A 57,671-nucleotide genomic window follows, 5' to 3' on the forward strand; every position below is an offset into this window, starting at 1 on the left:
TAAGCAAATAACACTTCAATCACCACAACACCGCCAATCAGACTGCCCAGACTAACGCCAAATACGGTGATCACCGGGGGCAGACTGTGTCTGAACGCATGTAGGAAGAAGATACGCCCCTCCGAAAGCCCTCTGGCCCGAGCAGAGCGCACAAACTCCTGGCTCAGAGAGTCCAGCAAGCTGGAACGTAAAAGACGCACATAAACGCTGGAGATAGCAAGTCCCAGCGTCAGTGATGGCAGAATAAGTGAGGTGAATCCGTTCCGTCCCATCGTGGGCAGACTGCCGAATCGTACGCCGAACAGGTCAATTAGGATCAGTCCCAGCCAGAAGCTGGGCACAGCGGCACCCAGGATCGACAAGATGCGGCTACCTTGATCAATCCAGCTGCCCCGATATAATGCGGACAGGGAGCCCAGCGGGATAGCCACGAATAGCATGACCAGCAGTGAACCGATTGTCAGCTCGGCTGTTGCCGGAAGTGCGCGCATCAGTGTCTGCATTACCGGCTGGCCTGTTGAATAGGACACACCAAAGTCCATCCGTACAAAATCAAGCAGCCAGCGGCCAAATTGCACGGGAAGCGAGTCATTAAAGCCCATCTCCTCGCGCAATGCTTCGACTTGCTCCTTGCTCACCGATAATTCCTCAACATTCAGGATAGTCAGCACCGGATCGCCGGGAGCAAGTCGAATGAACAGGAAACTCACGAACATAATGAAGAGTAGAAATACAAATACCTCCAGAAACTTGCGAAGCAAAATGCGAAACATTACATCACATCCAGCTTGTTTGTGATCATGTAATATTCACTGCGCGTGGTGACCCAGTTTTTCACCTTCTTGCCATTGTAGGCCACAATCGTTGCCGGATGCAGTACAAAGGAGTTCAGCACGTTATCATGTACATAATTGGCTGCTTTCTCTGCCAGCTCCGCGCGTTTCTGCGGTTCTACGGTAAGGTTCAGTTCGTCGATGATCTTGGTCAGTGCCGGGTCCTCTGATCCGCTGAAGTTCAGCGCACCCTTCGGATGATATGTCGCATTCAGATAATAACCCGCATCCCCGCGTGGAGCGGTCAGATTACTGTATGTAGCGATATCCCAGTCCCGGTTGGAAGCCATGTATTCTTCCGGTGCATCAATCTGACGAATCTGCACATCAATTCCGATCTTTTTCGCATCCGACTGGAACACTTGTGCAATGAGCGGCAGATCAGCGCGTGACGAATAGGTGAGTAATGTCAGCTTCAATGGTTTGCCGTCTTTGGTCATTACGCCGTTTTGCTGGGTGTATCCAGCTTCGCCAAGATATTTTACGGCCACATCTGAACCGGTATCCGTTGTTGCATGTGTATATTTAGGTGCAAAAGGCAGTGATGGCAGGAACGGGCCAATGGCAGGTTCGCCGTATCCAAGCAGGATTGTATCGACAATGCCTTTACGGTCAATTAGCGCATCCAGCGCTCGGCGGACATTCACATCCTTGATGCTCTCTCGCTGCATATTCATCGTTAACTGGTGCACGCGAAATGTGGATGTGGATTCAACTTTCAACCCGTCGATGGCTTTGAGAGATTCCAGACTTTCTACTTCCGGACGGTAGACGACGTCTACTTGACCGGACTTCAGTGCAAGTGAACGTGCGTTAGCATCTTCATTAAACGAAAATGTTACGGAATCCAGCGGCGAGGCCCCGTCCCAATATCCGTCATATCGGCTCAGCTCCAGCTTGCTGCCTGCCGTGAAAGAAGTCAGCTTGAACGGGCCTGTACCGACAGGTTTGTTCACAATATCCGGCTCACTAACGTCAATAATCGCCGTGTTCGGATTTACCAACTCGGATGCAAATTCCGGGAACGGCTGGGTTGTTGTAATCTCCAGTTTGTTCCCCTCGGCTGTGATCGTATCCACCATCAATGTATTTTGGATGGCTACGTTCTCCTTCAACGCCCGCTCCAGAGATGCTTTAACCGCTTCCCCTGTCATCGGTTTGCCGTTCTGGAAAGTCACATTGTCGCGCAGATGAATCGTCCAGTGCTGACCATCTTTACTCTCCCAGCTCTCGGCAAGCCACGGCGCAACGGTCAGATTGTCCTCATCCAGACGCAAGAGCGTTTCCGTAATGCCCGCACGCAGCGGCACATAACTTGAATCCACATGTGGATCAAGTGAACTGGTGGAGAAGTTATATAGGAAGTGAACGTTCTTATTCCCTTGGGTATTGGTATCGCCTTGCGCCGCCGGGCTAGATGTGGATGCTCCGCAAGCAGTAAGTAAGACTGCCGCACTTAGGGCCAAGGAGATTAGCGCCAGCAAAGGCTTCTTTTTCGTAAACAAGGTCATGCCCCTCTCTCATTCTTATTCATGTGGTCGTTAATCGTAATCATTATCATCTGAACAATGAGTATTATCTTATCGTAATGATTACGTTTTGACAAGATATTTTTGGTTCGTTGCACGTAAAAAAATCCGTCTCTCCAATGAGAGCGGATTTGGGATGTTTTTTTGTACATGAGATGCGTATTGGCTTTCCTTAATGACTTTCCTATTGCTTAAAGCCATTTTTTTATTTTCCCTCTTAAATTTAGCTAATTTTCGACAATTTTATACAAATTCTCTTGTAATAAATTGATTCTTTTGGGTCTTGTTCCTTTTTAAAGTATTTAATAACATATAGTTACTATTTCGGATTTCTTATTACAGATATATCACCTTCATTTTTATCTGATTTATGAGTATAAGTAACAACATAATTTTTACCTTCTTCTATGACATTCCACAGATTTTCATCATCTAAATATAACTTGAAATTCTCAGAGTCTTCACTCTCGATATTTTTAACTTCAATCCAGTAAGTTGAATTAGAAGAAGACTTAGAAATGACAGAAACCAAAGCATCAGTTGTTGTTTTTGAAACACTACATGAACTTAATATTACAATTAAAATTATAAAAATAATTAAATTTAACTTTTTATACATTTATATCCCTCCTTAAATAATATCTTACTACTTAGAGGAGGTGAAGAAAAGGGATTTAAATCGTTTATAAAAAATACTATTTTAGGAGGTACCTTCACTATGAGAAAGCTAGCTTTTTCTTTTCTAACTTTACTATTAACTTTTTCCATATTATCAATTGATGTATACGCCTCAGATGTAAAATATTCAGAACAAGAACTTAATGAAATCCTTATCGATTCAGGTATGCCAGAATACGAGGTCAATACTTATGATTTCGATTTAAAGGAGACTATTGTTAAAAATTCTGGTGAGAATTTAGAGTATGTCACTTCTTCAACTCAATCATTCATCCGTAATGAAGAGACCGGGGAACTAATAAACACCTCAAATATAATAACTCCACTAGCTGCGATTCCGAGAAGTGATCTTATTTTTAGAATTACCGTTTTTAACGGTGCTACATCTTCACAGAAGCAGATATATGGGAACTTCGAATGGTTAACTACTGGTAAAGGACCATCTCAGGGTCCATCAGGTATAAAAGATGATCGATTTTCAATTGCAATTCCTGCTGGATGGGAAATTCAGTCTGGGAGCTATGGTGCCGATATGTACAAAAGCTTTTTCAATATTAGTAATGCCACTTGGTTGGGATGGGTGAACGATGGTACAAACGGTTTTGCTAATGGTGGAAAACCAGCCTCAGATGGGTATAGCCTATATGGTGCATCTTGGGAATTGACTCCTGCCAATATCAATTACAGGTATAAAGGGACCACTTGGTTTACTATGAGAAAAGTCAACTCCTCGGCCGTGAACAGAGCAATTGTCTCATATATGGAAGCAAAGTCTAATCCTCTTGGTCAATTTGGTGTGTCTCTAGCATGGAAAGCTCTTGAGGTTACCTACACACCTACAAGTGGTAGTGTAAACACAGCAAATCAAGATATAACTTGGAAATAGAAACTACTAATCATAATAACAGGTTAACTTTCCTGCCCTAATAGAGTAATAGCTCTATCAAGTAGACAATAAAAAAGAGGGATTTTAATTACACGGCGACTTTCTCCCGGAACTCAATCGGAGAAGGCCGCCGTTTTTTTGAGAAACGTTCTTCATTGTTTTACGGTTCTTCCTGCGCTTTAAGATTTACACTTTCCTCTGGACTATGAAATGCTTCTTCGTCAAACGGCACTGGTAATTCTCAAGATCGACTTAAGTCTTTGAAACACCTAGAAAAACATACAGTTTTGGCAGGCAATCATATACTTCATTGTTTATTTTTCTCCTGGAAGAAACATAATTTGCCTTGAGAGGTTATTCTGGATATGCTCCAACTGTTGTCTCGCCTGATCCACTTGATTCGATACGTGATGTAATTGCTCAAGGGTCACTTTGATTATACTCATACGCTTTCTCCGCTCATTCGAAATAGGATTATCCTATGTTAGCAGAAGTATGAGATACAAAACCATCCAGCTAACATCCTGAATTTACCTATAACCCAACATCCTACATACCACTCATCGGTGCTATAGTCCTAAATTCATATACCCATATTTCCAAGCACATCCTACCATTTTCAGTAAACCTCAAACAATACTTCCTCATTTACTGTCTAATTAATCAACTAACACCGTACAATAGTTTATTAATCTCCAATAAAAAGAATAGCCCTTGCACAGGCAGAGGCTACATTCGATTTCCATTCAACAGACTTCAGAACATATCATATTGACGTTTATTGTTGTGACCATGCTCTCAGTCCCGCGTCACTTAAATCTATCGGAGCCTGCTTAGACATATATTCGGCATTTGCCAAAGGGAAGACATATCTACCTGTTCTAATCTCACCATGCCGCATGCTAACCCTTCCGCCTCGTTCAATCAGAAGTATGAGGGGATCGTACAGATCATGAAACTTTATTGCTTCTTCAATTCCAGACTCAACTAAGCTCAGCCATTCTAGATACGCTACACAAGTTCCTTTCATAAAACTGTTCGTTAACTCGCCTAACCGAGGGCATTGATCCATTACATCTAAAGTGGAATGATGTCCAAGTGCGCGAGCAGCATTGAAGAATGGATAGGATGTTTCTAAATGGTATGTCGTAATCAGTAATGCTGCTCTTCGGATATACTCCTGCACCAATGCCATATTTGAGGGATCATCTACTCGTGCAGAAACATTCCAGTTTATACGCTCTATTCTCTCTATCCCTATCACGAGCAAATTCATGAATACCCCCACCTCTTCTTCCTTAACTGACTATCCGTTCCTGTTATTATCCCACCAAATCTCCATGCTCTTAGAATATGTACAAAATAACTTCTTCACTGTCAAAAGCATTCGGTAAAATCCGCTGTAAATGCTCTACTCTACCTTTCATATACTCCAGATTGGCTCCGTCCAACCGCTGGATAGCCCATTCTCTCAAACGTTCCAATTCATCCAGTGCATCCTCAAGCTGATGGAAGGCAATCTGGGAGCTATCCTGTATAATCGAGATGCCCAGTTCATGAATAGCTCTCTCCCAGTGCTCATCATAAAAGTCCTGAGTGGAGATATTCTCACTAAGCGTTAGTTCCGATTCCCGGTCATCTAGTTCTCCGCTGTATCTATACAGCCCCACCGACATCATTATCCCTCCAGCCCATTACGATCTATGAGATCCAAGGAATTATCGCTAATATCTTGTACAGGGATCGCCAGATTTCTCCAATACATTAGTGGATATGCTGCATCACCTACTTCCAGTTCACCCTTTCGTATATTAAAAGTCCCGTCTCGTTCGAAGAATTTCAACATTGGCTCGTGCAGATCAGCATTTTGAATCGCATCATCTACTCCTAGATCGATTAATTCGCACACTTCCAGATAGCTATAACAAACGGCCTTCATATAGACATTATGAAGTGTATCCAACTGGGGACAAGCACGGTACACATGAGCATCTATCTCTCTTCCAATCATCTTGGCAAAGCTAAATAGGGGATAACCATCTGGGAATAGGCTCAGCTTGTCTATACATTCACACGTCTTAGATACTCACTGATTAATATGTGATGTGAGTTTTGGGGAGAGGAGTTATTCATTTGAAATGAAATCGCCGACAAACGCTCGATCCCTTTAGCTAATGTAGCCCCCATATTGTTACACCTCGCCTCAAGATCCTTCTCAAAGCAATCCCGCCATGTCCTTCTCAATAAAGTTGCCTTCCAGCACATCAAAAGGCCAGTCATAAATGTCAGGATTCTCTCGGCAATGTGAGTTAATAATGAGCTGACCGTTAGACCTCAAAAAAATCACTCCAGATGAACTATCTGTCAGTGCTACATCTTTATCCAGTTGTGCAATTAGTTTATTCACCGCTTGAAAGATAGCCCGTAGTGCTTCTTCTGGCGAATATGAGAAAATCGTAACAGAGACGCAATAGTTAATATTCAGACTTAACTCTTCCCTTGTAAAACTCACTAATTCATCATCATCTTGCACAATACAAGAAAAGTTGGAATTCATTAATGTGTAGTAATCATCCTTGCATGACATGCGAGTCTCTGGCGAAAATGACTGTATAGCACTCATTAATAATGTCGCTAGGTGTTTCGTATCTTGTTTATTGAAAACATACAATGCTAATTCCATAATTATTCCCTCCAAAAAAGATGCTCTATTTTCCCTTCTCGAATAATGAACAATTCCTTCAAGCGTCTTAAATCACCGTTTGGATTAGTTTTACCGATAATTTTCTGACTAACTTCTGCCACTCTAGCCTCAGTAAAACCATCTAAATTTAAAATAATTCTATCTGCCTGGTCCTTTGTCTTACGCTTAATCTCTTCTGCTATTCCATTGGCACTTTTAGTACTTATAGGTGCGTAATGGTCAAACACTTTTCCTTCAATCAGGAAATCAGGATTGCTTCCCTCTTTAATACCGTGTCCATTTCCACCCTCAATTTCATCCAACATTTTGACATGATAGCCCTCTTTTGCGAAGGTGTCTGCTGATTCATTTTGTTTGATCCATCCTCTATCTTTACCTGTAGCATAATTACCTTCTGGTAAGCCTCCTTTTTTTCCAGAGGGTTGAGTCGAAGAAGGCACCTCAATGTGTTCAGGATTAACTCCTTTTCTTGAATTATCTTTTTGTCCCCCCTCTTTCCTCGCCTTATGATCCTCTAAGTTCTTCTTCATCTTAACCACCGCCGGATGAGAGGAAGGCAAGCGAAACGGGCCTTTGCGCCCCGGCATACTTCCGCGAACCATCTGAAAAGCCATAAAAATCTGGCTGAACTTCAGAGAAGTCACCATCATCTGTGCATATCGATCATTCACTGGCTCGCCTGTGAAGGGATGAACTCCATTTTCAAAGGCTTCAATCTGCAAGGCATTAAGATCTTCCCCCGGATCTTCTGCATGACCTGCTTGCATCCGATTGATATCCACATGCCCTTGATCCTTCTGATACGCCTGCAAAGAAGCTTGATCTGGAACACCATTCTCGTTCACTGGCATCCACATCAGCCTGCCGTACACATTCACTTGTGCCATCCGGTAGCCTTTATCCTCCGAACCCGCATCATTCCCCGAACTCTTCATCATCGCTGCCGCACCCACAGCGCCAATAACGCCACCCAGACTGCCCTTCTCGGCATCTGCCTGCTCAAACCGCGTAGCAATATCCGTTAACTCTTTTGAAGTATACAACATGCTCTCCAGTGCTTTCTGTAACACGGTACGTGATCTTGCAAAATCACCATAAAAACGCTCCTGCGTCACACCCAGCCATACGGCCTGAAGAAACATGATCTGCCTTGAGAGGTTATCCTGGATATGCTCCAACTGTTGTCTTGCCTGATTTACCTGATTGGATACATGATGTAATTGTTCAGGGGTCACTTTGATTGTACTCATACGCTTTCTCCGCTCATTTGAAATAGGATTCTCCTATGTTAGCAGAAGTATAATATGTAAAACCATCCGGCTAACATCCTGAATTTGCCTATAACCCGACATCTGACACACCACTCATCGGTGCTATAGTCCTATATGCATATACCCACATCCAAGCATATCCTACCCTTTTCAGTAAACCTAATAGCAACCCCCTACTTTATCCCCGCCAAAAACACCCGATACCGCTCAATCTGCTCCTCCGTCGCCATTTTTCGCAACGACTCCAATACCGCTGTGCACTTGATAATTTGCCGTTCTATCCCCAATCTGTCCGCTATACACATCGCCTTCAAAATAAATTCCACCGCCTCCTGCGGCCTTCCCATCCACTGTTCATATAAAGCCCTTTGGTAACAATAGTGGTACATATCATCGTTGTTTAACGAATCTATCCCCACTCCCGACCCAACAATCTTCTCCTCAATCATCTGTATGACAAAATCAATCCGCCACCCATGCCGCACCGCGGCCTCTGTGATCACCTTCAACCCTGACAAACGTTCCTCCGGATACTCCAGCAAAAGGTTCACGTACCCTTCCAGCAACTTAACCTGTCCTGCTTCAATCTCAAGTGCATAGCGATGGATTTCAGCCTTCCGTTTGAACTCCTGCACAACTTGTAGCTCTGCCTCATCCGTTCCTTCCATACACCCCAATGCTGCATACTGCTGGATACAAGCTCGTGCTTTATCGATCTGCCCCAGCTTCTGATAAGCCATACCTCGCATCATATGACTCCATCCCATGTAATAAACCAATGGACGTTCCGTATGAATATGAAGTTTATACCCACCTTTCTCCTTACACTCCACCCGTTCTTCATATATAGACTGTGCGCACTGGTACAACACACCCGCTGTCTCCAGCACTTTGTTCCAATTTTCAAAAGCCACAGCCATATCCAGCATATCAACGATAATATCCGGTTTGAGGGATTTTAGGATAGATTTTCGCAAAAAAGGAATCCTCCTTTATTGAGCTCTTTTGAAATTATTGTATAGATAAATAAAAAGAAGATCAATATAAATTGTACTAATAAGTACTACTTTTACAATTTTTATTTTATATTCATTAGTCTGTCATGGATTTATATCCTCTTCTAACCTTAAGTGGAGGTGATCAAATGAGTTTACCAGAAGCTGTTGGTAATCGAATTCGTGAATTAAGAAAGGCCAAAGGCTGGACTCAGGAACAACTGGCTGAATCTGCTGGCCTTCATTACAGTTATATCGGTGGAGTTGAACGAGGAGACCGCAATATTTCTTTGGAAACGCTTGAGAAAATCATGAACGGCTTACAGGTTCCAGCCGAGCAACTTTTTAAATTCAAAGAAGACTCTTCGTACAGAAGAGCCTTGGACGAGCATATGACTTTAGTTAGCGGTCAAGATGCAGATCAAATCGATTCTTTAACCAGAATTAACAAGGAAATTTTGATCTCCATTGAAAATGCAAAAAAGCTTTCAGATAAACGTTAATTCGGACAGGTATATCATACATATTCTTTCCAAAAGTGGAGCCTTTTGCTCCACTCTTTTTCCACATTACCCTTCTCACACCACGCTCCGCGCCAACACCCCATACTCCACCCGGTTCCGGCCCTTTTGCTTCGCCTGATACAGCGCCTTGTCTACTGCATCAAATAGCTGAATTAAATAGCGTTCGCCATCCTCCGGCACGTCTTCGTCCTCATATGCAAAATCATCAATTGATAGAATCCCGACGCTAATGGTAATTGCTATTTCCCCCAACCCATAATTCAATGAAATACGGTTGGACTCCACGGCCTGTCTTACACGCTCTGCAATATCAATCGCTAGATCATGCTCCGTATGCGGCAGGTAGATCATGAATTCCTCTCCGCCATAGCGAGTCAGAATATCCGTACTGCGCACAGATTGCCGAAGCGCCTCTGCCGTGCGCACTAGCACTTCGTCTCCAACCACATGACCATAGTGGTCATTAATGGCTTTGAAGTGGTCGATATCGAGCAGCATGAGGGAAAACGGCATTTTATATTGAAGGTTCGTGAGTACTTCATGATTCAGATGTTGCGTCAGGTAACGGCGGTTAAAACACTGCGTCAGACTGTCCGTCAGCACCAGCTCTTCCAGCTTGCGGTTGGCATCGGATAACTCCTGACCAATCAGATCGAGCGCCTCATTGCGCTCTTGTAGCGTCTTGTACTGCTGGTTCATCGTTTTAGCATAGAAGCGCTCTTGAGAGACATCCTGGAACGTCAGCAGGTGCCCTAGCGGTGCAAGAGCCGAGTCCACAATCGGAGAAGACTGCAGAATATAGTGGCAGAGCTGGCCGTCTTTCTCCACGATCACTTCGATCTGGCAAAGCTCCATTTTTTTCAAGCGATACTTGTTCAGGAACTTCCGACTATTCCCCTCCACAGACACCCCAGCGAGAAATGCCTCCATGTCCCAGGCATCCCCTACATGTTGTTCTATGAAAAAACGAGAGGCTTTGTTCACCTCCACAATCACTTCGTTCTCATCCAGCACCAGGATGCCATACGGAATCGTATTAATGACGTCCTCATGGGCGATGGAGACCAGATTGAACACGTTGTACCTTTTGATTACATACACGAAGAACAGGTCGGACAGGAAAATACCCAGTGAGGTCAGACCCGGAATAATCGGCAACCAGCGGCTCAGCAATACATTAAGGATGGCATCCAACGTGGCAAACGCACCCAGTACAAAAATTCCCCAAAGGGTGATTTTGACCTGCTTTTGAATCATGGCTGGTGTCTTGGAGGAAAATACCGCATGAAACATAATAACAAGGGAAGTCACGAAATAGCTCACCAAAATGAACATGACCACCCAGAACCATGGGCCGTAAGCACGCTCGATATAACCACCCTCCAGAGGCATGACAAAATCATGCCAAGGGTTCGCAACAACCCCAATCGCTCCGATCACAGCGGGTACAAACAGCAATACCAACCGCCTTTGGCTCAGTCGTTCCGCATAACCGGTAATAAATAACGTCAGCAGCAGCCACCCGCTCCCCAGCAGCGAGACCGCTACAAAGGACAGCAAAACATAGAATAATTGCAGGCCCGGATCATCGGTGAGCGTACTCGCAAATTGACAGAAAGGCCACATCATCATCAAACCGTGAAACAAAAAATACACCTTATGTAAATTCGTAATTCTAACGGTAGCAAACACATACACGCCCACACCAAACAATAGCACGAATAACGAAAGATCATACCACACTAATGGGTTCACAAATCTTCTCCTTCTTGGATGTGACACTGATTCCATGGTTATCAAGGATAACTCTGATACGTTGCCAAACGTTGAACTTTGATTTTTCTTCTGATCGTTCTAGAAATAACTATGACGAGATACTTCTGCAACGATTTGATTTTGTTCTGGTTAAATTACCCATATCGTACCACACCCCTGATACGCTGAGTAGCCCATTCACTGGAAGTCAGCCCAACCTCTGATTGAAATCGCATTCATTTTTTGCACTTTTGTGAACGTTTATGAAGGTTGTATGCAAAAAAACGCCCAGCTTTCAACTGAGCGTCTTCCAGCCGGTAGCGGGATACGTAATCTATTTTATTGAAAAGAAAGCTTCACTACCGGTAACTCTCCTACGTCCGTACTATTTCTATTTTTCTTTTCAATCTATTCATGACTAGCTCATGATCCATCAAAGGTTCTTTAGCAGCAATCTGCTTCTCCGCAACGATTAAACGAAGTTGAAGCTCGTGTCTTGCCTCAGTTAGTCCGTTGTTTCCATCCAATTCATTAGAGGACCGTTTGCTTCCCATAAAAATCAGACTCCCTTTTCATACCTGATATCAACGCTTCAATTCCACTTACTTCACATCTGCCAAAGGCTCATTGTCCGAGAACAGATCCGGGTTTTCCTTCAACATCTCCGTAAGCACCTCGGTTGTTCTCTCAGCATCACAGACACTTGCGACGGCATCTCCAAAACTTCCTTTGTGCATCGCGCCTGCTTGAACCAGCACCTCATCCACCTTCCAGAAGTGCTCTGACCAAGATAGTCCGCAATGTCTGCGTGAAGGTACGGAAATTTTAGTTCCATCTGGCAAAACAGTATACAGCATCTCATGTTCATCGGTCATTCTGCCTGGAATGTCCACCCATTCCTCGATCCCATGAATAAACGTGTTCCGCTTCAAGTCCACCCCCACCAGCAGTATTGTCGCTTTGCGATCGAGTAACTTGCCCCATGCAGAACCTCGTGCACATGGCGTATCGAAGAGATGATCGTCCTGTGTGAACGCCTGTGCGTCCTTCCCTAATGCCGCTACAGAGTGTGTAGGATGCCAGGAACGGACAACGTTAGGACGTTTACGAAACAACTCCGGCAGAATGCCTACACAACAGGAAGACGTTTCCACGTGGAACAATGGATTACTTTTGTTAATGGTAGACCACGTATGCGTAGGCAAAACGAGCAACCCATCCTTCATATACTCACTCAGCGCATCCAGCACGGTATCTGCTCCACCTTCCACCTCCCCCATACTCTTCATGGAAGAATGCATCAGCAAGGTGCCGTGACGATCTATGCCTAATTCCTCTAGCTGTGCGATAAGACTTTCGTATGTATGTGTCATCTTGGAATAACCTCCTTAGGAATCGATGTGATGTATCGAAAAATAAAACAAAGAGCCGAGATAGGTTCTCGGCCTCTGTAATTACACTTTTATACGGCAAGCAGATGCTCGCTTTAACGTTGAATACGCTTATGAATTTGATCTCTGATACTCTGATCATACTTCAGACATGAGCAGAGTACAACCGAGATTTATCCTTTGGAATTGGAATCAAGGCGTGGATTAAAGACCTTAGTGATGAATCTAGAACGATATATACCATCTATAATTCCATGTTTGTCAGTATGATTATTTAATAATCACGTACTCCAGATTCACCAGCTTCGCATACGTTACGATCTGATCTGTCGTCAGGTTCAAGGATACCACCGTGTGGTGTCCGCCACCGTTCTCAATCCAAGCTTTAACGCCGTCTTGGAAGTTCGGTTTTACTGTCCACAATACACGAGCGACTGGCAAATTTGGTGCAGGAACCGTTGGTTCGAAGGCAGATACTTCATTGATCAGCAATTTGTAGTGTGTACCGAAGTCTGCCATGGATACGACGACACCTTCGCCAGCTTTGCCGTCAAAGACGAGACGAGCCGGATCTTCACGATCGCCAATTCCCAGTGGAGATACGATGATTCTTGGTTTAGTGCTCGCAAGTGTAGGATCAACCTCAAGCATGTGAGATTGCAGAATGGCTTCTTGGCCCGATGCCATTTCATACGTGTAGTCTTCCATGAAGCCTGTGTTTTCGTTATGCGCCATGATTTTCAGCAAACGATCCAGCGCCGCTGTTTTCCAATCCCCTTCACCCGCAAATCCGTAGCCTTGAGCCATCAGGCGTTGTACTGCCAGACCCGGAAGTTGCTTCATGCCGTGCAGGTCTTCGAAGTTCGTTGTGAAGGCCGTGTAACCGCCGTTATCCAGGAACTTTTTGATCGCAATTTCATAGCTTGCTTGCACACGTACACTAGCTTCCCATGCTTCTTTGCTGTTAGTGCCATAATCGAATTCATACAGGTCCGCATATTGTGTGATCAATTCATCAATCTCTTGCTCAGTTACAGCGTTCACGTACTCAACAAGGTCGCCGATGCCGTAGTAGTCTACAGTCCAGCCAAACTGGATTTGAGCTTCGACTTTATCCCCTTCTGTTACCCCTACGTTACGCATGTTATCGCCGAAACGAGCAACTTTGATGTTAAAGCTTTCGTTGTATGCCACCGCTACGTCCATCCAGTCTGCAACCTGCTGTTGCACTTCCGGACGCTCCCAGTAACCCACAACAATTTTATTTTGTTTTCTCAGACGGGCATTAATGAAGCCATATTCACGGTCGCCGTGTGCCGCTTGGTTCAGGTTCATGAAGTCCATGTCGATGGTTGCCCATGGAATGCTCTCGTTATATTGCGTTGCGAGGTGAAGCAATGGCTTTTGCAGCAATTTCGTACCGCGAATCCACATTTTCGCTGGAGAGAAAGTATGCATCCAAGTGATTACACCCGCTACTTCGTCGCGGTAGTTCACTTCTTTCATGATGCTGGTGATTTTGTCTGCGGTTACAGCCAGATCTTGCAATACGAGTGGGTAAGGGAGTACGCCGCTAGCGTTAAGGGCATCTGTAATTTTCTGTGCATTTGCTTTAACTTCACCGAGTGCTTCTTCACCGTACAAATGTTGTGAACCGACAACGAACCAAAACTCTTTTGCTGCTGTTGCTGACATGGAATCATCCTCATTTCATTAGATTATAGTTGGATAGGTTGGTTACACCGGGACACTGCGATTGCAGTACCATCTTTCGATCGCTGGTTAACATCGGATTTCTTTTCTTTCCCTTCTCAAGGGGGAAATCCGATGATAAACGCGAGCGCTTCGCTTCTTCAGATTGGTTCTGCACTCTCCGTTAATGGTGTAAAAAGGTTATTCAACTGCGGGTTGGGTAGGGTAGTTATACCGGGACACTGCGCAGACAGAATAATCTTTCGATCACTGTTATCCCCAGATTTCTTCGAACCCCTTATGTATAAGGGGAAATCCGGTGATAAAGGTGAACGCTCCGCTTCTACAGCTTTCTTCTGTCTGCTCCGTTAGTGGTGTAAAAAGGTTATTCAACTGCGGGTTAGGCAGGGTAGTTACACCGGGACACGGCGATTGCAGTATCTCCGGGTCTTACATATCCAGATTATTTCTGGCCGTAGTATGCGTCCTTGCCGTGTTTGCGCAGGTAGTGTTTATCCAAGATGCCTTGTGGCAGTTCTTTGGCAAAGTTGTTCAGCTGGCGGGCGTACAGGTTCATTTTGCACACTTCCTCCAGCACAACGCTGTTCACCACGGCTGACTTGGCGTCTTTGCCCCAAGTAAACGGTGCGTGACCATGCAGGAGCACTGCCGGGATCGCCATTACATCCAATCCGCGTTGTTCGAACGTTTCAATGATTACACGGCCCGTCTCTGCTTCGTATCCGCGATCAATCTCATCCTGGTTCAGGAAACGTGCACATGGCACAGCTCCGTAGAACGTATCCGCGTGAGTCGTTCCCATGACAGGCACATCCAGACCAGCTTGCGCCCAGATCGTTGCCCATGTGGAATGCGTATGCACGATGCCACCAATTTCCTTGTAGTGTTTGTATAAAACGGCATGGGTTGCAGTATCCGAGGAAGGTCTCATCTCCCCTTCCACCACGTTACCGTCGAGATCGACGACAACCATGTCGCTGGCTTTCATTTTTTCATAATCAACTCCGCTTGGTTTAATGACGAACAGACCGCTTTCCCGATCAATTGCGCTCACATTGCCCCAAGTGAACTTCACCAGTCCGTGCTTCGGAAGCTCCAGGTTGGCCTCAAATACCTCTTGTTTCAGTTGCTCTAACATGTTTAGTTTCCTCCGTTCTCTACCAGATGCTCTACAGCGGCGTGCTCAATGGCAAGTCCACTCCGATAGCGTTCAATAAATGCTTCAAATCCCTTCACATCGGCAGCTTCCGGAGCCACTTCGACCCCTTCGACATCCTTGAACACTTTTTGCTCCAGGAAAACATCCAGCGTTTCTTGCTCGCCTTTGTCCTTCAGGTACGAAGCCAGCAAAGCCATACCCCACGCGCCGCCTTCACCAGCGGTAGACATTACCGATACCGGAACGTTCATGGCCGCTGCTACGATTCGCTGTCCCACCACAGGTGTCTTAAACAGACCGCCGTGCGCCAAAATACTATCAATGGCCACCTGTTCCTTCTCGGTCAGGATGTCCATACCCAGCTTAAGCGCGCCAAAGGCGCTGAACAGATGGGTGCGCATGAAATTCGCCAGGTTAAACTTGCTTTCCGGAGAGCGCACGAACAATGGGCGTCCATGCTCCAGTCCTGTAATATTTTCACCGGAGTAGTACCCGTAGCTAAGCAATCCGCCCCCATCCGGGTCGGCTTCAAGCGCCTTGTTAAACAATACGCTGAACAGCTTGCCTGAATCGGCCTCGATGCCCATCGCCTGAGCGAACTCGCGGAACAATCCGACCCATGCGTTCAGATCACTGGAGCAGTTGTTAGCATGCACCATGCCAACCGGGCTGCCGTCTGGCGTGGTCACCATGTCAATCTCGGGATACACGCTGGACAATTCCTTCTCCAGAACGATCATCGCAAAGACTGACGTGCCCACGGAGATGTTCCCTGTCCGTTTGCGCACACTGTTTGTCGCGACCATACCTGTTCCCGCATCACCTTCTGGTGCACAGAGTGGAATTCCTGATGCCAGTTCTCCTGACGGATCAAGCAGCTTCGCTCCAGCTTCCGTCAATGCACCTGCATGTTCACCTGCGAGGTACACTTTAGGTAGCAAATCCTCAACCTTCCACGGATAACCTTTGCCAGCAATATGCTCATTAAACTGATTGATCATTGCCGGGTGGTAATTATGCGTTGTCTCGTCAATCGGGAACATACCCGATGCATCGCCGATCCCAATCGCCTTATTGCCCGTCAGCAACCAGTGGATATATCCTGCCAGTGTGGTCAGGTAATCAATCTGAGGCACATGTTGCTCTCCGTTCAAAATCGCCTGATACAGATGGGCAATGCTCCAGCGTTCAGGGATGTTGAATTGCAACAATTCTGTCAGTTCGCGTGCAGCCGCACCTGTCGTTGAGTTACGCCACGTACGGAACGGTACGAGCATTTCCCCCGCCTGATCCAGCGCGATATATCCGTGCATCATGGCAGAGAAGCCGATTGAACCTACAGTCGTCAGCGGTACACCATACTTCTGCTCTACATCCTGCTTCAACTCACGGTACGCTGTCTGCAAACCCGTGATGATATCCTCCTGATTGTACGTCCAATAGCCGTCTTTCAGCAGGTTCTCCCATTCATAACTGCCGGAGGCAATCGTCTCAAAATGCTCATCAATCAATACCGCTTTAATCCGCGTTGATCCAAGCTCAATCCCAAGTGAGGTTGCTCCCTTGGCAATAGCTTCTTTCTCATCCACATGACTCGTCACTTCCGCATATCCCCTCTCTGCTCGCCATCTACGTCCGTGGAACGGCATCTATTCCAACTGCACCCTCGTAAGGTGCAATCCACCACCTACGTTCGTGGCTATAATCTATTTCAGCATTCCAAGAATGCGCTTTCCTGTACTGACAGCCTTAGTATATTTTTTGTACGTACATTTGTCAATGAGATAACGAAGTTATACTCACAAAGGACTATTTTTGTAAAATATTCAATTACATCAACGCATTTTAATTTATTTCCCCTATAAATCTAAGGTTTAATTCGACAAAATCGCAGTCAGTTGTACGTAACATTTAATAAAATGTACGGTTTCTCTTGCAAGTAAAGTGAATCATGCTAGAATATGTACGTACAACTTGAGCCATATTGATATAATATAGACGTTACAACGAAAGAAGTGGACGAATTGAAACCTAAATACCAAGTGATTATTGATGATATAAAGAGCCATATCCTGTCCGGGACTTACAGCATCGGCGAGCAGATTCCTACTGAATCAGCCTTGCAGGAAAGTTATAACGTGAGCCGTCAGACCGTTCGCAAGGCCATTTTGGAGTTGTCTAACGAAGGTTTTTTACGCAGCGAAAAGGGTTCGGGCACCTATGTCAGCAATCAGTACCGATCGCGAGCAGGTGGCAACACTTCCAAGAAGACGATCGGGGTCATTACCACCTATATCTCGGACTATATTTTCCCTTCCATTATTCGCGGTATCGAGCGTCGTCTGAATGAGGACAACTACTCGCTTCTGCTCGCCAGTACGAATAATGATGTAGCACAAGAGAAAAAGGCACTTGAGATGATGTTATCTTACGGCGTAGATGGTCTGATTGTTGAACCGACGAAAAGCAATCTGTACAACCCGAATATTGCGTACTATCTGTCTTTTAAGGAGCAGGATGTGCCGTTTGCGATGATCAATGCATTTTATGAGGAGTTAGAGGTGCCCTTTTTCTGTCTGGATGATGTACAGTCCAGTTATCTCGCCACTAAGGAGCTAATCTCCAAAGGCCACACCCAGATCGGGATTATTGCCAAAATGGATGATCTGCAGGGCAAGTACCGGATGAAGGGATACATCAAGGCACTAGGGGAAGCAAAACTGAGGTTCCACCCCGAGCATGTGCTCTCGTTTGATACCGCATCAAAAACAGATCTGTCCGCAAACGTGACAGCATATCTGCAAGAAAATCGGGAAGCACTCACCGCAATTGTTTGTTACAACGATGAAGTTGGGCTGGAAGTGGTACACGCTTGCCGCCAGCTCGGTATTTCGATCCCGGATGAGCTGTCCATTATTGGTCAGGACAATTCGTACATCGCCAAAAATGCAAACATCAGGCTCACCACACTCACGCATCCCCAAGAGCAGATGGGTCTTGATGCTGCCGATTGGGTTATCCGCAAGCTTCAGGGGAAGAAAGACCTCCCTACTCAAACCTACTATCAGCCTGAACTGGTGGAGGGAGAAACAGTGAAAGAGATGGAGATTGAGTAAGTATTCTCATGCTTGCAACGCGAGCCAGTAGCAAGTGATATACTAGATGGGGCACGGAGTAATATATATCGTACGGATGGCGTAGAGTTCCATACGATTTACGTTTTTTTAAGTTTACATGAGCAATACAATTTGGGATAAAAAGAGTTCAGGAGGTGATCTCGTCATGGTTGAAACGAACGGCCTATCGCAACCAGCACATCTGTCACCTGTGGACTTGAACAGCATGCGTGCCAAAACGTTGGGAGATTATCTGAAATCACGGCGCGCACGGCTTCAACCGGAGCAAGCAGGGCTCGCCAAGACTCATGGTCAACGCCGGACACCTGGGTTACGCCGAGAAGAGGTTGCCATACTGGCAGGGGTTAGCGCAACCTATTATACGTTTCTGGAACAGGGGCGAGAGGTCGCCGTCTCCCGAGAAGTTATCGAGAGTATCGGCCGGGCACTTCAATTGTCTCCCGATGAGCACACCCATCTGCTCGGCCTATGGAATGGCAATGAACCTGAAATGGCCCCGCCAATTACCTCGGAGATCACTCAACCTTGGCGGGATATTGTGAATCAGATGGCGTTTCCTGCGTTCATCACGAATGATCGTGCTGAGTTGCTTGCCTGGAACACATCTGTCGACAAATACGTATTGGACTACACTTCACGTGCTCCAGAACAACGGAACATGATGTTTAGCCTATTTACAGATCCGGAAATGCGCGCTCGCCTTATCAATTGGGAGGAGATGGCGGCACATTCCGTTGCCATATTCCGTACCTCTTATGATAGATATACACATGATCCGTGGTTTCCCAAGTTTGTAGATGATCTTTCCAAAGAAAGTTCTGAATTTGCATCGTTATGGGAGCTGCACCACGTAGAGGCAAAGAGGGTTACGCGCGTTTACTACCAACTGCCCGACCAAGAACAAGCTATCGCATATGACATTAATTCGTTATCCTTCACGCTGGATCACCCGGATCTGCATCTGTGCATCTATTCTCCAGTCAAGGAACAGGAATCTTAAACAGCGCTTGCCCCTCTTCTTTCACAAATCGTATGATCTACACTTCATTTACCACCGTAGTCCTATACAAGACAACCAGATTCATGCCATCCTGGTACTGCCGTTACTAGCATTAGCATGCTGTGGTTGGGGTAGTAACTGCGAATTAGAATGGAATCATGCCTTAAGCATAACGATGAAGGTACTATATTCTTTAATTTGCGGAAAAGAGGGATGATCGGATGGAGTTTAATAATAATGGAGTGGTGAAAAGAAAGTTAGGTTCACTTGGACTTGAGGTATCCGCACTGGGACTTGGTACCATGATGATGCCTGACAACGAGGATTCTATACGTACGATTCATGGTGCACTGGATCACGGAGTTACCTTGTTCGACACAGCTGATATATATGGGGAACATTTCATGCAACAAGGACTGTTCGGAGGTAACGAGCAGCTGGTTGGTCGAGCTCTGAAAGGCCGTCGTGATCAAGCCATTCTGGCGACCAAATTCGGCATTGTATCTCCAAACATGAAGGTACTCGGACACCCGGCGTATGTCAAAAAATCAATCGATTCCAGCCTGCTTCAACTGGGCACCGATTACATCGACCTGTACTATCAGCATCGCGTTGACCCGGACGTCCCCATTGAAGAGACTGTCGGCGCTATGGCTCAACTTGTGCAGGAAGGTAAAGTCCGCTTTCTCGGTCTCTCGGAAGCAACGGCGGATCAGATCCGGCGGGCACATGCCATTCACCCCATCACGGCGGTAGAAACAGAATACTCGCTCTGGAGCCGCGAAGTAGAGGATGGGGTGCTGCCTGTGCTGGATGAACTGGGTATCGGTTTTGTACCCTATAGTCCCTTGGGACGCGGATTCCTGACTGGACAGATTCGGACGTTTGATGATCTGCCTGCGGATGATTACCGCCGCTTCTTCCCTCGTTTCCAAGGAGATAATTTCAATAAAAATCTGGAGGTCGTTCGGCTGATTGAGCAGCTTGCCGCACGAAAAGGCTGTACTACGCCTGAACTGGCTCTAGCCTGGCTGCTGGCGCAGGGGGAGCAAATTGTACCTATACCCGGTACGAAACGTCTGGATCGGTTGCAGGAGAACCTTGGTGCATTGCAGGTCACGATCACACCGGAAGAACTGGCCGAGATCGAACACATCTCGCCCAAAGGGTTCGCAGCAGGTGAGCGCTATCCTTCGTTTTCCTGAGGTCAGAGTTGAATAAGAGTAAGAACAGGAAAAAGGCTGCCGTTCGGCAGCCTTTCTTAACTCACTTTTTAGAGCTATTTTATACTTATTCTTATACTCTTCTTTTATGCATCTCTCTTAACAAGGAATCTGCCAATCTCCGTGCCCTTCAGCCGCGGTCTGTTGCCGGAAACGTCAGAATCACCGTCGTACCCACTCCCTTCTCACTCACATACTTGATCGTTCCGTTAACCTTCTCCACGATGTTGAAGCAGATCATCAGCCCGAGTCCCGTACCATTCGTTTTCAGCGAGTAAAACGGGGTACCCAAAGCTTTAACCTCCTCCTCTGTCATCCCACACCCCTGATCCACAATTTTGATCTCCACCTTCTGCTTCACAAGTCTTGCTGTTACATGAACCATGGCTCCCGTATCCGAGGCTTCCAGAGCGTTCTTGATCAGATTAATGATCACCTGCTTAAACTCAACGGCATTCATGAAGATCGTGCAGCCCTCTTCAATCTCGATATCGATATGTTTATTGGACAACATGGCATAGGAGCTCAGTAGGCTAGCTACCCCCTCAAGCACCTCTTGCACATGTACTTTCTCATCAACCAATATCTCTCGGTTTGGTTTGGCAATGGACAAAAATTGGGAGGTCACCTGTTCCACCGTATTCAGCTCATCGATCATAAGCGCAAACTTGGATCGATCTGCAGGGTCGAAGGCCGGATTTTGTTGATACAACTGCAGGAATCCCCGTACCACCGTTACCGGATTACGAATTTCGTGCGCAACCGCTGCCGTTAGATGTGCAACCATTTGGAGACGTTCGGATTGTTGTACCTGTTCCAAATATAGTTCCTGTTTGCGGATCCGATCAAAAGTTAAATAGAAAATGAGAAACAGGAGCAGTTGACTCGCAATGATATTAATCAGATTTCCGGCCAGATCTATATGTATATATTTATACAAATTATCTTGCTTGTGAATATACGTCGTTACAATCACCAGCATGACTGTATTCAAGCTGAGCGAAATATAAAACAACTTGAAATCATAGAACAAGATCGCGAGTGCTGGAAGCAAACAGATCATAATGTAAGTTGTCCACGTCTGGGGATAGATCAAAGCTAGCGTGTAGAAATAGACAAACCCAAGTAAAATAATGCTCAATCGAAATGCAAATGTCTCATATCTGGGGTAAATGAGCAGACATACAGGTATCGTCACAACACATAACAAATGAATGACATATCCGATGGTCATACCCTGAAGCTCTGCGGTAGATACGGCTAATCCGGCTACCATTAGAAGGATCATTAGAAACATCGATATATAATAGGTCTTCCGGTTCATTGGACTATGCAATTCCTTCATCTATTCACCACCTTGTTCGTGAATTTCTATATATAGTATTGTAGCTTATTTCCTGTATCACCTTCCATGGATGAGAAATATTTTATTTTAGTCATACCAAAATAAGCTGCATGGACATTTAGCCCATACAGCTTATTTCGATTAATGCAACTGTATATTTACAGCACATTCTATTTAAAAATGTACTCGTAATTAAAGAATAACCCCGATTACGCAAGTATTTACCTATTAAGGTTTAATCACAGAGAGAAGTGATTCGTTGCCCTCTGAGATCACCGTTACTTCCGGCGCGAACTCGGCATCCTCAACATGTAGGGTTTGACCAATTTTCATTGCACTAATATCAAACTCGACCACGGTTGGCAAATGACGAGGTAGAGCCTCCACTTCAATAGTAGCTAACTGAATCTGCACAACCCCGCCGTACTTCGCATCCTCTGGGGTTCCGTTGAACTTGACCGGGATTTTGGTACGTAGCACCTCATCGTTCTGTACCTGCTGAAAATCGACGTGAATCAAATCTCGTGTAACCGGATCACGCTGCAGATCTTCCAACAATACGGTAAGTGAAGGTTTTTCTTCGAATTGCAGTTCGATGAATCCGGACGCACCTTGGTTCAACCATTTTTGAAAGGGTACCGACGGGATATGAATCATTTCATTTTCTGTGTTTTTGCCAAAAACAATACCTGGCAGGCGGCCAGATTGGCGCAAATTCTGAAGTCCGGACGGCTTTAATTTGATACGAGTTTCCGCTTGTATAAGAGTAGTCATGCTATGTTCGCTCCTCTGTATTCTATGATTTTCTGTACACGTTCACTTACCATCATCCAACATTCCCCTACGGGGGCTAAAGAGAGAAACATAGCATCACCACCTCCACACGGCCTCATTTTATAACCATTAAATGTAAACTCCCATAATATACAGCAAGGCACTCTACTTGGAAAAGTAGAATGCCCTTGGGATGCTTCCAGCCTATCATAGAAACCCATGTTTGTCGATGAACCGACCAACTGTACCATGATATTCATCACTTAACAAATACATACATTTGGTATATTATAGAATTGTAGCAAAAAATTATAAGAAGAGAGGAGTTTACACTTTGAAAAAGACACTCTCCATGCTTATCGTCATGAATTTAGTTCTTACCCTTGCCTTTAGTTTCAGCGCTTCTGCTAACAATGATATTGAGGGAAAGGAACTGCCGGATGCACGCATTACGGAACAGTTCATACAGCCAGACACTGAGATCATCACTGAGCTGACCGAGGCTCCCACCGAGTTGGATTCTACTCCATTGAAGGAACACCAGCTCAAGGAAACGGTTAACCTGAATGAAACTTCTTCCACTTCCAAAACACGTAAGCAACAAAGTCTACTGGCTACTCCGCAATCGGAGGATACAGATAACACAACAGCCTCAGCTGAGACCACTACATACACTGGCTACATCCAGGAGCAAGGCACCTCCAGCTATTTATACCCGATCTATGTACAGCCGGGGCACATTCTGCAAGTACAGATGGATACCCCCGCATCTGCGCAGCTTGATTACGATCTATATCTCTATGAATTCGATATGTCCACCGGGGAAGTGAATCCGAATCCTATTGATTACTCCATCTACGGGACATATTTGAACAATTACGGGAACGGGTCCAGAACCTTATCTGAAAATGTAGGCACGAAAAATATCACTTCCGGCGCCAAAGCCTACTTAATTGAAGCCTACGGCAAGGTTGGTGCCAGCATTAATGAGCCGTTTACCCTGACGGTCTCCACAAGCTCGACATATGATGCCTTCGAGACGGACGAGAACGCACTACGTGCCTATCCGCTTACCGTTGCTGTTGGCGGCTCTACACTCGCTACTCGTTCATTGAATTCGGAGATTGATCAGGATTGGTACAAAATCACCGTTCCTGAGAGCAGAAACTATGATGCGATGCGTATCACGCTGGACCAGGCTTCAACGGCGAATGGTTACAAAGCTGAATTGTACGGGGCTTTAAGTAACAATCGAATGGCCTTGATGCCGACCACGAACGGTAATGTATCGTTAGGTACAGGCACTTATTATTTGAAGGTGTATACCACCAACACTTATTCGGACACCAACTATTCACTGCATTTGCAGCCTGTATTACGTGCAGACAAAATTGTCATTACGGGCTACAACTCAAACGGCGGCCCCAATGATTATCCTTCTTACGCCTATGGACGCTACTACCGAATCACAGGATCAAGCTTCACGGTGACAGGGGTTGCGGCTACTTCCGATAACTATGCCGTTGCTAATACGGAAGTCGAGGTCATCTGGGCGAATGATGCCTGGTCTGAAAGCAGCAACAATCGTTATCGCAGTGCCAAAGTTATGACCAACAGCAGTGGGCAGTTCACAGCAACGTTGTCCCTGCCTCCTTCCGCCGGTAGCCTCAGTCAGTACTTGCCAGGAGCCATAAGCTTCACACATTATTATGATCTTTGTGCTGTGGTGGCTAGAGTGACAAGTCGCCCAAGTGTGAATACGACCGATATTGTGTATCACTTCGCCTACAGTATTTATGGCGGTTTATTGAATCAAGGAGAGCAACGAGTGGTGAAAGATAACCGTTCGTTGCTCTTTTTTTGTCCATTTATATTAAAAATATGGAATATTATTCCGATAACATAAAGAGACATGTCTGAGATGGAAACTAGAGCATTTATTTTTTTGACGAATAGGGGTGTTTACGAATGAAGGTTTCAAGCACAACGCCGTTTGACCTCAATGCCTACACTCATTCACAACAACGCACAGGACAAGCGAATCCATCAAATCAACCAACGATGATTACGGGGAAGTTCGATTTGTCTCATGACATAGATACCGTGGAGATCAGTAACGCTTCCAGACAGCTTGCCTCCTCGGATGTCGTGAACCATTCAGCCGTTTACTTCGGCACCGTTCAGATCAACGAGTCACTGGAACGCCTGCTCAAGGGCCAATCTTCTGAGGTTAAAGAAACGGTCTATGGCATTATTCAATCTAACCTGATTACGGATGTAACAGATAAGGACGATCGATCCGCTTTACTCGAACTGGGTCTAACTCAAGCACAATACATAGCGGACAACTACATGAAAGGCGATCAGGCCACCGAGTTCATGAATACGTTCCGTCAGATTGCAGCAATCTCCATAACCAGAACGATCAACCCTGAAACGAAGCAAGTTCAGTATGATACACCACCACAACGGCCGGTTGGTGCACCAGAGGATTACGTGGATCTCAATTACATGATGCGTAAATTCCAGCCTCAGACCTATGATAAGTTGCAAGACGCCATCGTAAACAACAAAGACTGGAGCAGCATTCTACAGAACTTTGCGAAACAGGCCTCCACGAATCAGGCATGGATCAAAGAATACCGTGAGGATGCGGCCCGTTCTGCTGATAACATGCCCCTCCCGAACCGATTTGAAAATGCTGACACGACCAACCTAAGCTCATTTGTCCATGCGGTGAAAGAGATCATTACCCGGACCGATTCGCCAAACAACAAACTGCTAATCGATAATATCGAAGCTTTTATGCGAAAGCTTCAACCCGAGGGTAAGGCTACCTAACTAGTCGTTCCGCTCACTGCATATTAAAAAGCTCCACTCCCCGGTTTCATGGGAGTGGAGCTTTTGTTTAATTCGTTCTTGTTGCTACTGCAACGTCAGCATAATTTTATCACCGGATCGAGTGATCTTGTATACCCCTTTTTGCATATCAATGCCGTAGTGTTTTTTCAGTAACATTTTCGCGTTAAGATCTGTCTCAATCACCACAAGGTAGTCGTAGTTACTTAGCAGATTGTCCATATTATCTTCGTAGAACAGCACGATACCGTCCACATTGGGAGCATATAAGAAGTATCTACCCACGTATTGCATGTAATAACTGGTGACCTGTTGATCTCGGTCAGAGCCGTAAAACAGATACTTGCTTCGATCCTCTTTGCCGCCCGTATACCACCGATCCCCTGTCACCGCATGAACTTCGTAGGGAAGGGTTTTGTCGTACGTTTTGTTGATCGAGATCATCCCGTTATATTCGGACAAGAGAGTTGTTGCCGCGAGTGCCATACACGCGATGATTCCCTGTTGATAATGCCTCTTCGTCTGTACCGTCTTGAATGATTGATAATCAGGAACCTCACCAATGCGGTAATGGAACGTACGCTCAATATCAACAGCTGCACAAAGCACCAGTCCACCAGCGAACAACACCACGATACTTGATGCATAACGCTCGAACCCAGCCAGTCGAACAGCCTCATCCACAGGCATGGAGAACAGATATAGTGCCAGAATCCCGGCATAGTACAGTACCACGACCACATTCAGTGCAATCAGCACTTTCCACAGGTTCCACTTCTTCTTGAGCACCACATAGGCTACAATTGAAGCCGCGATCGCAACAACTTCAAAAATAACAATGCCCAGCACAGGTCTGGATGTAATATCCACGCTAGACTTCAAGAAGAGCACCAGTATGTCCCACTTTTGCTCAGCTGTTTTACCCGGCTTTAGAGCCGCAGCTGCTCCCTCGAACTTGTTATTCACACCGTGGAATACCGTTGCCATACGCAAGCTCCAACTGAAATACGGCAATAATGCCCCTGCAATCGTACCGAGTACAGCGAGCCCAATCTTCCAGTTCGCACGTTGCTTATTCGTAAGCCAGACATATACGAGAAAGATCAGACCCACGGCAGCAAAGATGATTCCTGTACTTTTGATCACCGTCAGCAGACCCGCCAGAGGCAGAATAATGATGCAAGCTCGCTTAAGATCATGACGATACTGGTATATCACCGCCACAATCGCAAGTGCAAAGATTGGAAGCAGGAAGTCTACTAGCAGGTTGGTGATACGAATCGTCAGGTTGAAGAAGGATAAGGTCGATAAACCTAACCCGAGAAAAGCATATAATAGGAAACGTTTTTTCTCTGACACGATGCCAAACATGGCGTAGAAACAGGAAAAGATCAACAACCCCTGCGCCAGTAACATAATCGGCTGGGCATGTCCCATAAATCGGCAGATGTAGTAGATAAACGACGACGTGCCCAGCGGGTAATTTTTAAACTCAATCAGGTCCGAATTCGGTGTTGGAAACGCATTGGTACTGAGCATCTCCTTCACCACAATCGCCCAATGTGAGAAATTATCGTAGTGAGTAAGCTCCGTGTGGAACAAAATGAGCAAAAATATGAAAACCCCACTCAGAAAACTTAATTGAAATAACGAAAATGATAATGACCATGAGCCCCGTTTACTCTGGTACAAAGCTTGTATCACTCTGCCTCTAAACAACAATAAGCCTGTGACCAGCACAACAATGCTGCCCGTGAAGAGCTGCCCTGCTAGTCCGGCAAAATAGACGATACAGGCGATAGCCGAGAACACAAATATCGGAATGAACTCCCACCGGATGGACATCACCTTACGGACAAACTGCATATAACCGATCATCGATATTATGAGTAAAATGCCCATCACAAGTTGAAGCAAAAACAGCATGTCTATCTCTCCTAACCCTCTTTGGTGAACCGCTCAGCTTGTGGACGAATCAAATCACTCAGTAACTGATCAATCAAACCACGCCCCAAGATCTCATCGATATTCTCTACGGAGAGAAGCACTTCACGTTTGTTTGCCGTTGTTTTTCCCGTATGTTTTAAGACCACTTCAATGTTGCTTTCGGTGTAAAAGGTAACCTCTGACCCTTCTGCTATCTTACCTTGCAGATTTGTGGCAGAGAAGAAACGATAATTAAAGCTGAGCAGTGTACAGCTCGCATGATTCGTAAACGTTACGGGAAGATGAAGAGAAAGCCTTGGCATCTTCCGCTGATCCGATTTGGGCTGCACAATCCGTTTTTTCACATTACGCAACATGTCGTCATATGCAGTGTCCCATAGGTTCATTTGCTCCGGTAGCGAATGCTTCCGGTCATAGATGAGCTGCATGTACTGCCGGTTATCCGCCTCACTGAGCGGTTTCACCGTTGCGGAATAACGCCATCCTTCGCCATCTGCTTTGACATATACGATAACCGCATCAAGATTGGCCTCATATCGACTCGATTTGACGACCAGAGAGATGGTCTTCTGCTCTGGTAGATAAATCGGGTACGGCACATAAAATGCAATGCCATTTTCCGAAAGATCCACTGTCTTGGCCTCGTAACGTAGCGTGCTGTCCGGATAACGGATGATCACATCTTCTTGCGCCCGTATCCGTTCATTCTCCCGGTATGCTCGCCGCCCGATCATGAAGAAGAGCGCATAGAACAAGGCAATCATATTGTGAACGAGCCAGAAGATGATAATACTGCTGAAAAATAAAGCAATGCCGTACTTGCCATTCACGTACCGGATAATCGCAGCGATGGAGAGGATCACCAGAAAAATATGCGGCAGTGCATATTTCATCGAGGCAATCCACTCGCGTCCGGTTGAACGATTTTTATTCGTCACCTTGAACTTACGCTCACGGATGCCCACCGTCTCCAGGATAACCGGCCAGATCAGATACGGCATGAAGATGGTATCGATGACCTGACTCCAGCGCTGATTCCGTATATTACTGGACAGATAACGCATCGACAGACTATAGAAGAAATACGATGGCAACCAGAAGATCAGAATCTGCCAGAAGGTCGTATTTACGATCTGGAAATCAAATAAAGCGAACAGAATGGGAGACAAGATAAAGATCAGTCGATTGAAAAAAGACCACCAGTATAAAAAACTGCTCACATAGGTCACTCTCGTCCAGAAAGGCAACTTTCTGGAGATCGGTGCACGCGTATTTTGCAAGCTCTGAATGATGCCCCTCGCCCATCGTATCCGCTGTTTGATCATGCTCGGAATCGTGGTCGTCGTCTGTCCTGCAGCTTGAACCTCCTGCGTGGCATACGTGATATACCCCTCTTGCTGCAAACGGATACTTGTCTCAAAATCCTCCGTGATGGTGTTCAGCGGAAACCCACCGATGTCTACCATCCCTTGCCGGGCAATCACTGTATTACTGCCCGTATAGGCAACGGCATTGGACGCATTGCGCAGAATGTTAACCTCGCGCGAGAAAAAGTCCTGCTCGTTCGGAATACCCTGCTCCGCATACAGATTGAACTGGAATAGATCCGGGTTGTAAAAGCTTTGCGGGGTCTGTACCAGCCCCAGCTTAAAGGTTGGATCGATCTCCTCCTCACGGCGAAGGCGCCATTCCCCATTTTCTTCGATAAACGTGGAGAGCATGAAATAGGGTACGGTTTTCATCAGAAACGTATGCTGCGGAATCATATCTGCATCAAAGGTTGCAATAAGTGGAGACGATGTCTTGCTCAGTGCATTGTTCAGGTTGCCGGATTTCGCATCCTTATTACCAGGAAACCCCAGATAGCCGATGCCGAACTGCTTCGCCAACTCTTCTACCGCAGGTCTGGCACCATCATCGCACAGGTAGATATGTACCTTCGATTTGTCCGGGTAATCCATAAACGTACAGGCATTCACCGTTTTATACAGAAGGTCAACGGGTTCGTTATGTGTGGCGATAAACACATCGACGTGCGGGTAATATTCATTCGGGATCACCGGAAAATCGAGCTGCGCCCGTTTCTTTTGCATCTTTTGAAAAAATAACTCGAAGGTCGTGCCGACCGTAACCGCCTCCGCCATAATGAGCAGTATGCCAAAGATGACATTCAGCACCCCTTCGCCCCATGGCAGCGTAAAGAACATACGCCAGATCAGATAGATGGTCATAAGGATCATCGTGATGATGAAAAATACATTTTGCCTTTTCTCGTTTTGCACTACTGCTGCTTCCTCCTTGCTGCAAATACCCACCTCCGCTGCAGTTGGAAACTTAGCAGGAACAGGATGGCATCACAGACGAATTTCGCTGCCTTCTCATCCACGAGGAATAGGGTATGGAATAAATACACGCCTGTACTCGACAACAATATAACCAGGCCGCACAACGTTAAGTAACGCCATAGACTGCCCCGGCTGTCTTCCTTGCGGAACACAAAATATCGATTCAGAACATAATTCACGACGATCGAGATGACTCGGGCAATAACCGTCGCGAGCAAAATTCTTAAATAATGCTGATCCCCCATCATGGGGCGCAGAAAATCGATCAAAAACCAGGCAATGCCCAAATCAACGACAGAGCTGGCTACCGACGATGATATAAAACGAAAGAAATTCGAGAACAGCACCCCCATCACCCGGGCACTATCCTGAATCGCTTTGAAATGGGTACCCGCATTGCCATTTTCATAGATCACTTGAATGGGTACCGTATGAATGCCAATACCTGACTGAATACAGGAGATCAGCATCTGCAGTTCATATTCAAAACGCTTGCCGCGTACATCCAGCATAAATGACAATAACTCGGTACCGAAGGCACGAAGTCCCGTCTGGGTATCCGACAGTTTTTTTCCATATAACAGCGCGAAAATAAATGACGTCATCCGATTACCAAACAACGATTTCGGTGGAATATCGCCCTCACTGAAATCCCGCACGCCTAGTAGTAAGTCATTCGGACAACGTTTGGCTTCCTGAGCAATCTGATACACATCCTCTGCAGCGTGCTGCCCATCTGAATCCGCAGTAACTACGTAATGAGCCTGCCCATAATGCTGTGCTATGTAACGAAATCCGGTCTTCAGCGCCTCACCTTTTCCTTGGTTCTGTGCGTGTCGCAGCAAAGCGCATCCATTATCTTCTAATTCTTCGAAAATGTGCTGGTATTTCTCACCAGAACCATCATCTATAATGACCAAATTCGTAAAACCGTAGTCTCGCAACTGACGTACATAGGATAAAAGTCTATCATCTGGTTCCAGAGAAGGAATGAGGATGATCGTTTCGTCCTTTTCTTCTGCTATAATCATCCGAAATGAGCCCCAATTCGACATATTTTCATGAAAATCTGTTGTATATTAGCGTTAATATCTTCCTTGAATATAGGAGAGTATACCATCGAAAAGGTGGGGCGTAAACGAGAACTTTTGTAATCTAATGGTAAAAAAGTTTTACATTTTCATGTACATATGATAGTCGTAACAGACTATATCACTCTGATATATTAATCATTCAGCTACCTTATAAATAATAAAGAACCCCCGTCTATTAAACGGAAGGTTCGGGTTACTCACATGCTATTGATATACTTTTGCTCAGACTGTCACTTTATGGTTGTTATTCACATTTTTATTCTGATATCTGACAGCCCACTTATATACGAAGGTCAGAATAAATCCGGTCAGGCCACAGACAGCCGCAATAACAAAGGCTCTCTGATAACTTCCATCTGCACTATACACATTTCTCATGATTGAGGGTCCGAAATAGCCGGCCAGCGCGAATCCGATAAACATAATTCCGTAATTGACACTGTTGTTTTTGGCCCCAAACTGATCTGCCGTGAATCCGGGAAATACCCCCATTAAAGAACCAAAGCTTAAACCAATCATGGAAATCCCCATATAAAATGTACCTACACTGTTCTCTCCTGAAAAATAAAGCATGATCAGGCCGGCCACGGATAAGAGAGACGTAATGGCAAGTGTATTGATTCGGCCAATCTTGTCTGAGATATATCCGGCCAGAATCCGGCCACCTGTGTTAAACAGCGCCAAGATCGATACCACTGTTGTTGCCGCAGCAGCCGATAAACCAACCATTTTCTGAGCGATAGGTGAAGCCTGAGAAGTGCACATCAGTCCGGCAAAAGCTCCACTGATCAACAGCAAGATCATCACGTAGAAGATCGGGCTTGCAAGCATGCCTTTCCAATTCTTCTCTTCTCGCGGAGAACGGGCAAGTTGGACAGCACTCGGTGTCCATCCTGACGGAGCAAAATTAGCCGGGCATTTTTCAATAAAGAACGACGCTACGCAAATAATAAGGAGAAAGGCAATCCCTATGATCAAGAATGCAGAGGTTACCCCCGAGTTGCTGATCAACACATTGGCGACCGGAGGAATAATCACAGAACTTAACCCATAAGCAGCCGTCGTTACGCCCCCAACCAATCCGCGTTTGTCGGGGAAGAATTTGATGGAGTTGCTGATCGTACACCCGTAAACCATTCCTGTTCCCAAACCAAGCACAATTCCATAAGCAAATACCAGAAAACCTACAGTTGTGGCAAAGCTCGATAGAATCATACCACCCCCGAATAAAATCCCTCCAACCAGAATGACCTTCTTGGGTCCGAATCTGTCATTAATCCATCCACCCGATATCATCGTAATGGGTCCGACTGAATTGCAGATGGTAAACGCAATAGCCAAATCCCCTGGCGTCAATGTACGTCCTGTGAGACCACTTAGATAAGCTGCCATTGGGGCAGCAAATACACTCCATGCATAAATGGAGCCAATACATAGGTTGATAAAACAGCTTGCAATCAGAATAATCCATCTCTTTTTTGTCAGTTCCACTGAGATCTTTTCCCCTCATGATTGTATTGTGAAATAATTCACTAACTTATGCGATAAAGTGTAGCACAGCTTTTTATATCCATCTATGACAACATGTATAGCTTTATCAAGGATTTTTTTGTAGTTACCTGACAGGGGAAAGATTCTCATATTTAGACGAATGGCAGCTTATGCCAGACACAGGTTTGAACTAAAATAAGATGAGAGTCGTAGACCCTGATTTGACCCTGATTAAAGGCTGTGATGTCAATGTTATTTCAACGGGACAAATGGCTACAGTATCGGGCCTTTCGCAATGTCCCTTTGCTCGCCAGACGATTGCCAGAAACACAGTTGCTTGAGAAAGAAACCTTAGACCATATGCTTCTACAACATTCAAGTGTCGTACTGAAACCCTGCGACGGACGTTATGGGAGAGATATTGTGTTCATCCGGCGGCTGAAAACAGGTACCTATCAAATCCAAAATGAGAATAATATCATTACCATGCAAAACAAAAGTGATTTACAGGATTGGTTTGATCAAATTGGCAAGGATCGTGAGTATATCATCCAGCAGCGTCTGTATTTAGCTCGTATTCGGCAAAGACCGTTCGACCTTCGTATCATGGTTCAACGTCAAAAAGCAACTTCATCTGCCTGGAAGGTAACCGGTTCCTACGCCAAGATCGCATCACGCGGGTATCTGGTGACTAATGTGACCAACCGTACCATTCCTGTGCTCAAAGCGTTGCAACTAGCACGTGTAGGTGGACGGAAACTGCTCCTTCAAGTAGAGCGCACTGCTCTGCTGGCCGCTAAGAGCCTGGAGGTACACTACCCTGATCTGAGACAGATCGGTTTTGATATTGGAATCGATAAGAAAGGCGGGATCTGGATTATTGAAGGCAATTACCGCCCTGACCTTCGTCCGTTCCGGCACTTGAAGGACTCTTCGATGTATCGCCGAATCTTGTGGTATCAGAAGCATTAATTCCAATCGTTACGACGCAAGAAGCGACTCCCCGTTGACCTGGAGAGTCGCTTCTTAACATCCGTTTCTTTGTTCAACCGATTGCCGATATTGTTAACATTTCCGACGGCGTCTAGCCGAACTTACTACACGCGTGACCCGGAACTGGTTTGGGCCCACCTGGATAATCGCGAACTGGCTGTAGGATGTTCCTGATGACGTGTAAGGTTCTGCTTCAATATTTCCACTCGGTGTGATCACAGTTGCAGTAATTCGAGTCACCAGACAAACTCCACGCCCCGATGACTGCCAAGTCCCTTCACGTTGAACACTGTAACGGTCATTGCTACAGAAAATAGACGCATACTCGACCGTTCCATACGCATTAAACGAAGTAGAGTTATAAATCTGAACTGGATCATACCCACCTGTTGGTCTACGATTTCCCATTCTCAAAACCTCCTTATTGTTGATAGTTTATTAGATGCAATAGAGCGATTTTGGTGAGGGATAGACGTGGACAAGGCTGAAAAAGTGTATTTGCCTTACAAAAAAAACCACCCGCCATGTTAGCGAGTGGTTTGCAACTGCTGTAGCAATGATGAATCAGGAAGCTTTCGCCGCCGCTGCTTTTTGAATCAACGCTTTGGCATCATTCATTGAAAGACCTTGCTTAGGTTCCAGCATTTTTTTGTCTGTTGCACTGAAAATGCCTTTATCAATCAGTTTTGCTAGTGGTTTCACCGCGTAAGTAGCCACCGATTTTCCATCTTCGAAGCCAGCAATGATCGTTGCCGCTTTCGCTTCGGATGCCGGGCTATTCACCAATTTCGCCAAAATGGTTGCTGCCTCTTCCCGAGTGATATCACGCTCAGGATAGAAGTTACCCCCGTAGCCTTGAATAAATCCTGCTTTTGTAGCTTCTGCGATAGCATCGGCATATGCAGCATTCGTAGCAACATCCTTGAATGCAGGTGCTGTAGATACGGCGTTAAGCTTCAACAGATCCACGAGTGCAGTTACAAATTCAGCACGAGAAATAGGTTCATTACTTACTGGTGCTGGTGTTTCTGTTGGCTCTGTAGCGACAGCCAGATTCGTGATACGTCCTTCTTTCTTAGCTTGAATATTGCCACCCTTGAATGTATCTGTGATGTATTTGTAGAACACATCCAGATCAATTGGGCCAGCCAAGGAGGATTTTGCATCTAGCAGTACTTTGTAGTTATCTCCACCTGCAGCCATGAAATTGTTCACGACAGCAGTGTATGATTTTTTAGGATCAATCGGTGTACCATCTGCAAGCGTAAGAGCCGTCACACGCTCAGTAACCGGCTTGCTGAAGTCGGCTGTGTATTTCAAACCAGCAATTTGCAACGTTTTTGTATTTGGTGTACCGTCAGCATTGGTTCCCCATTGCTGTTGTAGCAACGTTTTCACCTGCTCACCTGTCAGCTCCAGCTTCACGAGTGTATTGCCGAAAGGCTGGATTTTAGCCAAATCTGCAAAGGTCACATCCCCTTTGGGCAGGTCTGCACGGATACCACCTGGATTCATGAATGCAAAGTCAGCCTTACTTGCTTTATCGCCAAAGTCTGCTTGACGCATCGCATCTGCAATCAGGTTGCCCAGTGGAGCTTCGTTATTGTAAGCATCCGTACGCAAAACGGTACCATCTGTTGTACCTACTGGCTTGGTCAGCTCAGGGTGCTTATCCAAAGACTTCTTAATAATTGCTAGTGTTTCAGGATCTTCTTTTACACCCTCTTGGAACGTGGTTGTCACGGTAGCCGATTTTTCAGTTACATCTCCCGTAACAGGGTCAATCATCAGCTTGATGTCTTCAAACGCCGTACCATAAGAGTACGCTTGCACGATCAGCTTGCCATTCACGACACCATTGGCCAGAGCGTGATTATCACCCGCAACGATGACATCAACAGGAGAGTTTGCAGGCAACGCTTTTGCCAGATCAGCCGCTTCTCCAGTTGTTACCCCTTCTTTGGTCGATGCTGGGTCATGTGCCAGAACGATGATCGTTTCAACGCCTTGGTCTTGCAATTCTTTTGCATATTTATTAACGGCTTCAACCTCTTCTTCAGCGCTCAGGAAACGTACACCTGCTGTACCCGCTGGAGATACTTTGTTTGGCGTTGATTTCGTCACGAGTCCGATGAATCCGATTTTGACGCCACCTACTTCTTTGATCACATACGGTTTAATCAGGGGTTTACCTGTGGAGTTTTCGATCACATTTGCATTCACATAATCAAATTTGGCACCGGCGTGAGTTACTTTACCTTCTTTTGGATCAAGTCCGCCAAAAATTTGAGCCTTCAATGCAGCAATCCCTTGGTCGAATTCATGGTTGCCCAGGGAACCTACATCAAATCCCATCATATTCATCCATTCCATGGTAGGCTCATCGCGATCCATAGATGAGACTGGAGCAGATGCACCAACCGAGTCGCCGTTATGGAACAGCAAGGAATGCTCATATTTGGCCTTAGCTTCTTTGAGATACGTTGCTAGAATTGGAGCAGAACCTGCCTTCTTATCACCAACCATAGATGTTGTATCCAATTGGCCGTGGAAATCATTGATTCCTATCAAATGTACCTCTACATCTTTACCTGCGGCAGAAACGGAACCGGCTGCGCCGAACAGCTGAGTGAGTAATAATGTAGCAGCTGCCACACGAATGGTGCTTTTCCCCAAAACTTTTTTCCAAGACATGAGTAAACCAAACCCCTCTCCAATTTCAAATCCTGAAACATTTTACCATAGTTCAATTCATAAAAGTGACCAATTCTATTAAATCTATGTAAAAAAAATTACAAAAGAATACAGAACTCTTTATATTGAAAATGTTGTATTTTATATTTTTCTCTTGCTATAGTGGAATAAAATGTTATATATTCTCTTTGTAATCACTTTCTAACTCTGTTAAATGAATGAATCATCCTCCTTTACTACCACTATGCCTTTCTGAAACTTCTACCAAACATATTTAAGCTCACAACGATATAAACCATCTATTCTAGCATTTGATTGCCATTAAAGGAGGTGACCCTGAGAGCTCTGTACATATGGCTGTCCCATGAATGACCACTGGGGGATGTGTTGATTGCTCTTTCACCACTTCTGACCGAACGCTATGTTGCATTACGGCAATACCCGTAAGCGTTTGTTGTACTACGCAATTTGCATCAACCATTCTAAGGAATATAGGAGAGTGTCCAATGAAAAAGCTATTTTTCCCAAAATCATTCCGCATTTTGATCACATGTTTGCTGATCCTGGCCTTTGCTGTACCCACAACAGCTTCCGCAGGCTACCTTGGAGATAAATTGTTGATCGGTCAGAGTATGCAAAAAGGGGACTATCTGACCTCCCAAGACGGCAGGTTTTCAGCCATCTGGCAGGATGACGGGAATTTCGTAATCTACCAGAACGGCTCTTCTCTATGGAGCAGTGGCACAAGTAAAAGCGGAGCACTTTCGTTTAAATTCGAACAACAATATGGGAAGCCTGTCATCTATAAATATGGAACGAAGTGGCAAACAATTTATCAATATGCTTATCGTTGGGGAACCAACCCGGCCACAGGGAAGTATGAATACTATTATGGCCCGGGCTGGGATACCGTACTGGTAACAGATACAACCAAGCTGGTAGATGCCTGGTTTGCGAATACTGCAGCATGGATTCCTGGTCACCATGGAAGCGCATTACCAACGAGCACAACAGGGGATACTTTCGTCATGCAAAATGACGGTAACCTAGTTCTCTACAATACTACCCTGACCAACGAATATTACCCGAATAGCTGGATTCCTGTCTGGGCTTCCAATACGGGCGGCCGTTAATAGGGGATCGACAGAAGCCTTATATTTATGTTGAATGATACTCGCAATGAATATATGAAAAGCCGAAGCAGGAGTTTATCCCCGCTTCGGCTTTTTTATTTTTCGCGAATTACCACAGATCTTCCGGAATGTATTTTAACATCGTTTCGGAGCCATCTGGATTGATCTTGTACGTATGCGTTCTTGTCGCTTCCTCAAGATCTCCGAATGACCATCTGCCCAAACGGTTGTCTGGATAAGAAGCTTCAACCCCGGTTAATGGGCCTCTGTACAACATCCCATTGATCATTTTGACAGCTTCCTCTCTGGTAAGCTGACTGTTGGGTTGGAAGGAGCCATTTTTGTATCCTGCTAGGAATCCAAAACGGTATACCTCATCGATAGACTGCTCCGCCCAGCTCCCTTCAATATCGGTAAACGAGCTGATTCTCAATACATTGTTCATCTTCAGCTCTCTTGCAACTCCGAGATAACGAGCAATGGCTGTTGCCAGCTCTGCCCGTGTGATCGGTTGATCTGGCTTGAACGTGTTATCTGCATAACCTTTAAATATCTCTTTGTTTACAACTGCTTCGATATAATCGGCTCCCCAGTAACTTGTAGCAACATCACTGAACAGCTGAACGTGGTGAACCTCATCTTGCAATTGCAGTGTACGGGCAAAGATGGCAGCAATCTCTGCACGGGTAATGAGTCGTCCGGGTTTAACGTTACCATCTGGATATCCCATAATGTAACGGGCATGCTTATGTTCATAACGGTTAGAATACAACATCACCTTGATCAAGGATGCATCATCTTGTGTATTCGTAAGTGTAAGCTTGTGATCCGTACCTATACTAGCCGTTATGATCCCAAAATCTTCACCTTCGTTCATATCGTTAACCTTGAGTTTGAACGTCAGCTTGCCTTGCGTTCCTCCCGTCAGCTTACCAACATTCCACTTGAGTTCTTGGCCTGTCAAAGCACCGCCGTTCGCATCCACCAAACTTAGCCCTGAAGGGATCTTAACTTTGATGTACACACCATCGGCATCGATCGAGGTTTTATTGGCATAGATCACGGTGAAGGTAAGTGTATCTCCTTCGCCACCCTTCATTTTGTCAACCAGAATCGCTGTAGCGAGATCGATAGACCCCGAAGGCGTCGTAGTTGTTGGAACAGTTGCTGGTGGAGTTGAAGTTGTCGGTGAGTTTGATGCACCCGCACTCGTTCCTGCTCCTGCTCCTGTTCCTGTTCCTGTTCCTGTTCCTGTTCCTGTTCCTCCAGATGTTGGCATAGGTGTCATGCTAAAGTTATACAGCACAATATCCGTACCCACATGAATCAGCGGTTGGCTTGGATCAACAACTCTGCTATCAAAATCCTTATATCCAGCTCTCTTCGCAGTTAAATAATAGTCCGTATGCGGAAATACCATAAAGGCATATTGCCCTGTCGCATCACTTGTCTGCGGGTTGGCATTATCCGCTGGTGGGAAGTTATTCACTGGCGGCAAGTTAACAACCGTTCCGTTACTGTAATGAAGTGTAACAACAGCACCGGTTATCGGTTGACCTGTTACGGAATCTGTAATTGTACCATACGGGTCAATAAGCACTTCACTGATGCTAATCTGTCCGTCTGCATTAATTTCGGCATTCATGTGCCCTACAACGATAGGTTGTGTCCCACCTCCTGGAAGCGGAATGTTATAGATGACTTTTGCCGTATAGCTGCCCTTGAGCACACTGTCGATATTAAATATACCGTTGTGGTCAACTGGACCTGTATGATCGCCATTACCATCATTGATCAATACATTGTAGCCACCGCCCACAGTCCCATCGAGCGTTGCGGATTCCCCTTGCGTTTTTCCAACCAGGACAATACCTGATACGGTTTTATTTCCATCAAAGGAATGGCCATCCACACTTCCGTTTACGGGGACGTTCTGATTAAACGTGACCGATTTCTGCTGACCGTTGATCTCAACCAGCTTTGTAATCGATACATCGTATGTCACATTCCCCTGCGGTATAGCAATGGTGTATGCCCCGTCAACTCCTGTAATAGCAACCGCGTGAAAATCAGCAATGCCATCTCCGTCAAAATCTTTACTTACTTTAATCGTGGAACCTGCTAACGGATGTCCTGCCTGGTCTGTGACAACACCTGTAATAACCCCAGGAGTAATCGTGATATAGATCGTGTCACTAACCTGGATACCCTTTTGGCTATCATCTACGGTTGCCGTCAGCGGTATGGATACCGATCCCGCACCCCCAAGAACCGCTGCAGTAAAGGTTGTCTTAGCAACGCCTTGTGCATCCGTCAGAACCGTTATTGTATTGGTATTTCCGGTAAAATGACCGTACGTTGTATTCGGTACTTCAAACACAACTTCAACGCCTGCCTGAGGACGCCCCTCTTTATCGGTTATCACCGTCTTAAATTCGGATGTAGCCGTACCATTACCAAGTATGGATGAGGGGTTGGCTGTTAATGTTATCTCGTAATCCACAAGTTCAAAATCTTCGGTGATATGTCCGTTTCCATTCACATTGGCTGTAGACACAGAGACTTCTCTATGCGCCGGGCTATATCCATCACGCACAACTTCCAAAATATAATTATTGATGACGACGTCTTCGAAATTGTACTTCCCATTTGTATCGGTCGTAGTACGCCCCTTCTCTTTACCCGCAAGGTCGCGCAAAATTACAGTAGCACCAGATACCGGATTTTGGGTCTCTTTATCTCTGATTGTTCCATCAATGCTAGGGTTGATAAATGTGATTGTAACCGTAGCTTCGTTGGAATTACCTACTCCATCATAAGCCTGATAAGTGAACGTCACACTGCCAGATATTTCTCCAGCAGGCACAAACGTAAATGAACCATCGGTTTTAACATTCAGTGTCCCCTTGCTTGTATCACTCAGGGAGCTGATGCTCACGGCAGTAAGCGTACCGTTCCCTACAACGGTATCATTCGATAGAATACCGGTTGCCGCAGGAACGTTCAGCGTACGGCCCTTCACTACCTGATAGCTGTCATTCTCAGCTGTAGACAGCTTACTGAATTTTGCATAATAGTCTCCAGCTGAGGAAACTGTCAATGCATAAACTTTATCCGTACTTACAGGTGTACCTGTACCTTCCTCGTTGTCATACCATCCTGCGAAGGCATAACCTGAAGCTGGATTTGCCGTAATCGTTGCCGATTCGCCAAGTGCATAGACACCGTCACCTTCTGTTACGCCACCAACATTACCAATGACATGAGTCGTGATCGGCACTTTGATGGTGATGGTAACCGTAGCTGAACTTGAGTAGGCTGTCCCGTCATAGGCCTCATAAGTAAATGTCACATTACCCGATGCATTTGCTTCCGCAACAAACGTAAACGATCCGTCCGGATTTACATGTAGTGTACCTTTGCTCGTATCACTAAGCGAACTGACATGGTCCACGGTAAGCGGATGATTCTCATCATCGGTATCGTTAGAGAGCAAGCCCTTCTCCGCTGGAACATCCAGTGTGTCTCCGCTTCTAACGTTGTAGCTGTCGTTTTTCGCGGTTGGCTTATGTGCAGGTGGTGTAATGTTAATCGTTACCGTCGCTTCATTCGATAGGGCAGAACCATTATTAGCTTTATAGGTGAACGTCACACTACCCGATGCTTCTGCTTCCGCCACAAAGGTGAATGATCCATTTGAATATACATTCAGTGTCCCCTTGCCTTCATCACTGATTGAACTGATACTTACAGCAGTAAGTGTACGTCCCTCGCCATCCGTATCGTTGAGCAAAATGCCCTCTTCCACTGGAACACTGAGAGTTTCTCCTCTCACAACGCTATAAGTATCATCATGGGCTACGGGTAACGATGTGAACTTTGCATAGTAATCCTGATTCGTCTGAACCGTGAACGTATATGTTGTATTCGTACTTGAAGGCGTTCCTGTTCCTCCCGGGTTATCATACCACCCTGCGAATGTATAACCCTGATTCGGAGTAGCTGTAATTGTTGCAGAATCACCAATGTTATAGGTGGCATCCCCTACAGATGTACCACCTACAGCTCCAATAACATGCGTGTTGATTACAGCTGTGGTCACGTTGGTTACATCCGTAGATACCGTATTGGACGCAAGGTTAATTCCTGAAATGACAGCATTATCGCTATCTAACGTCTGCGGCGTGCCCGGTGCAGTTTTCGTAAAAGTAAGCACCTTGCTGTCATTGGCTGGAACATCAATCCCTGTTTGGGTTTGGCCATCGCTAATGACGCTGAGCCCTGTAATAGCTGTATTTGTATAGTTATAGATGGTCACTTTGTAATCTATAGACCCGTTAATTGGAACGGTTGCCGGGCCTGTCTTCATAATTCCCATCTGCAAATCAAGCTTCCCGTTGTTTCCAAGTCTCATAATGGCCTTGCCATTATTCAGCGATTCCTCGGTTACATACGTTGCGCCGATTCCACCCGTTTTGGAAATGGTCTGTTTACTTGTTAAAGCCTGATAATAGGGACTGTCAGCAGGTGGTTGGAAGTACGCTGCCGTCTTGGCTCCATCACTCGCATTGCCCGCATTGATGTAACGGGATGTGTCACCCACCTGATCAGGTGCTACCTGAAATGTCGGTTTTACTTTATAACTGATTTTAAAAGAACCGCCTGCTGGCGCACTATAGTCTCCAGGCTGCGGACTTGTCCGGTTTTTGAAACGGTAAATATGCGATTGCATATCATCTGCGTCAATATACCATGTAAGACTGCTAACGCCTGCGACGGTTTTAATGACCGCCTTACTTCCATACCCCGCGAATGCATACGCTGTACCACCGTTTATATTCGTATTTGTGTCTACTGTCGCAACAGCATCCCCGATTTTTAACGTGGACAGATCCACAGCAAAATCATTGCTGATATCGTCTGCAACAACGATAGCACTCGCGATATCTGCCGTTTCCCCACCGTTCCCCAGATCCGTGGTTTCCGGTATGTTGAGAAGCGGAAGTATCGTTGTAGTAGCCTCAACATCATTGGTTAAACCGGAGAAAGCTGATTTCACAATGTCATACGTTGGGGCAAATGTGTAATAACTACTGTATACAAATGAATTGGCATAGTTAAATCCATTAGGCCCCTGAGATGCATATGCACTCAGTTTGTCATATGTGTTCTTGGCAGTACCATAGTTATAATTACTATCTTCCTTATTCTCGTTGACTCGTTTCGGATCAAGTCCTGCCCACGCATACACAGGTTCGTTACCGTTATACGGTCCATTGATCGCCGTTGTGGAACCCAACCCTACAGTATACACTTTGGACTGAGTGGCTTCTCCCCCATTGTATTCGGTGTATTTACGGTCCATAAGATCCTTCATATATGCACCGGTAAGAATGGTTAACGCAGCAATTTCCGGATCACCTGTATTTGCCAAACCGACGCCCGCTGTAGCTGGCACATACTTGTTAACATTCGTTCCGCTTTGATTATAATTCGGGATTGTTGTAGCCTCAGCTAATGCATTGGCAAAATTGGTCTCAAATGAACTGCCTTTCGGCGAAAGAGACCATGCTTTCTTGGCATGAATTGCCGCTCCATCAGATAGAAGGAATAAATAAGGCTGTCGCTTTGGACCTGCTCCCTTCGTTCCCACCTTACTCATCGTCTTCGAGACACCGTACATGATTCCGTCCTGAGTGGGAGTGCCGGGCCCTAGTCCAACTGCAGGTTGTGTTCCAACGGAACTACCATCTTTGATTAGATTACTGTTCAAAGTAACCGTTTGAGTATTGCCACCTACGTATTTCAGATAGTCTTCTGTACCATGACCCGAACTAAATTCGTAATGTCCCATCTCCATAAATGTACCGAGATGGTTAGCATCAGCTGATCCGCCGAACCAATATACCGCAACACGGTTGTTGGAATTGGCGTTCATGACTGTACGGATGGCGTCATTTGCAGCCTTAGCCATAGCTTCTACGCGATAATAAACGCCTGCATCTCCAGCTGTGAGCGCTACTTCTTTACCGCTGCGGGTACCCATTGAAGAACTCATATCCAAAATAAAAGTTACGTCTGCCGCTGATCCGTTCGCATTGCTGTTACCGCCAACGCCTGGATTCGTGGAGTTGGATGTCATATATTCTTGTGCTAGCGCAGATAATTGAATATTGAATGTACCATCACTCTCTGCCGTAACACTCTTGTCTGTCCAGATCCGTCCATCTGAGGCAGCTGTACCGAAACCAGCAGGTGCTGTATCTGTGACCGGATCGGCCGTTAACTTCACACGATATTGCTTGTAGTTTGCCTCTGCTGTGGTTGGAGCGTTATCTGCATAGGCTACTGAACCTAATAATGCAGATAGGCCACTCCCCCCCAGGATTAAACATACCGTGAGCACAATAGAAATGATTTTTTTGATGCCTTTGGTCATATCCTTTTTGCCTCCATATAAAATTGAAATGTAACTGGTTTCTTGCTGTAGATAATTCTGAATCCCCTTTCATATATGCAACCCAGTTAACTTGCTATAGGGAATTCTTGTGCCTGATCTACAAAGGTGCATTCACAAAGTAATCTACTGAATCTATTATTGTCTATGACCTACTTTCTATATAAAAGATGATTAGCGAGATTCAGTATAACCTCTGTCTCTAAACAAATACTGAACAACAAAAAAGCCTCAGGAAAATCCTAAGGCTACACACTATTAATATAATTAATTCGAGTTCTATTTCCTGATAGGATCGTTCCAAGCAAAGGAAACTGACGCATCAGGGGCGAAAAGGCGGTAAAAGATGTACTTCAGTAGGTTTCAAGACACGCCCTAGTTACGCGCTTGATTGTGAAGCTTCAAAAACACCTGATAGCTGCGTTCAGCACAGGAAGAGATCGACACCGGATCGAATCCAACCAGATCGGCGTAAAGCGTGTCGTTTAGTGGAGCTGTCCAGGATTCGGGCAACTGTGCCGCACCAAGGCGCGCACCCATGATCGAGCCCACCGTAGCTCCATTACAATCGGTGTCGAGCCCACCATAAACAGACGTGACAACCGCTTTCTCAAAATCATTGCCAGCATACACCAGCGATGCTGCTACCAGTGCAGCATTGTTATTGGTATGCACCGCATCATAATGACTGAACGTATCCCAAATCCTGCTGACCAATTCCCGCTCGTTCCGAGCAGAGAGTCCAATCTCCATGCCTTGAAGCACATCTGCGGCCAGTCTGCTTGTCTTCGGAATCTCGCTGAGTCCAATTTCTACGATACGCTCGCTATTATTTTCCACAAACGCCGCAGCGATCATCGCTGCATTCAACATCTCACCATAAATACCATTCTTGACATGAGAAAAGGAGGCATCTCGCCAGCCAAGTTCGGCTGCCAGTTCAGGTTGTCCGGCTACACCATATGCCAATCCGTCAGCGCGGATTGCAGCTCCGATCCACTCGCGATATGGATTGAGATGCATACGTACACGTTCCTGGCGTAGTGCCCAATCCGCAGGTTTATCCGACTTCAGGTGTGAAGTCTCCTGGGCAAAGTTCATGTATGCTTGTGTCTCCGCTGTACATACCTGACTGTATGTGAGACGGTGATGCCACAGTTTTCCGATATCCCACGAATCCCAGTCCAGCCCTTTTTCCTCCAGCAACAGCAAGCCCAGAATCGTGTAACGAATATCATCATCGCTCTCCATAAACCGAATTTTCTCTCGGACACTTAAAGGCCCCAGTTCTGTCAAACTCAAGCCATACTCCTGCTCCGCACGGGAATGTTCAGGAGTATACCCTCGAATTGGCCAGGCGTCAGCTCCCTTGAACCAAAGCTCAATATTTTCCCAGCCCGGGCGTCCATCCTTACCGTAGAGGTAATCGGGGTGTTCCAATGGCTTCCCTAGTGCACACCCAACACTTCGCCCGAGCCAAGCCCCGTAGAATTTATCTCGCCATACTTGCTCACTCCAGTCCGCTTGAAGCTCGCGAGGGCCCTCTGGACGCAAAGCACGGATGTCTTCCAAATTCGAAGGTTCTGCAAAAGGAAAATCAGCCGATACCTGAAGTTCCATCAGTTCTCGGTAGAGTTGCAACAGCGTGCTCTCATCATCAGCGGCCTCGTCCCACTTTTGCATATATCCCTGAGTGTCACAGCCTTCCTCACCCCGTTGAAGCAGTTCAAGTCGCACCGTCTCTCGCAAGTCAGTCCAGCCTGCCATATTAAGAATCCCCTTGTGGAGATTGCTCTACACGAGCGTCCAGGATAGCAAGTGCATCATAGATGAGACGAATGAAGGCATCACGGTCAACATCTAGCAGTACGTTCACATTAGGCTCGCGATCTGTCTTGGTGCGCAAGTCGCCCACGGTCATCCCGCGTGTGTGCGTTCCTTGGGTTTCGATCGTCACGTCCAGCATTTTGCTTTGGAACAGCTGAGGCTGAAGCAGCCATGCAATGGCACACGGATCATGCAGGGCATTGCCATGGTAACCCATCTTTTTGCCGTAAATCGAGTAGAAGTCCAGCAGTTCCCCAACCATAACTGATACGGGGCCGCGTGTTTTCAAAGCCTCAATCTCCTCGTCAAAAATAGCCGCTTTATCCGTCACATCCAGTCCACTCATCGTGATCGGAATTCCTGATTCAAATACAATTTGGGCCGCTTCCGGGTCAACATAGATGTTAAACTCTGCTGTACGAGTTACATTTCCATAAGCAATGCCTCCACCCATCATGGAAATGCCCGCAATCCGTGACTTCAGTTCAGGATACGCACGAATGAGGGTAGCAATATTGGTCAACGGGCCAATGGGCACAAGGGTGATCGGCTCATCCGAAGACAGCAACAGATTTCGTATAAACTCTACAGCCCCTTCTTCAATTGCCCGAAAGCGGCTTGGCGGAAGTACAGGGCCGTCCATTCCCGATTCACCATGGGCTTCCTCTCCCGTCACTAAGGAACCCAACAGCGGCCCCTTCGCTCCTTTCGCTACCGGGATATCCGCTCCGACAAAACTGAGAATTTTGAGCGCATTATTCGTAATCTTCTCTAAGGTCTGGTTGCCGCCCACTGTTGTGATGCCCTTAATCTCCAGCTGCTCTGGGTTAGCCAGCGCTAGCAAAATGGCAATTGCGTCGTCATGTCCTGGATCACAGTCAATAATTATAGGTTTTGTCATTGTTCTCTCCTCAGTTCGTTTTTTGTGCGAGTTTACGCCGCTTCTTACGTGTCTCAGCAATCGCATAAACAATTAGTCCGATCACGGTGGCTACATAAGGTAATGTACCGATTAACTCAGCCGGTATCTTGAGCACCTGCAATGCATTAGCCAGTGCCTCCGCTCCACCGAATAGCAGTGAGGTCAGGGCTGTGCCTACGGTTGTACTGCGTCCCATAGACTCCGCTGCGATGGCAATCCAGCCCCGGCCAGCGATCATATCTCTGGTGAATAGAGATAAATATCCCATCGACATGTAGGCACCACCCAAACTGGCAAAGAATCCACTCAGCAACAAAGCCATATACTGAATTTTCACCACACTGACACCAACCGACTGTGCCGCATGCGGATTCTCACCGACGGAACGAATTTGCAGACCTAGTGGCGTACGTTTTAATAAATAATAGACGGCAATAACGGCTAGAATGGAAGCATATGTCAAAATGTGGTGCCCTGACAGAATCGGTCCGAGCACCGGAATTTGTTGCAACAGGGGAATATCTATACTAGGCAACACCTTGCTCGGCAAGGACGTAGATGAACCTTTGTCACCACTAAGCAAGTACAGTAGAAACACCGTTCCCCCTGATGCAAACATATTGATGGCAACGCCGCCGAGAATAATATGCGTCTTGAATTTAAGGGTGAAGAAAGCAAGCATTCCGGCAATCGCCGTACCCGACAGCACTGCGCCAAGTAATCCGATCCAGGCACTGGCCGTGTATGAGCTGACAACAACCCCCGCCAGTGCGGATACGAGCATGATTCCCTCCATACCAATGTTGATGATCCCAGCTCGATTGGAGATCAATGCACCTAAAGCCGCGAACAAAATCGGAGTAGTAACCCGTAATACAGAGAAGGCAAAATCCGTCGTTAAAATGACGTTCAGCAGGCTATTCATGCAGTTTGGCCTCCTTCAGCAGCATCCGATTCTTCCAGAATTTCAAGAACTGCTCCGCAGAGATCAGCAAAATAATGACTGCTTGAATAATGGAAATCATCTCGGAAGGCACATCCGACAAACGAGCCATCAGGTCCGCACCGATACGAATATAGGCGAGGAAGAGTGCGGCACCAATGACGGAAAGAGGATTGTTCTTGGCAAGCATGGCCACAAGTGCACCATCCAGTCCATATCCCGGCAATGCCGTCCATTGAAAGCGATTATACATGCCCAGCACTTCGACCGAACCACCCATACCGGCAATAAAACCTGCAATTAGGTGCACCAGAATGATGACTTTTGCTGTTTTCATACCGGAGTATCCAGCAAATTCGCGGTTGGCTCCCGTCATGCGCAGCTCATATCCCCACTTCGTGCGATACATGAAATAATGAGCAAGAACAATCAACACCAGCACAATGATCAGTCCGGTATGCAGCCGTGTGCCTGGCATTATTTTGTCCAGCTGTGCCGTCTCGGCAAATTTATAAGATACATTCGAGAACGCCTTGGCATCCCGCAGGTGATAATTCAACAGATACAAGCCAATTCCAAAAAAGATGCTATTAAACATCAGTGATGTGACCAGTTCATTGGCATTCCATTTGGCCTTTAGATAACCGGGAATAGCTGAGAGTAGTGCACCCACAATCGAACCCGCTCCAATCGCCACGATCGGGTGCATAATTCCGTTCATGCTTAGATGAATAGCCAGAATGGCAGCAACAATGCCTGAGATATAGAAGATACCTTCAGCGCCCAAATTGAACATGTTCGTTTTAAATAGGAGTGACACCGACAGCCCTGTAAACATGAGCGGAATTGCCATTTCCACAACATTGCCCATGCGGCTTAAGGTGGACAGCGGCTCAAACAGGAAGATGCGGATAGTCTCTACAGGCTGGCTGCTCACCAGAGAGATAATAATAAATGCAATAGCTAAAGAAATAAGAATGACTGCTGCCGTGCGGTATACTTCAAAATATTTTAATCGGATCATGGGGAAGCCTCCTCCTCATACTGCTCCTGCTGCTCACGAATCCCAAGCATGTAGAGACCCAGCTCCTCTTCGCTGACGCTTGACGGCGAATCCAACCGGGCGGCAATCTTGCCGTCATATAACACAAGCAGTGTATCACTCATTTCCAGAATTTCATTCAGATCAGCCGATACAAGCACAATTGCAGAGCCCGCATCCCGTAGCTCCAGCAACTTCTGATGGATAAACTGTGCCGCTCCAATGTCCACCCCCCGCGTAGGTTGCTCTGCTATGAGCAGATCCGGTTCGGTTGAGCACTCACGGGCAACGACTACCTTTTGCATATTGCCTCCTGACAACATACCGATTGGCTGTGACGGGCCGGAGCAACGAACCTTGAATTCCTCCACCAGAGAACTTGCCAGCTTTTGAATGGATGACATACTAAGGAGCGGCCCTCTATTCAGCAATTTCGAACGGTACCGGGTGGAGATCAGATTGTCTGCAATACTTGCCTCACCAGCTGACCCCTGGCGCATCCGGTCTTCCGGGATGTAGGAGACGCCGAGCCCACGAATCTCGCGGATACCGAGTGAATGAATATCCTTTCCCTTCATTTCGACCTTGCCGCCTGCATAGCGGTTCCCCAAGCTTCCAGTCAGTGCTTCTACGAGCTGACTTTGCCCATTGCCTTCTACACCAGCAATCCCGACAATTTCTCCTGCACGAACATGAAAGCTGATATCCGACAACAGTGCCTTGCCTTCGGGATCAACTGCCCCTAAATTCTGCACAGACAGTACAGGCTCACCATAATTCTTCTGCGTCTTGTCATACTTAAGCACAACATCCCGTCCAACCATTAGCCGTGATATTTCCTGTTCTGTCACATCTGCAATGTTAAGCACACCCTCGGTACGTCCGCCACGCAAAATGGTAATTCTATCGCAGATCGCTTTCACTTCTTTCAGCTTGTGCGAGATAAACACAATCGTATGTCCTTTTTCTTTCAGCAGCTTCAACTCTCGGAACAACTCTTCTGTCTCCTGTGGAGTTAGTACGGCTGTAGGCTCATCCAGAATGAGTATTTCTGCACCACGTAGCAGAGCTTTCAAAATCTCTACCTTTTGCTTCATCCCTACGCTCAAATCCTCAACCTTGGCCCTTGGATTCACGGACAGATTGTACTTGCGCGCCGTTTCCTCCGTCATGCGGACAGCTTCTGCATAATGAATGCCCACACCGCGTCTCGGCTCCATGCCGAGCACCATATTCTCAGCCACGGTGAAGGAAGGAACGAGCATGAAGTGTTGATGCACCATACCAATTCCAAGTGCAATAGCATCCTGAGGGTTGCCAAGCTTGATCTGTTTTCCTTTTAACAAAATCTCGCCTTCGCTCGGCTCTTCCATGCCAAACATCATCTTCATCAATGTAGACTTGCCCGCCCCGTTCTCCCCGGCGATGGCATGAATCTCTCCCTCCTGCAAGGAGAACTGAACATTCTTGTTAGCGACCACCCCATTGGGGTAAACCTTTGAAATATTACGCATTTCCAACAGTGCGCCGGACATGTCGGGTTGCTCCTCTCTACTAGCAATGTGCACAAAAAATGTACAGCCGAAAATGCATCAATGATCATGACTACATCTCCAGCTGTACAACATACACTCGGTTATTTCACTCCGATGATCCTATCCAGTAAACGAATGTTTATGCTTATCTTATGGCTTCACGCTATTACGGATCGCTTCGATCTCTGAGGTTTCCATGCCCATCGCATTGGATACCTTAATCTCTTTGTTTTCAAGTTTCTTCTTGATCTCTTCTACTTTCGCTTGCAGATCAGCAGGGAATACACTTGTATAGATGTCATTCTCCGCAATACCAACACCGTTCTCGACAAAGCCCATCACCTGGCGCTTTCCTGTCTCCAGCTTGCCCTCTTTCGCCTGGGTCACGGCTTCCAAAATCGAAGTGTCGATCTTTTTGATCGCAGAAGTAATGATAAGGTTAGCTTTGGCAGGGTCTGTCTCTTTGAGCAACGCAGCCTGGTCCGAGTCCACGCCGATCGCATACTTGGTTTTTTCCTTGGCTGCATCAAAAATCCCCAGGCCTGTACCGCCCGCTACGTTAAAAATCACGTCAACTCCCGAGTTATATTGAATAAGGGAAAGTTCTTTTCCTTTGGCCGGATTGACGAAATCACCAGCATAAGATACAGCGACCTTAATATTTGGATCTACGTACTTAGCTCCTTCAATGTAACCGACGAGAAAAGCATTGATACCGGGAATGTCCATCCCGCCCAGGAAACCGATCAGGTTGTCCTTGTTTGCATTTGGCATGTCCGACTTGGTCGTGAGCGCCGCAACCGCTCCCGCCAGGAAGGATACTTCATTAGTAGAATAGGACATATTATATACATTGGCCGGGGCATCCTCGATGTCTGTATCGTAGTTAATGAACGTTTTATCCGGATGCTGCTCCGCAGCAGCATTAAACATTTCTGTAATTTCAGAGCCACCAGAAATGACGATGTCCCAGTCCTCAGCAGAAATATCGTTAAACGTTGGCTCCCACTTTGTTTTGTCTGCACCCATTTCAATGACCTTGGTCTTAGCGCCCAGTTCGGACTTAACTAGCTCAAGACCATGATTAGCAGCGTCGAAGAAGGATTTGTCTCCCAGTGTACCTGGAATCAGCAATACCACTTTCAGTTGATTGGTCTGCTCACCGCCATTCCCCGTTCCTGCTGAACCCGTTTCACCTGTTGTACCCTTCTTACCTCCACATGCGGACAGAAGCAACAACAACGCTACCATACAAATTACCAACGCATTCTTCTTCATGTTCTTTACTCACACCCCTGTTTGTTGTTAAAATCATGGATAATCTGTCGTGCTTACAGCCCAGCTTTATAAATCATGTAAATTAAAACCTAATTCTGAATTGTAATGCGTTTTCTTTTCTGCTATAACCGAACGTAAAAACGATTACTTTCATTTAACATTCGTTTATGAGTATGATCATAACAAAATCAAGCCATTATATTTATATGATTTCGGTCGCTTTTTTGTACGATTCGGCTAATTGTCGAAATTAGGGGGAAACAATAATGGATCAAGTTCTATATGTTGTCAGAGCCGAACACGCCCGGTTCACACATATCATCCCTCATCGCCATGAATGTTATGAGTTGGTATATTATTTTAAAGGGAACGGGACATCCATGATTGGAGAGCATAACTACCATTTTCAAGCTGGAACCTATGCACTTATTCCGCCACACCAACAGCATGATGAGGATCATCGCGGGGACGCTGAGGTACTTTTTGTTGGATTTCAGACGGATCTGTCCGAAATTGCCGAGCTGCAAGGCATGCATCAGGATGACCGGGAGCATAACATCTATAACTACATGCTACAGTTGAACACGGAATATACACGGCGGGGTGAAGGTGCTCAGGACTACCTGAACGACCGTCTACACCATATGTTACTGCACTTGCTCCATCGTGGAGGTAACAGCATGTACCCTCTGTTCTCCGGAGATCGACTCCAACATGTGCTTTCATATATAAATGAACATTTCACACAACGTCTCTCCATCGAGATGTTAGCGAACATGTCCGGATATAGCTATGATCGCTTCCGGCATCTGTTCAAAGAGAAATACGGAGCCTCCCCTTCTCGATATATGCTAATTAAACGCCTGGACTACGCCAAGCACCTTCTTGCCAGCACACAGATGTCCATCTCCGATGTCTCAGCCGAGGCGGGATTCGTGAATGATGCTCAGTTCTGCAACATGTTCAAAAGAGAGACTGGTACAACCCCGCGCTCCTATCGCAAAAACTTGCAGATCACGAACAACTAGCACCCTTGATTTTTGCTCTGTGAGAGAGTGAGGGTGCCAGATGCTTTTTTGGGGTTATACCTCGCCTGTTGCTACGTTCAACTTAACGAACGAAAAACGCCCTATCTACTGGTTTGTTGATAACCGTAAACAGGACGTGAGATTGTTCTTATTTTTATGGATAGACCTTCTAAAAACCGGCACGCTATAGTACTCACCAAATCCCTTCCTGTCAAGAAATAATGTGCGAATGAGCGATATAACGAGTGAGCCCCCCTTATGCTTTCTATACAGTAATGAATTTCCGGATATGCAGGGCAATATCACTTTTTTCAACTCATCAAGTATCACGTAAAATATTGTTCAGAATGATGAGGAATTCAGAAAGGAGCTCGACATGAACAGCGTGGATAAAATCCAGTTTTCTCTCTTTTATGGCGAAGTGCCTGAGGCAACTTGTTACGGGTATATGGAGATAAATCAGGATGGAAATATGATTGCTCTCTACAACAGTTATGGCGAAGAGATCGACCTGTTTGGCGGGCATGAAATGGTCAAGGTGCGGACGCTTGGCAAATTCGATGATGAGGACCGCGATAATTTTTACTCCTTGTTAGAAAGTGATGGCGTAGGATAAACTTCACAACTTTTGCTTCACAACTAAACTTTGTAGATTACAAAGAAAGAATGTCATTTTCCGAATTTGCCGAAATGTTTCATGAATCTTTTATACTCGGCATTTTCTTTTAATACAATGATGGAGGGATAGGCATTTGTTATGCGTTGTTTCAACGAAGCGAGCAATCCCTTCTTCATCATGCAATGAAACTTTCCTTCCCTGTACTGAATAAGCCGTAATGGAAACTGCACCACTCCAAAGTATAAATCATCTTCGGCCCTCTTGATGTTCTGCAAATGTTCCGATCAGAAATTCTTTACAACTTCCGTATTCTGTTCTGCATTCCTCATCAAACTCACCGTAGCCCTCTATTCCCTTGAGTTCGGATACATGAATTTCCATGATCTTGTCAAAAAATAGCTCGTAGCACTCAGCAAACTCTTCCAGGTTTAATTGATCGGCGATACATCCATTCGACGTCATATTTACGTTTTCAGATAGCATCGAACGAATCATGTGGTCCTTACTCATCTCTTCTTCTCCTTTTCTCAATTAAGATTCATCAGGTGCGCATCTGACATAAGAAAAGGATACCACTCGAAATGATGCGGGATATAGGCAATGAATATCTTAAGTAAACTTTACCTAGCCCTACAAAAATTCCCGCTTCTATATAAAATTAAAATATACTTGTGCCCGATCTACAAACGTGAATTAACAAAGCAATATACTGAACAAAAAAAGCCTTAGAACGAATTCTAAGGCTTTACTTTTGTTCAACCATTATTACATTATGACTTGGTTGCTCCGTCAATTAGCTTGGCTTGAATGAGCAAGCGTTGGATAATTGCTGCGGTTTCAGCACGACTCAAGTTCTGTGTCGGTGCCAGTCCTTCGCTGTTTCCTTGAACTAGACCACTATATACAGCAGTTGCAACCGCATCCTGCGCCCATACTGCTATGGAAGTATGATCAGCGAAGGGTGCGAGAACACTTGCCGTATCGACTGCTTTGGTCTCTTGATTAGTCAGTTTCATGGCGCGAGTAAGCATAACAAGTGCTTCCTGGCGTGTTATTGTCTGATTTGGCCCAAAGCTACCATCTGCATATCCTTGAATCAGACCGTAATCAGATGCCTGGGCAACAGCTCCAGCATACCAGTCAGCCGCCGCTACATCCTTGAAGGAGGTACCTTCTCCGTTCTCTGCCAGTCCAAGTGCACGAACCATAATTGATGCCAGTTCAGCACGTGTCACCTGGGCATCCGGATTATAATGATCCGAATCCACTCCGTTTACGATCATACGTGATGCCATATCTTTAACCGCTTGCTCCGACCATTTGCCAGTCACATCGGCAAACGTTTTTGGATGCCAGATGAGTGAATAATCACTGTTGGTCAGGCTATTAATTACCGCAAAGTATTTGCCGTCACGCGAAGTGACAAAAGTAGGCACATGACGAACGGTACCGTCTGCATTGTGCACGACAGCTGTGGTCACTTTGGATAGATCTACACCATCCGGCAGTGGAATTTCACGCTCGACGTACTGATTGAATTGATCTACTTTTACAGTTTTACCGCTATACGAAGCGGATACCTCAAAGGAAACGGGCTTCACTACCAGTGTATATTGCAGCTGTGAAGCAGATTGCTGAGCCTGCTGAGCTACAGCATCGGAGCTAGTACCAATTTCCACATGAATTACAATATCAGACAGCTTAATGGATGAGCCCAGGGTTTGAGATAATTTATCAATGTTCACCTGACCTGCTGGCAGACGATAGTTACCGTTTGCAGACTGTACTTCCATAATCGCCTGTTTATTTTCCATGGTCTTTACCGTTTCGCCGGTCAGTACAACGGATACCTGTTGAACATTTTTATCTGATACCGGAATGATGATAATCGGCTGTCCATTCGACTGTTGCAACTGATCTGCCAGCTTTGAAGAATCAATCGTTGCTACCATGGTTGTACGTCCACCAATGGTTTGGATATTTCCAGTAGCAATTTGCTCATATACTTTTCCATCGACTACAACACGCAGGCCGGAATTAGAAGGTACAGGTGTAGTTGGTATGGTTGTAGATGGAACGTTAGAGCCCGTACCTCCACCGGAGTTGCCGCCGGATGAACCGGAATTGCCAGAATCGGCTTGAGCACGGTTAACGATAATACTATACGTGCGTGCACTTCCATCCTGAGCTGAGATCGTTACATTAACGGTGCTTGTCCCTACGGCAATCGGCAGATCAGGAGCCAAGTTATCGCCTGACAAAGTGTATGGCCCAGCCACCACAACTCCGTTAGCATTATAGACGCTTACTGTTACTGTATATACAGTATCCGTTACAGCTGCTCTTACATTTATACTGCTAACTGAGTTGGTCACATTGGCGGTGTAGTTTGTTACATCTGGTGAAAATGCAGGACTTAACTGCAAAGGTGTCAACATGAGTCCACTCAGCACCGGTGCACCCGATTGTGGTGGCTGTGCAGGAGTAGCACTCATTTCATTGGAAGCCTGACTCTCTTTGGTTCCAGAGACCGCTTTAATCACAAAGTAATATTTCAAACCGTTCATAAGTCCGGTTACTTTGTATTCATGCGTGGCTCCATCTACTACAGCAACCGGCATTCCATACATTCCTGGAAATGGACCTACAAATACTTGATAACCTGTTGCACCATTTACAGGCGACCAGGAAAGCTTAACCTCGCTCTGTGCAGCTACAGGCTGATTCTGCACAGGAGCAGCTACATTGCTATCCATTGCAATTTGCGTCCACCCTGTAATGACATCATCACTGTTCACCTGTACGACATATACATACTGTTCGGATGTAGCAGGGAATGGACTGTCCAGCGAGACCAGCTGGGAATATCCAAGCGTAGTTGCCTTGCTACCTGTAACCGGACGTTTATATTCATCTGATCCACCTACTGCAAATTTATACGTCGATGAATCGGGCAATACAGTGATCTTTGCAGTATTAGGCACCTCACCTGCCTTGACTGTAATATCACTAAGCAATGGCACAGACTTAGCAACAACACTGCTATCGATTGGGAAGTCGTTCCAGCTTACAATACTGTTATCATCCTCAAGCTGGACAATTGTCATATTTGAATTACCGCCAACTTCAATATCCTGATCCGAATTTAGCGGAATTGTATAATATGTTGTATTTTTATCGCCTACTAATGGACGTGGTAATGCACCAGCAACCGAAAATGTATAACTATACCCAAACTGTTGAGACAAATTAGAAACCTTAATCGTTCCAGGCTTGCTCCCAGGTACCAGAACAGGATTAGTCAGTAGAGGAACCTGTGCTGGAATCGCCACACTAACCTCGGATGAGTAGGGGCTATCTCCGTTCGATGTGCTGGCTTTAATGGCAAAATAATAGGTGTGCCCAGGTTCCAAATCAGGAATGGTATACATTCCATCTGTACTATCTACAGTAGCAACTGGAGACGTATCATAAACACCAGTTTGTGTACCTTTATAAATTTTGTACGACAGTACGGAAGAATCAGTTGTCCAGGTTAATAGAGCTGATTTTCCATTACGCTGTGCCTGTAAGCCAGCGGGGACTTGGATAGAAGGTGCTGGTGTGTACGTAGCTGCTCTAACTTTGGATGAACTTGACCAGAGCATATAGATGGACTTACCACTTGAATCAGGTATGAGTGTAGACGCAGAACCATCTGAGCTCTGACCATTCAATCCACTACTAGCATCCGTCCATGTTGTTCCATCATACAAAGCAGCTTTCATCTGAGAATTCATCATCCAGCGCACAAGTAATTGATTGTCCACAACCGATAGGAACGGCATAGAGGCTGACTGATTTAAAGTTGTAGGAACTACGCTGTCTCCTACTGGTTCCCAAGTATGGCCATCATAAGCTTTTAGACGAATAGCCGTAGGATCGTTCCGCCATGCCGCATACAACTTACCTTTATATTCTTGGAGGGAAATGGATACTTGAGAACTCGTTGAATCAGCTATGCCAGCATTACCCGATACATTAATCCAACTTCCATTAGCTGTACGCTTAGATACAACAGCATAATAGTAATATGGACTACTACTCATTTGCTCTGTCCATCCCATATAGAGTGAGCCATTATAGATTGCAAAAGTCTGAGTATTTACTCCACCATTGGATTGAAGAGACGCGATCGGTTGATCATCGATCCACGATGTTCCCGTATACCTTTTTAATTTATTCACGTATTGTGCACCGTTAAACTCTTTATATGATGCATAAAGATCTCCATTGTAGGACACTAACATATAGTTTCCTGTATTTAGTGTCGTACTCGGCCCTGCTACGATACCACCTGTTATCGATGTCCAAGTACCATTTTGGAGTTTTTTTACATAAATCCCCTTATTGTTACCCGCACTTTGTTCATGCCAGATCACATATAATTCATTATTATGAACAGTGATATATGGACTACTTGCGGTTTGGCTGTTATCCATATTAATTCCCGTTCCGCCATCAACGGCTTCCCAGGTACCATTGATTTGGGTCATTACACGAACACG

Annotated in this window: 45 protein-coding genes (2 of these 45 only partly in view); 11 read left to right on the forward strand and 34 right to left on the reverse strand. The window is 45.8% G+C overall.

Going from position 1 to position 57,671, the window contains the following annotated elements; genetic code table 11:
• From nikB to MKY23_RS28000, 3 genes are all read right to left on the reverse strand, one after another.
• On the reverse strand, nt 1-773 hold the 5' portion of the coding sequence (gene nikB, locus MKY23_RS27990; RefSeq protein WP_339834110.1) for a nickel ABC transporter permease. It extends 175 nt beyond the left edge of the window; the window shows 773 of its 948 coding nt (coding positions 1-773); it begins with the start codon at nt 771-773; its stop codon lies beyond the left edge, outside the window.
• Nucleotides 773-2,344 (reverse strand): nickel ABC transporter substrate-binding protein, encoded by a 1,572-nt coding sequence (nikA, locus tag MKY23_RS27995; protein WP_154985711.1) that lies wholly within the window; start codon nt 2,342-2,344, stop codon nt 773-775. Before nikA ends, nikB begins: the two co-directional genes overlap by 1 nt.
• A gap of 337 nt (nt 2,345-2,681) precedes the next feature.
• Nucleotides 2,682-2,981 carry a hypothetical protein gene (locus MKY23_RS28000; RefSeq protein ID WP_090923471.1) on the reverse strand — a complete coding sequence of 100 codons (300 nt, stop codon included), beginning with the start codon at nt 2,979-2,981 and terminating at the stop codon, nt 2,682-2,684.
• A gap of 99 nt (nt 2,982-3,080) precedes the next feature.
• Between MKY23_RS28000 and MKY23_RS28005 the strand changes: the two genes are divergently transcribed.
• Complete coding sequence (locus tag MKY23_RS28005; protein WP_339834117.1) at nt 3,081-3,926, forward strand: hypothetical protein; 846 nt, start codon at nt 3,081-3,083, stop codon at nt 3,924-3,926.
• A gap of 314 nt (nt 3,927-4,240) precedes the next feature.
• Here MKY23_RS28005 and MKY23_RS28010 read toward each other — a convergent pair whose 3' ends face one another.
• From MKY23_RS28010 to MKY23_RS28040, 7 genes are all read right to left on the reverse strand, one after another.
• Nucleotides 4,241-4,372 carry a hypothetical protein gene (locus MKY23_RS28010; RefSeq protein ID WP_339834120.1) on the reverse strand — a complete coding sequence of 44 codons (132 nt, stop codon included), beginning with the start codon at nt 4,370-4,372 and terminating at the stop codon, nt 4,241-4,243.
• Between the two features lie 332 nt (nt 4,373-4,704).
• Nucleotides 4,705-5,202 (reverse strand): hypothetical protein, encoded by a 498-nt coding sequence (locus MKY23_RS28015; RefSeq protein WP_251508349.1) that lies wholly within the window; start codon nt 5,200-5,202, stop codon nt 4,705-4,707.
• Nucleotides 5,203-5,272: 70 nt separating this feature from the next.
• Nucleotides 5,273-5,605 carry a hypothetical protein gene (locus MKY23_RS28020; RefSeq protein ID WP_251508351.1) on the reverse strand — a complete coding sequence of 111 codons (333 nt, stop codon included), beginning with the start codon at nt 5,603-5,605 and terminating at the stop codon, nt 5,273-5,275.
• Complete coding sequence (locus tag MKY23_RS28025) at nt 5,605-5,937, reverse strand: hypothetical protein (RefSeq protein ID WP_339834129.1); 333 nt, start codon at nt 5,935-5,937, stop codon at nt 5,605-5,607. Before MKY23_RS28025 ends, MKY23_RS28020 begins: the two co-directional genes overlap by 1 nt.
• A gap of 204 nt (nt 5,938-6,141) precedes the next feature.
• Nucleotides 6,142-6,609 carry a hypothetical protein gene (locus tag MKY23_RS28030; protein ID WP_339834132.1) on the reverse strand — a complete coding sequence of 156 codons (468 nt, stop codon included), beginning with the start codon at nt 6,607-6,609 and terminating at the stop codon, nt 6,142-6,144.
• A 2-nt stretch (nt 6,610-6,611) separates the two neighbouring features.
• Nucleotides 6,612-7,880 carry a WXG100 family type VII secretion target gene (locus tag MKY23_RS28035; protein WP_339834135.1) on the reverse strand — a complete coding sequence of 423 codons (1,269 nt, stop codon included), beginning with the start codon at nt 7,878-7,880 and terminating at the stop codon, nt 6,612-6,614.
• Nucleotides 7,881-8,074: 194 nt separating this feature from the next.
• The gene (locus MKY23_RS28040; RefSeq protein ID WP_339834138.1) at nt 8,075-8,878 is read right to left on the reverse strand and encodes a DNA-binding protein; all 804 of its coding nucleotides are present in this window, start codon (nt 8,876-8,878) and stop codon (nt 8,075-8,077) included.
• A 167-nt stretch (nt 8,879-9,045) separates the two neighbouring features.
• Between MKY23_RS28040 and MKY23_RS28045 the strand changes: the two genes are divergently transcribed.
• A complete protein-coding gene (locus MKY23_RS28045) occupies nt 9,046-9,399 on the forward strand; it encodes a helix-turn-helix transcriptional regulator (RefSeq protein ID WP_339834141.1) in 354 nt (117 codons plus the stop codon).
• A gap of 75 nt (nt 9,400-9,474) precedes the next feature.
• Here the strand turns inward: MKY23_RS28045 and MKY23_RS28050 are convergent, their stop codons facing one another.
• The 6 genes from MKY23_RS28050 to MKY23_RS28075 form a co-directional block, all read right to left on the reverse strand.
• Nucleotides 9,475-11,175 (reverse strand): diguanylate cyclase, encoded by a 1,701-nt coding sequence (locus tag MKY23_RS28050; RefSeq protein ID WP_339834144.1) that lies wholly within the window; start codon nt 11,173-11,175, stop codon nt 9,475-9,477.
• 374 nt (nt 11,176-11,549) lie between these two features.
• Complete coding sequence (locus MKY23_RS28055; protein ID WP_339834147.1) at nt 11,550-11,729, reverse strand: hypothetical protein; 180 nt, start codon at nt 11,727-11,729, stop codon at nt 11,550-11,552.
• Nucleotides 11,730-11,777: 48 nt separating this feature from the next.
• Complete coding sequence (locus MKY23_RS28060) at nt 11,778-12,548, reverse strand: AAC(3) family N-acetyltransferase (protein WP_336121553.1); 771 nt, start codon at nt 12,546-12,548, stop codon at nt 11,778-11,780.
• Between the two features lie 288 nt (nt 12,549-12,836).
• Nucleotides 12,837-14,261 carry an L-arabinose isomerase gene (araA, locus tag MKY23_RS28065; RefSeq protein WP_154960283.1) on the reverse strand — a complete coding sequence of 475 codons (1,425 nt, stop codon included), beginning with the start codon at nt 14,259-14,261 and terminating at the stop codon, nt 12,837-12,839.
• A 460-nt stretch (nt 14,262-14,721) separates the two neighbouring features.
• A complete protein-coding gene (locus tag MKY23_RS28070; protein ID WP_090923505.1) occupies nt 14,722-15,417 on the reverse strand; it encodes an L-ribulose-5-phosphate 4-epimerase in 696 nt (231 codons plus the stop codon).
• 2 nt (nt 15,418-15,419) lie between these two features.
• A complete protein-coding gene (locus MKY23_RS28075; RefSeq protein WP_339834165.1) occupies nt 15,420-17,087 on the reverse strand; it encodes an FGGY-family carbohydrate kinase in 1,668 nt (555 codons plus the stop codon).
• Nucleotides 17,088-17,462: 375 nt separating this feature from the next.
• Here MKY23_RS28075 and MKY23_RS28080 point away from each other — a divergent pair, with 375 nt between their 5' ends.
• From MKY23_RS28080 to MKY23_RS28090, 3 genes are all read left to right on the forward strand, one after another.
• Complete coding sequence (locus MKY23_RS28080) at nt 17,463-18,554, forward strand: GntR family transcriptional regulator (protein ID WP_154890318.1); 1,092 nt, start codon at nt 17,463-17,465, stop codon at nt 18,552-18,554.
• Nucleotides 18,555-18,672: 118 nt separating this feature from the next.
• On the forward strand, nt 18,673-19,575 hold the full coding sequence (locus MKY23_RS28085; protein WP_336121550.1) for a helix-turn-helix transcriptional regulator: 903 nt from the start codon (nt 18,673-18,675) through the stop codon (nt 19,573-19,575).
• Nucleotides 19,576-19,796: 221 nt separating this feature from the next.
• On the forward strand, nt 19,797-20,780 hold the full coding sequence (locus MKY23_RS28090) for an aldo/keto reductase (RefSeq protein WP_222591877.1): 984 nt from the start codon (nt 19,797-19,799) through the stop codon (nt 20,778-20,780).
• A gap of 148 nt (nt 20,781-20,928) precedes the next feature.
• On the opposite strand, the gene MKY23_RS28095 is transcribed toward MKY23_RS28090, so the two are convergent.
• Entirely contained in the window at nt 20,929-22,143 is a 1,215-nt protein-coding gene (locus tag MKY23_RS28095) for a HAMP domain-containing sensor histidine kinase (RefSeq protein ID WP_154985722.1), read from the reverse strand.
• A 228-nt stretch (nt 22,144-22,371) separates the two neighbouring features.
• The gene (locus MKY23_RS28100; protein WP_090923510.1) at nt 22,372-22,917 is read right to left on the reverse strand and encodes a 50S ribosomal protein L25; all 546 of its coding nucleotides are present in this window, start codon (nt 22,915-22,917) and stop codon (nt 22,372-22,374) included.
• Nucleotides 22,918-23,251: 334 nt separating this feature from the next.
• Here MKY23_RS28100 and MKY23_RS28105 point away from each other — a divergent pair, with 334 nt between their 5' ends.
• A complete protein-coding gene (locus MKY23_RS28105; RefSeq protein WP_339834170.1) occupies nt 23,252-24,823 on the forward strand; it encodes a hypothetical protein in 1,572 nt (523 codons plus the stop codon).
• Nucleotides 24,824-24,885: 62 nt separating this feature from the next.
• Complete coding sequence (locus MKY23_RS28110) at nt 24,886-25,758, forward strand: hypothetical protein (protein ID WP_339834174.1); 873 nt, start codon at nt 24,886-24,888, stop codon at nt 25,756-25,758.
• Nucleotides 25,759-25,842: 84 nt separating this feature from the next.
• Here MKY23_RS28110 and MKY23_RS28115 read toward each other — a convergent pair whose 3' ends face one another.
• The 4 genes from MKY23_RS28115 to MKY23_RS28130 all read right to left on the reverse strand — a co-directional run bounded on the left by MKY23_RS28115 (nt 25,843) and on the right by MKY23_RS28130 (nt 32,653).
• Nucleotides 25,843-27,702 (reverse strand): hypothetical protein, encoded by a 1,860-nt coding sequence (locus MKY23_RS28115; protein ID WP_154985726.1) that lies wholly within the window; start codon nt 27,700-27,702, stop codon nt 25,843-25,845.
• A gap of 11 nt (nt 27,703-27,713) precedes the next feature.
• Entirely contained in the window at nt 27,714-30,005 is a 2,292-nt protein-coding gene (locus MKY23_RS28120; RefSeq protein ID WP_339834178.1) for a glycosyltransferase family 2 protein, read from the reverse strand.
• A complete protein-coding gene (locus MKY23_RS28125; RefSeq protein ID WP_336121545.1) occupies nt 30,005-31,099 on the reverse strand; it encodes a bifunctional glycosyltransferase family 2/GtrA family protein in 1,095 nt (364 codons plus the stop codon). The genes MKY23_RS28120 and MKY23_RS28125 overlap by 1 nt, the downstream gene beginning before the upstream one ends.
• A 285-nt stretch (nt 31,100-31,384) precedes the next feature.
• A complete protein-coding gene (locus MKY23_RS28130; protein WP_154985729.1) occupies nt 31,385-32,653 on the reverse strand; it encodes an OFA family MFS transporter in 1,269 nt (422 codons plus the stop codon).
• Nucleotides 32,654-32,902: 249 nt separating this feature from the next.
• On the opposite strand from MKY23_RS28130, the gene MKY23_RS28135 reads away from it, so the two are divergent.
• A complete protein-coding gene (locus tag MKY23_RS28135) occupies nt 32,903-33,625 on the forward strand; it encodes a YheC/YheD family protein (RefSeq protein ID WP_186809683.1) in 723 nt (240 codons plus the stop codon).
• Between the two features lie 93 nt (nt 33,626-33,718).
• On the opposite strand, the gene MKY23_RS28140 is transcribed toward MKY23_RS28135, so the two are convergent.
• Nucleotides 33,719-34,054: a hypothetical protein gene (locus MKY23_RS28140; protein WP_090923530.1), complete on the reverse strand. Its 336-nt coding sequence runs from the start codon at nt 34,052-34,054 to the stop codon at nt 33,719-33,721.
• 156 nt (nt 34,055-34,210) lie between these two features.
• Nucleotides 34,211-36,340: a 5'-nucleotidase C-terminal domain-containing protein gene (locus MKY23_RS28145; RefSeq protein ID WP_154889748.1), complete on the reverse strand. Its 2,130-nt coding sequence runs from the start codon at nt 36,338-36,340 to the stop codon at nt 34,211-34,213.
• A gap of 506 nt (nt 36,341-36,846) precedes the next feature.
• Between MKY23_RS28145 and MKY23_RS28150 the strand changes: the two genes are divergently transcribed.
• Entirely contained in the window at nt 36,847-37,473 is a 627-nt protein-coding gene (locus MKY23_RS28150) for a hypothetical protein (protein WP_154889746.1), read from the forward strand.
• A gap of 109 nt (nt 37,474-37,582) precedes the next feature.
• On the opposite strand, the gene MKY23_RS28155 is transcribed toward MKY23_RS28150, so the two are convergent.
• The 7 genes from MKY23_RS28155 to MKY23_RS28185 all read right to left on the reverse strand — a co-directional run bounded on the left by MKY23_RS28155 (nt 37,583) and on the right by MKY23_RS28185 (nt 51,477).
• Complete coding sequence (locus MKY23_RS28155; protein WP_339834191.1) at nt 37,583-43,912, reverse strand: Ig-like domain-containing protein; 6,330 nt, start codon at nt 43,910-43,912, stop codon at nt 37,583-37,585.
• Nucleotides 43,913-44,305: 393 nt separating this feature from the next.
• A complete protein-coding gene (locus MKY23_RS28160) occupies nt 44,306-45,697 on the reverse strand; it encodes an ADP-ribosylglycohydrolase family protein (RefSeq protein WP_336121537.1) in 1,392 nt (463 codons plus the stop codon).
• 1 nt (nt 45,698) lies between these two features.
• A complete protein-coding gene (locus MKY23_RS28165) occupies nt 45,699-46,658 on the reverse strand; it encodes a nucleoside hydrolase (protein WP_154889735.1) in 960 nt (319 codons plus the stop codon).
• A 10-nt stretch (nt 46,659-46,668) separates the two neighbouring features.
• Nucleotides 46,669-47,604: an ABC transporter permease gene (locus tag MKY23_RS28170; protein WP_123063838.1), complete on the reverse strand. Its 936-nt coding sequence runs from the start codon at nt 47,602-47,604 to the stop codon at nt 46,669-46,671.
• Nucleotides 47,597-48,646 carry an ABC transporter permease gene (locus MKY23_RS28175; protein WP_154889731.1) on the reverse strand — a complete coding sequence of 350 codons (1,050 nt, stop codon included), beginning with the start codon at nt 48,644-48,646 and terminating at the stop codon, nt 47,597-47,599. Before MKY23_RS28175 ends, MKY23_RS28170 begins: the two co-directional genes overlap by 8 nt.
• Nucleotides 48,643-50,199, reverse strand: a complete 1,557-nt coding sequence (locus tag MKY23_RS28180) for an ABC transporter ATP-binding protein (RefSeq protein ID WP_154889729.1) — start codon at nt 50,197-50,199, stop codon at nt 48,643-48,645. Before MKY23_RS28180 ends, MKY23_RS28175 begins: the two co-directional genes overlap by 4 nt.
• 150 nt (nt 50,200-50,349) lie before the next feature.
• Nucleotides 50,350-51,477, reverse strand: a complete 1,128-nt coding sequence (locus MKY23_RS28185) for a BMP family ABC transporter substrate-binding protein (RefSeq protein WP_123063835.1) — start codon at nt 51,475-51,477, stop codon at nt 50,350-50,352.
• 266 nt (nt 51,478-51,743) lie between these two features.
• Here MKY23_RS28185 and MKY23_RS28190 point away from each other — a divergent pair, with 266 nt between their 5' ends.
• Both MKY23_RS28190 and MKY23_RS28195 read left to right on the forward strand, forming a co-directional pair.
• Nucleotides 51,744-52,505: an AraC family transcriptional regulator gene (locus MKY23_RS28190; RefSeq protein ID WP_339834206.1), complete on the forward strand. Its 762-nt coding sequence runs from the start codon at nt 51,744-51,746 to the stop codon at nt 52,503-52,505.
• A 376-nt stretch (nt 52,506-52,881) separates the two neighbouring features.
• Nucleotides 52,882-53,121 (forward strand): hypothetical protein, encoded by a 240-nt coding sequence (locus MKY23_RS28195; RefSeq protein WP_339834209.1) that lies wholly within the window; start codon nt 52,882-52,884, stop codon nt 53,119-53,121.
• Nucleotides 53,122-53,174: 53 nt separating this feature from the next.
• Here MKY23_RS28195 and MKY23_RS28200 read toward each other — a convergent pair whose 3' ends face one another.
• The 3 genes from MKY23_RS28200 to MKY23_RS28210 all read right to left on the reverse strand — a co-directional run.
• The gene (locus MKY23_RS28200) at nt 53,175-53,303 is read right to left on the reverse strand and encodes a hypothetical protein (RefSeq protein WP_339834212.1); all 129 of its coding nucleotides are present in this window, start codon (nt 53,301-53,303) and stop codon (nt 53,175-53,177) included.
• A 67-nt stretch (nt 53,304-53,370) separates the two neighbouring features.
• On the reverse strand, nt 53,371-53,634 hold the full coding sequence (locus MKY23_RS28205; RefSeq protein WP_154985181.1) for a hypothetical protein: 264 nt from the start codon (nt 53,632-53,634) through the stop codon (nt 53,371-53,373).
• A 260-nt stretch (nt 53,635-53,894) separates the two neighbouring features.
• Nucleotides 53,895-57,671 carry the 3' portion of an S-layer homology domain-containing protein gene (locus MKY23_RS28210; protein WP_339834218.1) on the reverse strand. 273 nt of this gene lie beyond the right edge of the window, so only the last 3,777 of its 4,050 coding nucleotides appear in the window; its start codon lies beyond the right edge, outside the window; it ends in the stop codon at nt 53,895-53,897.

Source organism: Paenibacillus sp. FSL R7-0272 (assembly GCF_037969905.1).
Taxonomy (GTDB): Bacteria; Bacillota; Bacilli; order Paenibacillales; family Paenibacillaceae; genus Paenibacillus; species Paenibacillus polysaccharolyticus.

What these genes read in the sequence shown, in the direction of transcription:
- MKY23_RS28145 (WP_154889748.1), bottom strand. Translation starts at nt 36,340, where the DNA reads ATGTCTTGGAAAAAAGTTTTGGGGAAAAGCACCATTCGTGTGGCAGCT.
- MKY23_RS28165 (WP_154889735.1), bottom strand. Translation starts at nt 46,658, where the DNA reads ATGACAAAACCTATAATTATTGACTGTGATCCAGGACATGACGACGCA.
- MKY23_RS28060 (WP_336121553.1), bottom strand. Translation starts at nt 12,548, where the DNA reads ATGACACATACATACGAAAGTCTTATCGCACAGCTAGAGGAATTAGGC.
- MKY23_RS28160 (WP_336121537.1), bottom strand. Translation starts at nt 45,697, where the DNA reads ATGGCAGGCTGGACTGACTTGCGAGAGACGGTGCGACTTGAACTGCTT.
- MKY23_RS28085 (WP_336121550.1), top strand. Translation starts at nt 18,673, where the DNA reads ATGAGCAATACAATTTGGGATAAAAAGAGTTCAGGAGGTGATCTCGTC.
- MKY23_RS28045 (WP_339834141.1), top strand. Translation starts at nt 9,046, where the DNA reads ATGAGTTTACCAGAAGCTGTTGGTAATCGAATTCGTGAATTAAGAAAG.
- MKY23_RS28175 (WP_154889731.1), bottom strand. Translation starts at nt 48,646, where the DNA reads ATGATCCGATTAAAATATTTTGAAGTATACCGCACGGCAGCAGTCATT.
- MKY23_RS28035 (WP_339834135.1), bottom strand. Translation starts at nt 7,880, where the DNA reads ATGAGTACAATCAAAGTGACCCCTGAACAATTACATCATGTATCCAAT.
- MKY23_RS28150 (WP_154889746.1), top strand. Translation starts at nt 36,847, where the DNA reads ATGAAAAAGCTATTTTTCCCAAAATCATTCCGCATTTTGATCACATGT.
- MKY23_RS28170 (WP_123063838.1), bottom strand. Translation starts at nt 47,604, where the DNA reads ATGAATAGCCTGCTGAACGTCATTTTAACGACGGATTTTGCCTTCTCT.
- MKY23_RS28025 (WP_339834129.1), bottom strand. Translation starts at nt 5,937, where the DNA reads ATGATTGGAAGAGAGATAGATGCTCATGTGTACCGTGCTTGTCCCCAG.
- MKY23_RS28000 (WP_090923471.1), bottom strand. Translation starts at nt 2,981, where the DNA reads ATGTATAAAAAGTTAAATTTAATTATTTTTATAATTTTAATTGTAATA.
- MKY23_RS28090 (WP_222591877.1), top strand. Translation starts at nt 19,797, where the DNA reads ATGGAGTTTAATAATAATGGAGTGGTGAAAAGAAAGTTAGGTTCACTT.
- MKY23_RS28125 (WP_336121545.1), bottom strand. Translation starts at nt 31,099, where the DNA reads ATGATTATAGCAGAAGAAAAGGACGAAACGATCATCCTCATTCCTTCT.
- MKY23_RS28070 (WP_090923505.1), bottom strand. Translation starts at nt 15,417, where the DNA reads ATGTTAGAGCAACTGAAACAAGAGGTATTTGAGGCCAACCTGGAGCTT.
- MKY23_RS28185 (WP_123063835.1), bottom strand. Translation starts at nt 51,477, where the DNA reads ATGAAGAAGAATGCGTTGGTAATTTGTATGGTAGCGTTGTTGTTGCTT.
- MKY23_RS28115 (WP_154985726.1), bottom strand. Translation starts at nt 27,702, where the DNA reads ATGCTGTTTTTGCTTCAACTTGTGATGGGCATTTTACTCATAATATCG.
- MKY23_RS28195 (WP_339834209.1), top strand. Translation starts at nt 52,882, where the DNA reads ATGAACAGCGTGGATAAAATCCAGTTTTCTCTCTTTTATGGCGAAGTG.
- MKY23_RS28200 (WP_339834212.1), bottom strand. Translation starts at nt 53,303, where the DNA reads ATGATGAAGAAGGGATTGCTCGCTTCGTTGAAACAACGCATAACAAAT.
- MKY23_RS28095 (WP_154985722.1), bottom strand. Translation starts at nt 22,143, where the DNA reads ATGAAGGAATTGCATAGTCCAATGAACCGGAAGACCTATTATATATCG.
- MKY23_RS28005 (WP_339834117.1), top strand. Translation starts at nt 3,081, where the DNA reads ATGAGAAAGCTAGCTTTTTCTTTTCTAACTTTACTATTAACTTTTTCC.
- MKY23_RS28015 (WP_251508349.1), bottom strand. Translation starts at nt 5,202, where the DNA reads ATGAATTTGCTCGTGATAGGGATAGAGAGAATAGAGCGTATAAACTGG.
- MKY23_RS28180 (WP_154889729.1), bottom strand. Translation starts at nt 50,199, where the DNA reads ATGTCCGGCGCACTGTTGGAAATGCGTAATATTTCAAAGGTTTACCCC.
- araA (WP_154960283.1), bottom strand. Translation starts at nt 14,261, where the DNA reads ATGTCAGCAACAGCAGCAAAAGAGTTTTGGTTCGTTGTCGGTTCACAA.
- MKY23_RS28030 (WP_339834132.1), bottom strand. Translation starts at nt 6,609, where the DNA reads ATGGAATTAGCATTGTATGTTTTCAATAAACAAGATACGAAACACCTA.
- MKY23_RS28075 (WP_339834165.1), bottom strand. Translation starts at nt 17,087, where the DNA reads ATGCCGTTCCACGGACGTAGATGGCGAGCAGAGAGGGGATATGCGGAA.
- nikA (WP_154985711.1), bottom strand. Translation starts at nt 2,344, where the DNA reads ATGACCTTGTTTACGAAAAAGAAGCCTTTGCTGGCGCTAATCTCCTTG.
- MKY23_RS28020 (WP_251508351.1), bottom strand. Translation starts at nt 5,605, where the DNA reads ATGATGTCGGTGGGGCTGTATAGATACAGCGGAGAACTAGATGACCGG.
- MKY23_RS28135 (WP_186809683.1), top strand. Translation starts at nt 32,903, where the DNA reads ATGTTATTTCAACGGGACAAATGGCTACAGTATCGGGCCTTTCGCAAT.
- MKY23_RS28055 (WP_339834147.1), bottom strand. Translation starts at nt 11,729, where the DNA reads ATGGGAAGCAAACGGTCCTCTAATGAATTGGATGGAAACAACGGACTA.
- MKY23_RS28155 (WP_339834191.1), bottom strand. Translation starts at nt 43,912, where the DNA reads ATGACCAAAGGCATCAAAAAAATCATTTCTATTGTGCTCACGGTATGT.
- MKY23_RS28205 (WP_154985181.1), bottom strand. Translation starts at nt 53,634, where the DNA reads ATGAGTAAGGACCACATGATTCGTTCGATGCTATCTGAAAACGTAAAT.
- MKY23_RS28110 (WP_339834174.1), top strand. Translation starts at nt 24,886, where the DNA reads ATGAAGGTTTCAAGCACAACGCCGTTTGACCTCAATGCCTACACTCAT.
- MKY23_RS28100 (WP_090923510.1), bottom strand. Translation starts at nt 22,917, where the DNA reads ATGACTACTCTTATACAAGCGGAAACTCGTATCAAATTAAAGCCGTCC.
- MKY23_RS28190 (WP_339834206.1), top strand. Translation starts at nt 51,744, where the DNA reads ATGGATCAAGTTCTATATGTTGTCAGAGCCGAACACGCCCGGTTCACA.
- MKY23_RS28140 (WP_090923530.1), bottom strand. Translation starts at nt 34,054, where the DNA reads ATGGGAAATCGTAGACCAACAGGTGGGTATGATCCAGTTCAGATTTAT.
- MKY23_RS28010 (WP_339834120.1), bottom strand. Translation starts at nt 4,372, where the DNA reads ATGAGTATAATCAAAGTGACCCTTGAGCAATTACATCACGTATCGAAT.